Here is a 56,138-nt window from a genome sequence, read left to right as displayed (position 1 = left end):
CTGGGCCAGGGTGGCGGCATCGGTGTCGGCCGCGCGGGCCTGGGCCACCAGCCGGCCGGCGCGCAGCACCGCCACCCGGTGCGAGACGCGCAGCACCTCGCCCAGCTTGTGGCTGATGAAGATGATGGCCAGGCCCTGGGCGACCATCTGGCCCAGGGTGTCGAACAGGGCCTCGCTCTCCTGCGGGGTGAGCACCGCGGTGGGTTCGTCCAGGATCAGGATGCGTGCGTCGCGGTAGAGCGCCTTGAGGATCTCCACCCGCTGGCGCTCGCCCACGCTGAGCGTGCCCACCCGCGCTTCGGGCTGCACCGTCAGGCCAAAGCGCTGCGCCACCGCCAGCAGGCGCTCGCGCGCCGCGCGGCGGCGGGTGAAGGGCTGCCACAGCGGCTCGGTGCCCAGCATCACGTTGTCCAGCACCGTGAGGTTGTCGGCCAGCGTGGAGTGCTGGTGCACCATGCCGATGCCGGCGGCCAGCGCAGCCCGGGGCTGGCCGGGCGGCAGCGGCCGGCCGTGCACCAGGATGTGGCCCGCGTCGGCCGTGTAGTGGCCGAACAGGATGGACATCAGCGTGCTCTTGCCCGCGCCGTTCTCGCCCAGCAGGGCCAGCACCTCGCCGGCCTGCAGGTCCAGCGAGATGCCGTCGTTGGCGGTCAGCGCGCCGAAGCGCTTGGTGATGCCCGACAGGCGCAGCACCGGCGCGGTGGCCGCGCCGGTCGTCGTGTCGTCTGAAGTCACAAACTCACTGGGCGCTGGACTTGGGTTGCTTGTCGTCCACCTTGACGGTGAAGCTGCCGGCCAGGATGGCCTTTTCCTTGGCCTTGACCTTGGCGACCACGTCGGCCGGCACCTTCTTCTCGAAGGTGCCCAACGGCGCCAGCTCGGAGCCCTTGTACTTCATGGTCGAGTAGATGCCGTAGTCCTCGGCGGCGAACTTGCCGGCCTTGACCAGCTGGATGGCGCGGTCCACCGAGGGCTCCATGTTCCAAAGGGCCGAGGCCACCACGGTGTCGGGGTACTTGTCCTGGGTGTTGATCACATTGCCGATGGCCAGCTTGCCCTTTTCCTTGGCGGCGTCGCTCACACCGAAGCGCTCGGCGTAGAGCACATCGGCGCCCTTGTCGATCATCGCGAAGGTGGCCTCCTTGGCCTTGGGCGGGTCGAACCAGCTGTTGATGAAGCTGACGGTGAAGCTGACCTTGGGGTTGGTTTCCCTGGCGCCGGCCATGAAGGCGTTCATCAGGCGGTTCACCTCGGGGATGGGGAAGCCGCCGACCATGCCGATCTTGTTCGTCTTGGTCATGGCGCCGGCGATCATGCCGCTCAAGTAGGCCGGCTCCTGGATGAAGTTGTCGAAGACCGCGAAGTTGGGCGCCTGCGGCTTGCCGGAGCTGCCCAGCAGGAAGGCGGTCTTGGGGAAGTCCTTGGCCACCTTGCGGGCGGCGGCCTCCACCGCGAAGGCCTCGCCCAGGATCAGCTGGGCGCCGCCGGTGGCGTACTCGCGCATCACGCGCTCGTAGTCGGCGTTGGCCACGTTCTCGGTGGCCTTGTATTCGATCTCGCCACGCGCCTCGGCCGCCTTCAGCGCCTTGTGGATGCGGCTGACCCATTGCTGCTCGAAGGGCACGGTGTAGACCGCGGCGACCTTGATCTTGGTGTCGGCCGCCAGGGCCAGACCCGGGGTGGCGAGCGCCAGGGAGCCGGCCCAGGCCAGCAGCGAACGGCGGGAGGTCATCTTCATCAATCTCCAGTGAACGGGTTGAACGAACAGCGATGCACCGAGGCAGTGTGCACGGTGCCATGCGGACCACTTTGGTGCAAGTCATGTGCCACCCGATGCGCTCGACCGGCTTGGGGCCAGAATGCCGGCCATGTGGTACGGGTCCTGCATCGCCCGACCTGTCTGCCGGCCCGCGGGCCGGTGCCTTCTTCCGGAGTTTGCCGATGACCGCCGCACTGCCTGCCATCGCCTTTGACCGCATCGGACGAGACCGCCTGCCCGCGCTGCTGCGCACCATGCCCAAGGCCGAGCTGCACATCCACATCGAGGGCTCGCTGGAGCCCGAGCTGATCTTCAAGCTGGCCCAGCGCAACGGCGTGGCGCTGAGCTACCCCAGCGTGGAGGCTCTGCGTGCGGCCTATGCCTTCACCGACCTGCAGAGTTTCCTGGACATCTACTACGCCGGGGCCAGCGTGCTGCTCAAGGAGCAGGACTTCTTCGACATGGCCTGGGCCTACCTGGAGAAGGCCGCGGCCGAGAACGTGGTCCACACCGAGATCTTCTTCGACCCGCAGACCCACACCGCCCGCGGCGTGCCGATGCAGACGGTCATCCTGGGCCTGCACCACGCCTGCCAGCGGGCGCACCAGGAGCTGGGCCTCAGCGCCAAGCTGATCCTGTGCTTCCTGCGCCACCTGAGCGAGGAGGACGCGCTGGCCACGCTGGAGGCGGCGCTGCCCTGGCGCGAATACTTCATCGGCGTGGGCCTGGACAGCTCCGAGCGGGGCCACCCGCCGGAGAAGTTCGCCCGCGTGTTCGCCCGGGCCGGCGAGCTGGGCCTGCACCGCGTGGCCCATGCCGGCGAGGAGGGCCCGCCCGCCTATGTGACGAGCGCCCTGGACGTGCTGAAGGTCGAGCGCATCGACCACGGCGTGCGCAGCGTGGAAGACCCGGCCCTGATGGACCGGCTGGCCGCCGAGCGCATGCCGCTGACGGTCTGCCCGCTGTCCAACCTGAAACTCTGCGGGGTCAAGGACCTGGCCGATCACCAACTGCCGCAGCTGCTCTCGCACGGTCTGGTGGCCATGCTCAACTCCGATGACCCGGCCTACTTCGGCGGCTACCTGAACGCCAACTACCTGGCCTGCTTCGAGGCCATGCCGGCGCTGGGGGCCAAGCAGGCCTACATGCTGGCGCGCAACAGCTTCGAGGCCAGCTTCGTCAGCGCCGCGCAGCGGGCGCAGTGGCAGGCCCAGCTGGACACCGCCTTCCGCGCCGCCGCCGCGGCTTGAGACCGCTCAGAAGATCGCCTTGAACTGCGCGCCGAAGGTGCGCGGTTCATTGACGAAGCCGGTCAGGTTGTTGAAGTCGATCGCCCCGTTGACCACCACCTTGTTGGTGATGTTGCGGCTGAAGGCGGCCAGCTCGTACTTGCCATCGCCCCAGATGTAGCCCAGGCGCAGGCCGCCCTGGGTGAGGGCCTTGCCGGTGAACTCGGTGGCCTCGTACAGGAAGAAGTTGACCTTGCTGCGGTAGGTCCAGTCGGTGTAGAGGTAGACCTCGCTGCCGTCGGCCATCGGGATGCTGTAACGCAGGTTGGCGTTGGCCACGTACTTGGGTGCCTGTGGCAGCGGGTTGCCGTCGATGTGGTACGTGCCGCTGACGGTGCCGGCCGGGTCGGTGACCGTGCACATGGCGCAACCGGCCACCACCAGGCTCTTGTCCTTGATCTTGGTGGTGTTCACGCTGCCGTTCAGGTTCAGCAGCAGGTTGTCGCTCAGGTAGGCGTCCAGCGTCATCTCGAAGCCCTGGCCCATGGACTTCTTCGCGCTCAGCAGCAGGGTGGAGTTGGTGGCCCCGCCCACGGCGGTCAGCTGCTGGTTCTTGACGTCGTAGTGGAAGACGTCGGCCGTGATGCGGGCGCGGCGGTCGAACAGCTCGGACTTCACGCCGGCCTCGTACGAGGTGTTGGTCTCCGGCGCGGCGTCCGACAGGGGGTTGAAGGCCGAGGCCGGCAGGATGCTGGCGCCGCGGTAGCCGGTGGCCACGCGGGCGTACAGGTTGGTGTCCTTGCTGACCGACCAGGTGGCGGCCAGATCGCCCGTGACCTTGTGGCCCGAGACGGTGTCGCTCAGGCCGGCGCTGTCATCCACGGCCACGTCGCCCGGATCGGTGCTGAGCTTCTTCCAGTCGTGGGTGTAGCGCAGGCCGGCGCGCAGCTTCACATCCGGGGCCACGGCGTAGTTGACCGAGCCGAAAGCCGCCCAGGAGTTGTTGCTCTGGGTGGTGGTGGACAGGCCGGTCTGGGCGCCGCCGGCGAAGACGGAGTCGTAGCTGTAGGCATCCATGTCGTACTTCTCGTGGAAGAAGTACAGGCCGCCCTGCCAGCTCAGCGGGCCGGCGGCGGTGGATTCGGCGCGCAGTTCCTGCGTCCACTGCTGGTGGGCGCGCAGGCCGTCGGCGGTCTCGCTGGAGAAGGGGATGGTGCCCGGGCCCATGGACGGGGCGTAGGAGGCGCCGTAGCCACCGTCCACGTCGCCGCGGCTGTAGGAGTGCACCTTCTCGAAGCCGGTGATCGAGTGCAGCTTGTAGCCGTCGAAGGCCCAGGTCAGGTGGGCGCTGGCGCCGGTGCTGCTGAGCTTCTGCTCGTTCTTGCCGTCCAGGTAGACCTTCTTGATGTCGAAGTCATCCACCAGGTCGTTCGTGCCGGGCTGGATGATGTTGGCGCGGAACAGGCGGGCGCTGCCGTCCAGGTTGCGGGCATGCACATTGAACAGGGCCGAGAAGTCGGTGCCGGCGCCGTACAGCAGCTGGGCGCGCACCGCGTTGTCGTCGTAGCCTTCGAGCTTGTGGGTCTGCTGGGGCACGGGCGCCTCGTTGGTCACCCAGTTGTCGCGGTGCTGCGACTGCACCGAGATGCGCGACTGCCATTGCGCATCGATCGGGAGGTTGACGGCACCTTCCAGGTTGGTGGTGCCGTAGCTGCCGTAGCCCAGGCTGGCGTAGCCGCCGAAGGTCTTCTGCGGCTTGACCGAGTCGAACTTGACCACGCCGGCCGGGGTGTTGCGGCCGAACAGCGTGCCCTGCGGGCCGGCCAGCACTTCCACGCCTTCGCTGTCGAAGATGGGGAAGCCCTTGAGGATGGGGTTCTCCTGCACGATGTCGTCCAGGATCAGCGACACCGGCTGCGAGGCGTTCAGGCGGAAGTCGGTGTTGCCGTAGCCGCGGATGTAGAAGCGCGGGAAAGCCCGGCCGAAGGAGGACTCGATGTTCAGGCTGGGCACCCGGCCCGAGAGCATCCGCAGGTCCTCACCGCTGGAATTCAGCGTGTCCAGGGCCTCACCGCGCAGCGTGGTGATGGCCATCGGCACCTCCAGCGCGTTCTCCTCGCGCCGCTCGGCCGTCACGGTGATGGTGGTGAGCTTGCCGGCTTCGGCCGTGCCAGCTTCCTGGGCCTGCACGGGGGCGTTCGGCAGCAGGGCCGCCAGGGCGGCCAGGCTCAACAGGGAGGGGCGCAGGGCAGCGGCACGCCGGGCGGCGGCGGTGTGGCGTGATGACATGGGGGGCGGGTTTGCAAAGTTGTTATGCCCTGCGTAAAGCAACCCATGTGCCCGGATGGGAGCCCCATCAAGGGGCGGCAGGCACCCCGTTCTGCCACTGGTCCCAATGGGCCACGATGTCGCGCACCAGTGCGCCGCCGACGCGGGCCAGGTTCTGCGTGGCGGGCACGAAGCCCCCGGTGGCGCCGGTGGTCGACGCCTGCAGCGAGGCCTGCGCCGTCTGACCCGGGTAGGGCCGGTCGAAGTTGGAGCCGGTGCGCAGCACGGCCAGGCGCGTCAGGTCCACCTTGCCGGCCGCCGCGGCGCGCTCCAGCGCGTTGTAGCTGGCGTTGTCCTCCTGCTGGGTGGTGCAGTAGCGGCCCTGGCCATCGGTCATCAGCTTGACCCAGTCGCGCACATGCTGGCCCAGGCGGTGGCCGTGCCACCAGGTGTCGCCGCCCGCGGTGTCGCACTGGATCACCGCGGGCGCCCGGGCCGCGGGGCTGTTGCGAGGGTAGTGGGCCCGGTAGGCCTGGGCCTGCGGGCTGTCGGCCAGCGGCACCTCGCGGCTCAGGGCCAGGGCCTTGGTCACCAGCGCGTCGTTCAGGCGCGCCACTTCGGTGCGGTACTCCAGCTTGGGCTTGATGCCGGGGCCGGCGGTCAGCACGCCGAAGTAGCCGGTCTTCCAGTCCTTGGGCATCTCGCGGGCGTCGATCTCGTGGGCAATGCCGGTGTCGACCAGCCAGCGGGCCCAGGCCGCGCTGCCCAAGGTGCCCTGGGCGGGGTCGATGCCGGCGATGCCGGCGATCAGGAACCAGGTCTTGCGCAGGTCCAAACGCGGGTCCAGTGTGACCGCCAGCACCGAGGCGGCCGCGTTGGCGTGGCCCATGCCGGTGGTCAGGAGGCAGACGTCGTCGCGGTTGCAACGCAAGGCCGGGTAGTCAGGCGACAGGCCCGGCACCGGGATCGACTCGGTCAGCTGGAAGGGGTCGATCCAGGGTTCGGCCTCGGGGCCGAACATGGAGATGACCAGGACCTTGACCGGGCGCGGGGCGGTCGCTGCGGTCTGGGCCTGGGCCAGGCCGCTGGCCAGCAGCAGGGCGCACAGTGCGCTTGCCGGGCGGACCACGTGGCGAAACAGGCGGCGGCTCATCGGGCGGCTCCTCGGTGGGCACGCACCGCCGTGACCGGTGAGGTCCAGGCCCGTAGGAAGGACAGGGTCAGCTCGGCCTCGTTGGCCTCGGCCAGACCGCTGGCGAACAGTGCGCCCACGTCGGCGTTGAAGCCCTCGGCGCCGGCCAGGTCGCTCAGCGAGCGGAAGGCGATGTAGGGCACCTGATTGGCTGCGGCCACATGGGCCAGCGCGGCGGTCTCCATTTCGAAGGTCTGGGCCTGCAGGTTCTTGAACAGGTACTCGCGGTAGGCGGCATTGGCCAGGAACACCGGGCCCGAGACGCCACGGCCGCCCACCAGCAGGCGCGGCTGTTCCTTCACGCAGAGCTTCTCGTCCACCGAGCCATCGGCCTGCCGGGCCTTGGGGCCGCAGCGTTGCAGGCGCGGCTGCAGCGTGCGCACGGTGGCCAGCATGGCCGCATCCACCGGATAGTCGAAACGGTACTCGCCCTGCGGCGCATTGGCGGCGTTGAGCAGGTAGGTGCCGCGCGGAAACTGGTGCTGGAAGGGGGGCAGGGCTTGGCCGTCCGGCGCGGCCAGGTTCAGGCCCAGGCAGCTCAGGTCACCGGTGGGGCCGCAGGGCGCGGGCAAGGTGTCGCTGTCGTTCCAGAAGGTCTCCAGCGGCATGGCCCAGCGGTCGGGCACGGTCACGTCGCCCACATGGTTGGCGGGGTTCACGCCGCCCGCGATGCCGCTCATCACCAGACGGTCGATGCGGAAGTGGTCCAGCAGCTGCTGGGTGGTGAGGGTGGCGTTGACGATGCTGACCCCGCTGAGCACCACCACCACGCGGTGGCCTTCGAGCTCGCCAGTGGTGAAGCGTTTGCCGGTGATCGTCCAGGCCTTCGGGTGCTGCAGCCGAGCCAGCAGAAGGTCCGCCTCGGCCCCGAAGGCCGAGACGATCCCGATGCGGGGCGTGCAGTCGCTCAGGCAGCGGGTGGCGGTGGAGCGGGCGGCGGCCAGGGCGGCCGGAGCCGCGGCCAGGCCCAGCAGGGCCGCGGCACAGACGGCCAGGGCGGTCCGGCCAAGACGGGGAAGAAGTTTCATGGCGCGTCGGGCAAGCAAGTGGGATGCCCGGCCGCGCTCAGGCGCTGGCCGGGGGTGGGGTGGGCGACGGGCCAGGTGCCGGTGCCTGGACGGGGCGGCTGCCCACGCGGATGGCCCAGTGCAGCAGGCCGGCCAGTGCCAGCGTGAGCAGGCTGCCCCCGGCCCAGACGGCGCCCAGCAGCCAGGGGATCCAGGCAGCGACGCTGCGCAGCACGGCCTGCAACAGCTGGACCATGGCGGCCAGCAGGGCGTCCCAGCCGGGCAGCCAGTGGTCCAGCCAGCCTGCGGCGGGGCTGGCGTCCAGCCACTCGCGCAGGTGGCCGACCCAGGCTGGGTCGTGGGTCAGCAGCGCCCACACGGCCCAGACGGCACCGCTCCAGAGCGCCAGGCCCACGGCGGTGACGGTCCAGAGCAGCGTGATCATGGCCGGCGGTCGCTCAGCGGAAGATCAGGTACAGCGCGCCCAGGATGGCCACCCACTTGAGCACGTAGTAGGTGGGCCGGGACTTGGCCTTCAGGGCCTTGCCGGCCAGGCGCAGCTTGTAGCCGTGGGCAAAGATTTTGTTGACCAGGCCGATCGACTCGCCCTCGACGTTCTGGGTGCGTGCGGCATTCAGCACGATGCGGCCGAAAAAGCGGTTGAACCAGGCCAGCGGCGCGGTGTAGACCGGACGCTCCACGTCGCAGAACAGGATCACCCGCTGGTGCTCGGTCTTGTTCTCGGCGAAGTGGATGAAGGTCTCGTCGAACATCATCGGCTGGCCGTCATGCCAGGAGCGCCGTTCGCCATCGACCTCGATGAAGCAGTCGTCCGAGTTGGGCGTGACCAGACCCAGGTGGTAGCGGATGGAGCCGGCGAAGGGGTCGCGGTGACGCACCAGGCGTGCGCCCGGTGGCAGCGAGGTGAACATGGCGGCCTTGATGCCCGGGATCTGGTTGACCAGCTCGACGGTGCGCGGGCACAGCTTCATCGCCGAGGGCATGTCCTCGCCGTACCACTTCAGGTAGAAGCGCTTCCAGCCGGTGCGGAAGAAGGAGTTGAAGCCGATGTCGGTGTAGCCCTCGGCGGCCTTGATGAAGCCCTCGTCGTTCAGGCGCAGGGCCTCTTCGCGGATCTCCTGCCAGTGGTCCTGCAGCGGCTTCAGGTCCGGGAAGTCCTTCTCGTTCAGCCAGGCCTTGGCCGGCACCTTGGAGCCCAGGTACAGCAGGGCGTTGACGGGTGCCAGCAGCACGGTGAAGTCGGTCAGCGCCCGCACGAGGCCGAAGCGCACCTTGCCCCGGAAGTGGGCGTAGAGCGCCGAGGCGATGAAGATGGCCAGGACCCAGTAGCGCAGCGGGGGCATCCAAGCTTCCATGAGTGACACGTTTGCAAGCGTAAAGATGGAATGTTAGCCCTCCGTCCAGCCCCCGGGGCGTGTCAGGTCAAGCGCGCCTCAGCCGGCCTGCCAGACCAGCACGGCCACCTCCGGGCCCAGGGCCTCCACCACCAGCAGGCCGGCGCCCCGCACGGTGTAGGTGTCACCCGCCCCGAGGAAGTGGTCTTCGGCGTCGTGGGCTTCGGTCACCCAGGCGCGGCCGGCCCGCAGCCGCAGATGCAGGCCCGCCACCCCGGTGCGGCTGAGGACTTCGCCGGGCGCCAGCGCCAGGGTGGGCGGGCCCAGCTCGACTGGCAGCCGGGGCGTGCTGGTCGCCGCCACGGGGTGCGCGCCGGCGGGTTGGGGGCTGCGGTCGCGCCGCAGGGCGGAAAGCGGGGAGAGGGGCAGCGTGTTCATGGCCTCCACGGTAGGGCGCCAGCGGCCCGCGGCCCAGCCACAGACAGGGGCCAGTGCAGGGGCCACAACCGGGCCCGCGGCGCGGCTGTGCTGGTCCGGTTCGGGGACATCTGTATTGGTTGGCGTGGGGGTGACCCATACAGAATCGGCGCATGAACAGCGCTGCCGACACCCTGTACCTGCAGATTGCCGAATCCCTGGCCGGGCCGATCCGGGCCGGCACGCTGGCCCGCGGCGAGCGCATTCCCTCGGTGCGCGAGCTGGCGCGCGAGCGCGGGGTGTCGCAGGCCACCGTGGTGCAGGCCTACCGCACGCTGGAAGACGCCCGGCTGATCGAGGCCCGGGCCCGTTCCGGCTACTTCGTGGCCGCCCGGCCCCGCCGTCTGCCGGAGCCCGAGCCTTCGGTGCCGCCGGTGGCCTCGCTGGACGTGGACGTCAGCGCCATGGCCAGCGAGGTCATGCGCCTGGCCACCACGGAAGATCACATCTCCTTCGGCGCCGCCTGCCCCACCGCCGACCTGTTCGACGAGGAGCGGGTGCGACGGGCCGTCAGCCGCGCCACCCAGCGCCACCGCAGCACCCTGTGCCAGTACCCGCTGGGGCCGGGCGACGAATCGCTGCGCCGCGCGGTGGCCCGCCACACCCTGCGCATGGGCTGCGGCCACGAGGCCAAGGACATCGTCATCACCAACAGCTGTCTGGAGTCGATCAGCCTGTGCCTGCGCGCGGTGACCAAGCCGGGCGACGTGGTGGCGCTGGAGTCGCCCACCTACTTCGGCCTGTTGGAGATCGTCGAGAACCTGCACCTGCGCGCGCTGGAGATTCCCACGCATCCGCGCACCGGCATGTCGGTCGATGCGCTGCAACTGGCCTTCGACACCCAGCCGGTCAAGGCGGTGCTCATCGTGCCCACGCTGAGCAACCCGCTGGGCGCCTGCATGCCGCTGGCCGAGCGCAAGCGCCTGGCCCAGATGGTGGCCGAGCGCGGCATCCCGCTGATCGAGGATGTGCTCTACAACGACCTGGTCGAGCAGGAGGACAAACGCCGCGCCGTGGCCTCCTTCGACCCCAGCGGCCACGTGATGCTGTGCGGCTCCTTCAGCAAGACCGTCGCGCCGGGGCTGCGCCTGGGCTGGGTGGCGCCGGGGCGCTGGCTGGACAAGCTCTCGCGCATGAAGGCCACCACCTCCGGCGGCCAGGCGGTCATCCTGGAGCGGGCCCTGGCCGATCTGCTGACCCAGCCGGGCATCGAGGCCGGCTACCGGGCATTGCGCAGCACCATCGCCGCCCGGGTGGACGAGGCGCGCGATCTGATCGCCCGCCACTTTCCCAAGGGCAGCAAGGTGACCGACCCGCCCGGCGGCTACATCCTGTGGGTGGAACTGCCCGAGGGCGTCGACTCGATGGCCCTGTACCGGGCCTGCCTGGCCGAGCGCATCTGCATCGCCCCGGGCACCATGTTCAGCGCCACCGACCGCTACCGCCGCTTCATCCGCCTGGGTGTGGGGGGCCGCTGGGACGACGCGCAGCGCGCCGGCCTGAAGCGGGTGGGGGCGCTGGCCTGTGGGCTGGCGCAGGCCCCGGCCGCCCAGGGCTCCGCCGAGCCGTCCCGGTTGGCGACGGACTGAGCAACCGGCTCACACCCCGCCGCCCAGAGCCTGGTACAGCGTGACCTGGTTCTGCAGCCGTGCGAGCTGGTTCTCGGCCAGCGCCACCTCGGCCGTGCGGCGGCTCTCCTGTGCGTCCAGCCAGTCCTTGAGCGCCACCGCGCCGTGGCGGTAGCGCACCTCGGTCATGGCCTCGACCTGTCGGGCGGCCGCCAGGGAGCCGGCCAGCCATTCACCCTGGTGGGCCAGGGCCTCGCGGTTGCTCAGGGCGTTCTGCACATCGGCCAGGGCGTTGTAGAGGGTCTGGCGGTAGCCGATGACCGCGCTTTCATAGGCCGCCTGGTTCTTGGCCTTGCTCAGGTGCATCTCGCGCACCCGCAGGAAAGGCAGGGTCAGGCCCGCGCCCAGCGTGCCCACCGGGTTGGACAGCAGCTGGCTCAGCGCGTTGCTGCTGCTGCCCAGGGTGCCTGTCAGGCTCAGCGTGGGGTAGTAGGCTGCCGCGGCGGCGTCGTTGCTGGCCAGGGTCTCGCGCAGGCGCAGCTCGGCCGCGCGCAGGTCGGGCCGCCGCCCCAGCACCTCGGCTGGCACGCCGGCGGCCACCGGCGGCAGGGGTCGCTCGGGCAGGGCCTGCGGCTCCTGCGGCAACAGCGCGGCCAGCGCGTCGGCGCTGGGTGCATGGTCGAACAGCAGCACCAGGGCATGCCGGGCCTGCGAACGCTGCTCGGCCAAGGCGGACAGGCTGGCCTGCTGGCTCAGCACGGTCTGTTCGGCCTGCTGCCGCTCCAGGCCTGAAACGGCGCCGGCTTCGTACTGGGCTTGCACCAGGTCCCGGGTGCGTTGCGCGTGGTCCAGGCTGGCCTGGGCGCTGGCCACGCGCTGGTTCAGGTAGGCCAGTTGCCAGTAGTCCAGCGCCACCGTGCCGGCGATGCTCAACGCCGTGGCCTGGCGGTCCTGCGCGGTGGCCTGGGCTTCCCATTGGGCCGCGTCGCTCAGTGCGGCCAGGCGCTGCCACAGGTCCACTTCCCAGCTCGCGCCCAGGCTGGCGCCGTGGGTCTGGCTGCGGGTGCCGGTGTGGTTGATCGCCCGCTGAGACTGACTGCTGAGGCTGGCGCTGGGCACCGGCCAGCGGTCGTTGTCGGCCAGCTCGGCGGCCAGCTGTGCCTGCTTCACCGACAGGGCGGCCACCGCCATGTCGGCATTGCGTCGCAGGGCTTCGTCCACCAGGGCGCTCAGGGTGGGGTCCTCGAAGCGGGTCCACCAGTGGTCGGTGGCAGCGGTCGCCGGAGCTCCGGGCGGCGCCGGGGTGTCCCACTGGGTCGGCACGGCCGGTTGGGGCGCGCTGTAGGGCGTGCGGGTGAGGGCGCAGCCGCTGGCCGCCAGCGCGAGGGCGGCCAGGGTCAGCGCCTGGAGCGGTAAGAAGCGTGAACGTGCGGCCATGGGATCAATCACGGGACAGGGCCTCGACAGGGTTGAGCCGGGCGGCGCTGCGGGCCGGCAGGTAGCCGAACACGACGCCGATCAGCGTGGCGCAGAGGAAGGCGGCCCCCATGGCCGTGGACGAGAAGGACAGGGCAAAGTCCCGGCTGAAGTGCGAGAACACCGCGCCGAAGCCCAGGGCCCCCGCGATGCCCAGCACACCGCCCAGCAGGCAGACCAGCACGGCTTCGATCAGGAACTGCTGCTGGATGTCGCGCTGGTGGGCGCCCACAGCCATGCGCACGCCGATCTCGGCGGTGCGCTCGGTCACACTCACCAGCATGATGTTCATCACCCCGATGCCGCCCACCACCAGGGAGATGACCGCGATGGAGGCGATCAGCAGGGTCATGGTCTGCGTGGTGCTCTCGATGGTCTGGCGGATGCTGTCGGTGTTGAGCACGTAGAAATCCACCCGGCCATGGCGGCGCTCCAGCAGCTGGTTGATGCCCTGTTCAGCGGCGGCCATCGGCGCCGCATCGTCCACCCGCACGGTGATGCTGCGCAGATAGCCCTGGCCGATCAGCCGCCGCATGGCGGTGGTATAGGGTACGAAGATGTTCAGGCTCTCGCTGTTGGGGCCGAAAGCGCTGTCCTTCTTGGCGGTGACGCCGATCACATAGACCGGCATGCTGCCCAGGAACAGCACTTGACCGATCGGGTCGCCGGTGGGGAACAGCTTCTTCTTGGCGTTGTCATCGATCACCGCCACCTGGGCGTAGCGGCGGATGCCGCCGGCATCGAAGGCGGTGCCCAGGGCCATGTCCAGCCCCTTGACGCGGAAGTACTGGTCACCCACGCCGGTGACGTTGACCGAGGCGTCGATGTTGCCCACCCGCGCAGTCACGGAGGTCTGCACATTGGGTGTGACGCTGTCCACGTAGGACTGCTCGGCCAGCGCGTCGGCGTCGTCCGGCCGCAGGGTTTGGATGCGCGCGGAGCGCGGGTCGCCGAAGCCCTGTCCCGAGAACACCTCGATGGTGTTGGTGCCGATGCTGCTGATGTTGGCCAGCACCTTCTGCTGGGAGCCGCGGCCCAGGGCCACCACCGACACCACCGAGGCGATGCCGATGATGATGCCGAGCATGGTGAGCAGGGTGCGCAGGCGGTGTGCGTTCATGGCCAACAGGGCCATGTGGAAGGCCTCGCCCAGGCTGTCGGCCGTGGCTCGCCAACGGCTGGCCAGGGTGGGCGTCCTGGCCGGAGCCGGAGGTGTGCGGGGGGCGGTGGTGCCGTCGGGTGCGGCGTGCATCGGCGTGTTGGGCGCATCCGAGACGATGCGTCCGTCCTTCAGCTCCACGATGCGCTCGGCGTGGCGGGCCACGCCCATGTCGTGGGTGACGATGATGATGGTCTGGCCCTGGGCGTGCAGTTCGCCCAGGATGCGCATCACCTCTTCGCCCGAGCCGCTGTCCAGCGCACCGGTGGGTTCGTCGGCCAGGATGACGCTGCCACCGTTCATCAGCGCACGGGCGATGGACACCCGCTGCTGCTGGCCGCCGGAGAGCTTGCCCGGAACGTGCTGGGTGCGCTCGCCCAGCCCCAGGCGCTGCAGCAGGGCCTGCGCGCGGCTGTGGCGGGCGGAGGCGGGCAGGCCGGCGTAAATGGCCGGCACCTCCACATTGCCCTGCGCTGTCAGGTCCGACAGCAGGTGGTAGCGCTGGAAAATGAAGCCGAAGTGTTCGCGCCGCAACTCGGCCAGCTCGTCCGGGCTGAGCCGGGCCACCTCGCGTCCGGCGATGGCGTAGCGGCCGCGGCTGGCCTGGTCCAGGCAGCCGATCAGGTTCATCAGCGTGGACTTGCCGGAGCCCGACTGGCCCACGATGGCCAGCATCTCGCCCGCATGGATCTGCAGGTCGATGTCCTGCAGCACCGTCAGGGTGCCTTCGCCCGCAGGGAAGTCTCGGCCGACGCCGCGCAGGTCCAGCAGCGGTGCCGTGGGGGTGTGTTCGCTCATGGGATGCCGGCGTCAGAACATGGGCGGGCCCATGCGCCGCTGACCGCTGCCCGTGGTCGAGGCCGCGCTGGCCGCGTTGCCCAGCACCACCTGTTCGCCTTCACGCAGGCCGTCCAACACCTGGGCCGTCACGCTGTTGTTGATGCCGATCTTCACCATCCGCGGCTGCGGCCGCCCGTCCGGCCCCACCACCTGCACCTGGGTCTGGCCGTCCTTGCCCCGTGGGCCCAGCGCGCCCGCCGGAATGGTCAGGGCCTTCTGGGCGGCGTTGCGCACGATGTGCACGGTGGCCGTCATCGAGATGCGCAGCAGATGGTCGGGGTTGGGGACGTCGAACTTGCCGTTGTAGTAGATGGCGGTGGCGCTGGTCGTGCTGGTGCTGGAACTGCTGGAGCTGGAGGTGCTGCTGCTGGAGCTTGAGCTGATGCTGTCGGTGGCCGGCTCGATGCTGCGCAGTGTGGTGTCCCAGCGGCGGTCGGGCTCGCCCAGGATGTTGAAGTACACCTTCTGGCCGGGCTTGACGCTGGTGATGTCGGCTTCAGAGATGTAGGCCTTGACCGTCATGGTGTCCACCTGGGCCACGATCAGGATGGTGGGCGTGGACTGGTTGGCGTTCACCGTCGTGCCTTCCTCCGTCACCACCGCCACCACCTGGCCATCGATGGGCGAGGTGATGCGCGTGTAGCCCAGGTTGACCTGGGCGGTGTCCACGGCGATGCGGGCCGCCTCGACCTGGGCCTTCAGCGCCTCCACATTGGCGCGGGCGGTCTCGACGCCTTCCTGGGCACTGTCCAGATCCGCCTGGGCGCTGGCGTCCGAGCGGCGCATCTGCTGCTGACGGGTCAGGGTGCGTTGGTTCTGCGCCAGCGTGGCCTGGGCTGACTTCAGCTGGGCCTGCACATTGGCCTGGGTGGTCTGTGCGGTGCGCAGCGTGTTCTGCTGCGTCATCGAGTCGATCTCGGCCACCAACTGGCCCTTCTTGACCATGTCGCCCAGGGCCACCTTGAGCGACTTGACCTGGCCTGACACCTGGGCACCCACGCTGACCTGCTTGAAGGCCTGTAGCGTGCCGTTGGCCAGCACGGTGTCTTCGATGTCGGCCCGCTGCACCGGGGCAGTGATCAGTGCCGGCGGGGCGGGCGGACGCAGGAAGAAGTGCTGCACCGCCAGTGCCGCCAGCACCAGCACGATGGCACCCAGGACCAGGCGCCGGGCGCGCGGGGAAGAGAGCTTCATGTGACGAGAACGAGAAGTGTTCTCGCGACTGTCGCAGCGCCTCAGGTCTGGGGTTTTGCTGCTCTGTGAAGGGGCTTCACGAAGCTAGGGGGACAGCTCGGGACGAGCCCCGGGGCCGGGGCTCGCCAAGCATCACTTGCTGCAGTGGCCCTTCTGAGCCATCTCCAGGCCGGAGACTTCCTTCTTGCCTTGCTCGTCGCTCACCAGCTCGAGGTTCGCGCCCCCGACCACCACGCCGAGCTTGATGTACTGCCGCACGAAGTAGTTCTTTCCGGCAGCCGTGGTGAGCGGCAGGACGTTGGGCGAGAACTCCGATTCGGTGGCGATCTTGTGCTCGGCATCGCCGGCCACTTCTTCGTAGAAGAAGACGTTGGAGGCCGACTCTCCCAGGCACTTGTCGTCGATCCAGATGTCCTTCTTCAGCGCGGCGCCAAAGCTGCCGGAGCGGTAGACATAGACGCCGGACTTGCCCGCCGCCGGCGGGTTGAACTGTTTGGCGGCCTTCGAGACCTCCTGGCCTTCCATCGGCACGGAAGCGCAGCCGACCAGCATGAGAAGAGAGAGTGCGGAAATGTGGGTTGCGTAGCGCATGAATACTCCAAAGGCGGGCGCCATCGACACGTCCATGTTTCTAGGACGTTGCTGTTGGTGAAAAAATGTGACGCCCCGTCGCACGCTACCACCCCCGGTGAAGGGTTCTGTGGACGGGGTGTCCGCGGTGCTGCGTCGCCTCATCAATGAAGGGGATGCCCGCAGAAGGCACGCCCGCATGCACCCCGCAGACGGCGCTTTCTCAGCCGGCCGCCCAGCACGCTGCTTGGGTCCGCCCGTTCCTACCGTCTTCCAGCACCGGCACCTCCGCCGTGCAGCGTTCGAAGGCCAGCGGGCAGCGGGTGCGGAAGCCGCAGCCGCTGGGTCGGGCGATAGGCGAGGGCAGTTCGCCCTGCAGGATGACGCGGGTGCGGCGCTGGGCCGGGTCCACCGTGGGGGTGGCCGAGAGCAGGGCCTGGGTGTAGGGGTGGCGCGGGTGCTCGAACACGGCGTCGCGCGGGCCGCGTTCCACGCAGCGGCCCAGGTACATCACCATCACCTCGTCGGCCACGTGGCGCACCACGCCCAGGTCGTGCGAGATGAAGAGGTAGGCCACGCCCAGTTCGCGCTGCAGGTCGGCCAGCAGGTTGAGCACCTGGGCGCGGATGGACACGTCCAGCGCCGACACGGGTTCGTCCAGCACCAGCACGCGCGGCTGCAGCATCAGTGCGCGGGCGATGGCCACGCGCTGGCGCTGGCCGCCGGAGAACATGTGCGGGTAGCGGTCGAAAGCCTCTTCGCGCAGGCCCACCCGGGCCAGCATGGCGCGGGCCGCGGCCTCGCGCTCGGTCGAGGTGCCGACCTGATTGGCCTCCAGCGGCTCCATCAGCGTGCGGCCGATGGTCTGGCGCGGGTTGAGCGAGCCGTAGGGGTTCTGGAAGACGATCTGCACCTGGCGGCGCAAGGCCCGGCGCCGCTCGGCATTGGCCTGGGCCACGTCCAGCCCGTCGATCAGCAGCTGACCGGCGGTGGGCGTCTCGATCATGGTCAGCAGCTTGGCCAGCGTGGACTTGCCGCAGCCCGACTCGCCCACGACGGCCAGGGTGCGGCTGGCCTGCAAGGAGAAGCTGACGCCGTCGAGCGCATGCACGGTGGCGGGCGGCTTGAACAGGCCGCGGGCCACGGGGTAGAGGCGCTGGAGTTCGCGGGCCTCCAGGACCGGCGCGGCGGTTTCAGCAGCGGCGCTCATGCAGCGTTCTCCAGGTTCAGCGCAATGGGCTGGCCCGCGTCGTCCAGCGGGGTGTGGCACAGCGCGCGGCCCAGGGCGGCATCGGCCGGCAGGGGCTTGACAGCATGGCAATGCGCGTTGGCCCAGCGGCAGCGCGGGGCGAACAGGCAGCCGGCGGGCCGGTCGCTCTGGCCGGGCACCACGCCGTCGATGGCCTCCAGCCGTGCGCCGGTGGCGCGCTCGGGCAGGGCGGCCAGCAGGGCGTGGGTGTAGGGGTGGTGCGGGTGGGTGAAGAGCGTGGCGGCGGGCTGCGTCTCCACCACGCGGCCGGCGTACTGCACCACCACCCGGTCGGCGGCCTCGGCCACCACGCCCAGGTCGTGGGTGATCAGCACCAGGGCCATGCCGGTGTCGAGGCGCAGGGTCTGCAGCAGGTCCATGATCTGGGCCTGGATGGTGACGTCCAGCGCGGTGGTGGGCTCGTCGGCGATCAGCAGGCGCGGCTTGCAGGCCAGCGCCATCGCGATCATCACCCGCTGGCACATGCCACCCGAGAGCTGGTGCGGAAAGGCGCGGGCGCGGCGCACCGGGTCGGGGATGCCGACCTGTTCCAGCAGCGCGATGACGCGGGCCTGGCGTTCGCGCCGGCCCAGCGGGGTGTGCTGGGCCAGGGCCTCGCCGATCTGCCAGCCCACGGTAAAGCAGGGGTTCAGCGAGCTCATCGGCTCCTGGAATACCATGGCCACGTCCTTGCCGATCAGGGCGCGGCGCTGGCGGGGCGTCAGGGTGAGCAGATCCTGGCCGTCAAAGCGCATGTGCTCGGCCGTGACGGTGGCCGTCCAGGGCAGCAGGCCCATGATGGCCAGCATGGCCACCGACTTGCCCGAGCCGGATTCGCCGACGATGGCCAGCAGTTCGTTGGGGGCGACGCTCAGGTCCACGCCGTCCACGGCCTGGAAGGCGCCACGGCGGGTGGCGAAGCGGACCGACAGCCCGCAGATGTCCAGCAGGGGCGCGCTCATGTCTTTCTCATCTTGGGGTCCAGCGCATCGCGCAGGCCGTCGCCGGCCAGGTTGATGGAGACCACGGTGATCAGGATGGCCAGGCCGGGCAGGGTGACCAGCCAGGGCTCGGAGCGAATGAACTCGCGGGCATCGGCCAGCATGGTGCCCCACTCGGCGGTGGGCGGCTGCGCGCCCAGGCCCAGAAAGCCCAGGGCGGCGGCCTCCAAGATGGCGTCGGACACGCCCAGCGCGGCCTGCACGATCAGCGGGGCCAGGCAATTGGGCAGCACGGTGTGGAACATCAGCCGGGCCTTGCCCACCCCGCCCACGCGGGCCGCGGTCACGTAGTCCTTGCCCAGCTCGGCCTGGGCCGAGGCACGCAAGAGGCGCACATAGCGCGGCAGGTAGACGATGGTGACGGCGACGATGGTGTTGGTCAGGCTGGGGCCCAGCACGGCGACGACCAGGATGGCCAGCACCAGGCTGGGCACCGCCATGATCAGGTCCATCAGGCGGGTGATCACGGTGTCCATCACCGGGCCGAAGCTGACGCAGGCCAGGCCCAGCAGCACGCCGATGACAAAGGACACGCCCATCACCGACAGGCCGATGAACAGCGAAACCCGCGCGCCGTAGATCAGGCGGGTGAGCAGGTCGCGGCCCAGGCTGTCGGTGCCCAGCAGGAAGCGGGTGCTGCCGCTGGGCTCCCAGACCGGCGCGGCGCGGATGGCGTCGCGGAACTGGGCGTCGGGGTCGTAGGGGGCGATGAGCGGCGCGAAGATCGCCAGCAACACCACGGTCAGCACCACGGCCAGGCCGGCCACGGCACCGCGGTTTTCGCGGAAGGCGAACCAGAAGTCCGCCAGGGGATGGGTGTCACGCATGGCGGATGCGGGGGTTGATGAGGCCGTAGGTCAGGTCGACCACCAGGTTGACGAGGATGACCACGCCGGAGACCAGCATCACGCCGCCCTGCAGGGCCGGGTAGTCGCGCCGGGAGATCGACTCGATCAGCCACTTGCCGATGCCGGGCCAGGAGAAGATGGTTTCGGTCAGCACCGCGCCGGCCATCAGCGCGCCCACCTGCAGGCCGATGACGGTGACCACCGGGATCAGCGCGTTGCGCAGCGCATGCAGGCCCACCACCCGCCAGGCCGGCAGGCCCTTGGCGCGGGCGGTGCGCACATAGTCCTCGGACAGCACCTCCAGCATGGCCGAGCGGGTCATGCGGGCGATGACCGCCAGCGGGATGGTGCCCAGCACCACGCCGGGCAGGATCAGGTGGTGGATCGCATCCCACACCGCGCCGGGCTGGCCTGAGAGCCAGGCGTCGATCACCATGAAGCCGGTCACCGGCTCGAAATAGAAGTTGATCAGGTCGATGCGGCCGGACACCGGGGTCAGGCCCCAGCGCTCGCCCACGTACATGATGAGCAGCAGGCCCCACCAGAAGATGGGCATGGAATAGCCGGTCACCGACAGGCCCATCAGGGTCTGGTCGTACAGGCTGCCGCGCTTGGCCGCGGCGATGGCGCCGGCCGGCAGGCCGATCAGCGCGGCAAAGAGCATGGCGAACAGGCTCAGTTCCAGCGTGGCCGGAAACAGGGTGGCGAACTCGGTGAGCACCTTCTGGTTGGTGGCCAGCGAGGTGCCGAAGTCGCCGTGCAGCAGCTGCCACACATAGTCCAGGAACTGCTTCCAGACGGGCTGGTCCAGGCCCAGCTCATGGCGGAAGTAGGCCAGGCGCTCGGGGCTGATGCCCCGCTCGCCCACCCGCACCTCCACCGGGTCGCCCGGCACCAGCCGGATCGCCACGAAGGTGACGAACATCAGCGCGAAGAAGGTCGGGATGGTGAGCGCCAGCCGGCGCCAGAGGAAGCGGAACATCAGCTCACCAGTTGTCGCTGCGGGTCAGCAGGAACCAGTCGCCGTTGTTGATCTCGTAGACGCTGACCACGCCGTAGCGCTGCTCGCCCGAGTCGGCAAAGCGCATGCTGCTGGTCACCGGGGCCAGCGGGTCCACCGTCTTCAGGGCGGCCACCAACTTTTCGCCGTCCACGCTCTTGGCCTGGCGGATGGCCGCGGCCAGCACATACACCGCATCGTAGGCGTAATGGCCGCCGTAGACCGGGTCGTGGTTGAACTTGGCGCGGTAGCGGGTCAGGAAGGCCTTGCCACCCAGGAACTCGTCCACGCCGATGATGGGCGAGGTCGCGTAGATCTTGCCGGCCGCCGGGTTGGCCTTGGCCATGGCCGGGGTCTTGATGGTGTCGCCGCCGACGATGGACAGCTTCACGCCGGCCGCGGCCAGCTGGTCGGCCAGGGCCAGCACCTGGAAGTCGGCCAGGGTGGTGACCAGCACGTCGGCCTTCTTCGCCTTGAGGGCCTCGATGAGCTTGGCGAAGTCGGTGGTCTTGGCGTCGAGCGACATCTCCAGCACCACCTCGCGCTGGCGGGCGGTCAGCTGCGCCTTGGCGGACTGGGCCAGGCCCTTGCCATAGGGCGTGGCGTCGTCCACCACCGCAAAGTGGTGCGGGCCGCCCGGCAGCTGGGCGGCGAAGGCGCCCATGGCCTTGGACTGCAGTGCATCGCTGGCCACCAGGCGGAAGGTGGTGGGCAGGCCCATCTGGGTGTATTCGGGCTTGGTCGAGATGGCCAGCTGCGGGATCATCTTCGCGGCATAGACCGGCGCGGCGGCCATGCTGACGCCGGAATTGAGGTGGCCGATGACAGCCACCACGCCCTGGTCGATCATCTGCTGGGCGACCTTCTTGCCCGTCTCGGGGTCGGACTTGTCGTCCCCGGTGACGATCTCGAACTTCACCACCTTGCCGTCGACCTTGAAGCCCTCCTTGTTGAGGTCCTCGACGGCCATGCGGGCGCCGTCCACCATGTCCTGGCCCAGGGTACCCAGCGGGCCGGTGAGCGGCTGGGCCACGCCGATCTTGAGGGTGTCAGGCACGGGCTGGCAGGCACTGAGCAGGGTGCCCAGGCCGGTGGCCAGGCCGAGCAGGGCGCTGCCAGTCAGCAGGCGGCGAAGACGGAAATTCATGGTGGTGCGGGAAGGGTGGGTGATGCGGAAAACGGCAGCGGCACGCCGGGGGAGGCCGGCGTGCCGTGAATCAGCCGAGAGACGGGGTCAGGACTGGGCGCTCACTTCAGTTCCACACCATTGAACTGGTGGGTGTTGAAGGGGCTCTGCTTGTAGCCGACGACCTCCTTGCGCAGGACCTCGAAGACCACCGAGTGGGCGATCTTGTCGTCGGGCTGGGCGTCGTGTTCCATGACCTGCATCTCCTGGTAGAGCTTGGTGCGGGCCTTGGCGTCGGTCAGGGTGCGGGCCTGGGTGAGCTTGGCGTCATAGGCCTTGTCGCACCACTTGGAGATGTTGTTGCCCCCCGGGCGGGCCGCGTCGCAGCCGTGCAGGAAGAAGAAGTTGTCCGGGTCGCCGTTGTCGCCGTTCCAGCCGAACAGGGCCGTCATCGGCTCGCCCTGCTGCAGGCGCTTGCGGTACTCGCCCCATTCGTAGGTCACCAGCTTGGCGTTGACGCCGATCTTGGCCAGGTCGGCCTGCATCATCTCGGCCATGCGCTTGGCATTGGGGTTGTAGGGGCGCTGCACCGGCATGTACCAGAGGTCGAGGTCCAGCGGCGTCTTCACGCCGGCCTTGGCCAGCAGGGCCTTGGCCTTGGCGGGGTCGTAGGGGTAGTCCTTGACCGTGCTGTTGAAGGCGGCCATGGTCGGCGGGATGAAGTTGACCGCGGCGGTGCCGGCGCCCATGTAGACGTCCTTCAGGAGGGCGGCCTTGTCGATGGCCATCGTCAGGGCCTGGCGCACTTCCTTCTTGTCCAGTGGCGGCTTCTGGACGTTGAAGGCCCAGTAGCCGATGTTCAGGCCCGGCATGCTGATGACCTTCAGCAGTGGGTCCTTCTGCATCTCGGGCAGATCGGCCGGGCGCGGGTAGGCGCTCACATGGCACTCGCCGGCCTTGAGCTTGGAATAGCGGGCCGTCGGGTCGGTGGTGATGGCGAAGACCAGGGCATCGACCTTGGCCTTCTCGCCCCAGTAGGCCGGATTGGCCTTGTAGCGGATGACCGCGTCCTTCTGGTAGGCCACGAACTGGAAGGGGCCGGTGCCCACCGGGACCTGGTCGAACTGCTCCTTGCGGTTGCCCTTGGCCAGGAAGTCGGCGTACTCGGCCGAATGGATGGCGGCGAAGTCCATGGCCAGGTTGGCCAGCATGGTCACGTTGGGCTTCTTCAACGTGAGGCGCACGGTGTAGGGGTCGAGCTTCTCTATCGAGACCAGGTCGTCCTTCAGGCCCATGTCAGCGAAGTAGTCGTACTTGCCGCCGGACACCTTGGCATAGGGATGCTCGGGCTTCCACTGGCGCTCGAAGCTCCAGACCACGTCGTCGGCGTTGAAGTCGCGGGTGGGGGTGAAGCCATTGACGCCGCTGTGGAACTTCACGCCCTTGCGCAGCTTGAAGGTGAAGACCTTGCTGTCGGGTGAGACCGTCCAGCTTTCGGCCAGGCCGGGCTCCACCTGGGTGGTGCCGCGGGCGAACTGGGTCAGGTGGTCATAGACGGGCTTGGCCGCGTCGAAGCTGGTGCCCGTGGTGTTGAGGGCCGGGGTGAAGTTCTCGGGCGAGCCCTCGGCGCAGTAGACGAGGGTCTTGGCGCTGGCGGCGGCGCCGCAGGCCAGCAGGGCCGCCAAGGCCAGGGCCGACCGCAGGGTCGGACGGTTCACGCTCATGCAGGTTTCTCCAGGACAGTTGTGCCGTCGGATGCGGGCGGCTCCCATCGGAGCGGCCCGGCGTTGCGGGGGCATTCTGCTCCGGTTCGGAAGCAGCCCGCCCCGGGGTCAACGCAAACAAGGTCGCAAGCATATGCAAGTTCTGGGCCCCTGCCACGGTCGTCCTCGGGTTTGTCGGGAGGAACAAGAGGGTCACAGGCGATCGTGTACCGTCGCGTCCATGCATGCCGCCGAGCCGTCTCCCGCTGTTCCGGACACCGTCCCGCCCTCCGCCGCTGCCACGCCTCCCGGCCTGTGGCGCCTGGCTGCACGCCAGCTGTGGCTGGACTTTCGTGCTGGCGAGCTGCGCCTGGTGCTGGCCGCGGTGGTGCTGGCGGTGGCCGCGCTGACCGCAGTGGGCTTCTTCGCCGACCGGCTGCAGGGCGGGCTGCAGCGCGATGCGGCCCAGCTGCTGGGCGGCGACCTGGTGGTGCGGGGCGACCAGCCGTTGCCGGCCGAGCTGGCCGCGCAGGCCCGCAAGGCCGGCCTGGCCGTGGGCAGCAACGCGGTGTTTCCCAGCATGGCGCGGGCGGACGAAGCCCAGGGTGGGGCCACCCGCCTCGTTTCGGTCAAGGCGGTGAGTGCCAACTACCCGCTGCGCGGTCGCCTGGGCCTGATGGACGGGCCCGAGGCCCCGCCGCGCAGCGCGGGAGCGCCTCCCCAGGGCCAGGTCTGGGTGGATGCGGCCGTCACCGAGGCCCTGGGGCTGAAGGTGGGGCAGGACCTGCTGCTGGGCGACGCCCGTTTGCGCATCGGCGGGCTGATCGCCACCGAGCCGGACCGGGGCACCGGCTTCCAATCTTTCGCGCCGCGGGTGATGCTGCGCGAGGAAGATCTGCCTGCGACCGGCCTGATCCAGCCGGCCAGCCGGGTGGCCTACCGGGTGCTGGTGGCGGCCGAGCCTGCCCAGGCCCGGGCCCTGGCCCGCTACACCCAGTGGGTGCGCGGCATCCTGAAAGCCGAGGGCGCGCGCGGCGTGCGCCTGGACACGCTGGAGAGCGGTCGGCCCGAGATGCGCCAGACGCTGGACCGGGCCAGCAAGTTCCTGAACCTGGTGGCCCTGCTGGCCGCGCTGCTGTCGGCGGTGGCGGTGGCCATTGCCGCACGCGACTTTGCCCAGCGCCACCTGGACGACTGCGCCATGCTGCGCGTGCTGGGCTTGTCGCAGCGGCGCATCGCGGCGGTCTATCTGGGCGAGTTCGCGGCCCTGGGCCTGGGCGGCAGCCTGGCCGGGGTGCTGCTGGGCGCGGGCCTGCACCTGCTGTTCGTCACCCTGCTGGCCGACCTGATCCCGGCCAGCCTGCCGCCGCCCACCGTCTGGCCAGCCCTGCTGGGCCTGGGCGTGGGGCTGACGCTGCTGATGGGCTTTGGCGTGCCGCCGGTGCTGCAGCTGGCCCAGGTGCCGCCGCTGCGGGTGTTGAGGCGGGAGATGGGCAGCATCCGTCCTGCCTCGGCCGGGGTGTTGGGGGCGGCGGCGCTGGCCTTTGGCGCCCTGCTGGTCGTGGTGGCGCGCGACCTGACCCTGGGCGGCATCGCCGTGGGTGGCTTTGCGGCCGCGCTGGCGCTGTTCGCGGCCCTGTCCTGGGTGGCGGTCAAGCTGCTGGGCCGGCTGGTGCCCGGGGCCGGCGCGCCGGACTGGCTGGTCATCGCCACGCGGCAGGTGGCCGCGCGCCCGGGCTTCACCATGCTGCAGGTCTCGGCCCTGTCGGTCGGGCTGATGGCCCTGGCCCTGCTGGTGCTGCTGCGCACCGACCTGATCAACAGCTGGCGCCAGGCCACGCCGCCGGATGCGCCCAACCGCTTCGTCATCAACATCCAGCCCGACCAGGCGGCCGACTTCCGGGCCATGCTCGATGGCGCCGGGGTGCGGGGCTACGACTGGTACCCGATGATCCGCGGTCGGCTGCTCACCATCAACGGCACCGAGGTCGGCCCGCGCTACGCCGCCAACGACGAGGCGCGTCGCCTGGTGGAGCGCGAGTTCAACCTCAGCCATGCGGCCCAGGTGCCGCCGCACAACCTGCTGGCGGCCGGCCGCTGGCAAGCAGGTGAAAAGGACGGCCTGAGCGTGGAGGCCGGCCTGGCTGAGAAGCTGGGGCTGAAGCTGGGCGACCGGCTGCGCTTCGACATCACCGGCCAGACGGTGGAAGGGCGGGTGACCAGTCTGCGCAAGGTGGATTGGGGCTCGATGCGGGTCAACTTCTTCGTGATGTTTCCGCAGGCCGAGATGCCGGATCTGCCGGCCACCTACATCGCGGCCTTCAAGGCCCCGGCGCGCAAGGGCTTTGACAACGTCCTGACCCAGCGCTTTCCCAACATCACCGCCATCGACGTGACGGCCACCCTGGCCCAGGTGCAGGCGGTGATCGACGAGGTGATCCGCGCGGTGCAGTACCTGTTCGTGTTCAGCGTGGCGGCGGGCCTGGTGGTGCTGTTCGCCGCGCTGGGTGCCACCCGCGAGGCCCGGGCCCACGAGTACGCGGTGATGCGGGCCTGTGGCGCCAGCAGCCGGCTGCTGGCCCGGGTGCAGCGGGCCGAGCTGCTGGGCGTGGGCGCGCTGGCCGGGGGGCTGGCCACGCTCGGCGCGGTGGCCGTGGGCTGGGCGCTGGCGCGCTTCGTCTTCGAGTTCAGCTGGACGGCCGCGCCCTGGGTGCCGCTGCTGGGCATGGTGGCCGGGGCGCTGCTGGCGCTGGCCGCCGGCTGGTGGGGCCTGCGCGAGGTGTTGCGCCGGCCGGTGATGGAGACGCTGCGCCGAGCGGCCGAGTGAGTCGACCGGGGCGGTGCCCCGGCATCTGCGCTCAGGCCGATGGCCGCCGGAAGGGGGTCACCACGCCGGTCAGGCGGCGGCGCTGTCTTCGATCAGGCCCATGTCGGCCGAGCTCATCAGGGCCTGGATGTCCATCAGGATCAGCATGCGCTCGCCGACGTTGGCGATGCCGGTGATGAAGGACATGTCGACCTGGGCGTTCATGCCCGGCGCCGGCTTGATGGTGTCGCCACCGAGTTCCAGCACGTCGGACACGGAATCGACCACGGCGCCGACCACGCGGCCCCGGATGTTCAGCACGATCACCACGGTGAAGGCATTGAACTCGGCGGTCTCGCAGCCCAGCTTGACCCGCAGGTCGATGATCGGGACGATCACGCCGCGCAGGTTCACCACGCCCTTGAGGAACTCGGGCGAGTTGGCGATGCGGGTGGGGTGCTCGTAGGAGCGGATCTCCTGAACGCGCAGGATGTCGATGCCGTATTCCTCGCCACCCAGGCGGAAGGTCAGATATTCGCCATGCGCGGCGCCCGGGGCGGCCGCGGCTTTGCTGGCGCGGGCCTGGGCGTTCTCGAGGGTGCGGGCCGCTTCGTGGCGGGCGACCTGGGCGGCGTCGGTGATCATGTCCATGGTGACTGTCCTTGGGTGGGTGCCCGCCGAAACAAAGGCGGTTCCTTGGGTTTATCGGCAGGGTCAGGCGATCCTGAAGGGCAGGGCCCTCAGGCGATACCCTGTTCGTGGTGGGGATCCAGCCGGAAGGTGGCCACCACGCCCGAGAGCTGGTGGGCCTGCTGCTTGAGGCTGTCGGCTGCCGCGGCGGACTGCTCCACCAGGGCGGCGTTCTGCTGGGTCATCTGATCGAGCTCGTTGACGGCCGAACCCAGTTCGCCGATGCCGCGGCTCTGCAGCCGGGTGGAATCGCTGATCTCGTCGATGATGCGGCTGACGTGCTGCACCGAGCTCACGATCTCGGTCATCGTGTGGCCGGCATCCCGGGCCTGGCGGGTGCCGTTCTCGATGCGGTCCACCGAGGCGCCGATCAGGGTCTTGATCTCGCGGGCGGCCTCGGCGCTGCGCTGGGCCAGGCTGCGCACCTCGCCAGCCACCACGGCAAAGCCACGCCCCTGTTCCCCGGCGCGGGCAGCCTCGACCGCCGCGTTCAAGGCCAGGATGTTGGTCTGGAAGGCAATGCCGTCGATCACACCGGTGATGTCGGCAATCTTGGTGGAGGACTGGTTGATGTCCTCCATCGTGGCCACCACCTGGTGCACCAGGCTGCCGCCCCGTTCCGCCACCTGGGTGGCGTTCTGGGCCAGCTGGCTGGCCTGCTGGGCCGACTCGGCACTCTGGTGCACCGTGCCGGTCAGGTGTTCCATCGAGGCCGCCGTCTCCTGCAGGTTGCTGGCGGTGTGTTCGGTGCGCTGGCTCAGGTCCAGGTTGCCGTTGGCCACCTCGCTGCTGGCCGTCAGGATGCTGTCGGCGCTGTGGCGCACCTGGCCCACCAGCCGGCGCAGGGAGGTCTGCATGTCGGCCAGTGCGGCGATGAAAGCGGAGACCTCGTCGCGGCCCTCACGGGGCAGCTCGCCACCGAGATCACCGGCGGCAATGCGCCGGGCCGCCTCGCTGGCCTGGGCCAGCGGGCCGATGATGGAGCGCAGGGTCAGCACCATCATCACACCCACCACACCCAGCACCACCACCAGCAAGGCGAGGCTGGCGCCCATCTGCACCTGGGTGCGGGTGCGGGCCTCGTCGCGGGCGGCCTCGGCCGCAGCGCGGGACTGTTGCACCCAACCATCAAAGGCCTTCTGGGCGGTGTCCAGATCGCCCTGGGCCTGCCCGGCATAGGCATAGGCAGCACTGGCATCGATCTTGGCATCCACCACCTGCTGCAGCACGTCCTGCAGGGCGGTCACATGGGTTTCGAAGCCCTTGATGCCCTCGGCCAGAGAGGCTTCGCTGGCCATGGGCTGGAGGTCCTTGCGCAGCGAGGCCACGGTCTTCTTCCACTGCTGGAAGAACTCATCGGCCGAGACCGCGTTGCTGCCATTGAGCATGGTGGCCTGTTCCAGGCGTTGCATGCGCTCCATCGAGAACAGCACGCCGTTGGCGGTGTCCAGGCTCTGCAACTGCAGGGCCATCAACTGGTCACCTTGTTCGCGCACGCTGCGGACGGTCCAGACCGACCACAGCACGACGACGAGCATCAGAAGCCCCAGGGCGGCCAGACCGGCGGTCAGCCGCAGACGGATGCTGAATTGGCGAAGAAGTTGGTTCACGTCAGTTCCCACGACAGGCAATGAATAGGGGTTTCACCGGATCATCGGCGACATCCCACGGGACTTGAGCCTGATCAAGGCTTCGGCCCCAAGAGAAACGCCCTGAGCCCCCGGGGGTGGGGTCATCAGGGCGCTGTGCACCTCAGAAGGTTTCCCACTCGTCGTCGGCGGGGGCCGTGGCTTCGGCCTTGGCGGGGGTGGGCCGCTGGGGCGGTGGATCAATCGGTCGTGCGGTCGGGGGCGCGGAGGTCAGCGCGGGCGCGGGTTGCTTGGCGGGCGCCTGAGAGCGGGGTGTCGCAGGTCCGGCCTGGGGCTCTGCCCGCGTCACGGCCGCGGGTGCCGCGGCCATGCTGCTGTCGAGGCGGAAGCGCGCCACCACGTCGTTGAGCCGGCCGGCCTGGTCCTTCAGGCTTTCCGCCGAGGCGGTGGACTGCTCCACCAGCGCGGCGTTCTGCTGGGTCATCTGGTCGAGCTGCACGACGGCGCTGTTGACCTGGTTGATGCCCTTGCTCTGCTCGGTGGCGGCGGTGCTGATCTCCTGGATGATGTCGTTGACGCGCTGCACCGAGGAAACGATCTCGCCCATGGTGGCGCCGGCGTCCTGCACCTGGCGGCTGCCGTTTTCGACCTTCTCGACCGAGGCGTTGATCAGCTGCTTGATCTCGCGCGCGGCTTCGGCCGAGCGGCCGGCCAGGCTGCGCACCTCGCTGGCGACCACGGCAAAGCCGCGGCCCTGTTCGCCGGCGCGGGCAGCTTCCACCGCCGCGTTCAGCGCCAGGATGTTGGTCTGGAAGGCGATGCCGTCGATCACGCCGATGATGTCGGCGATCTTGTGGCTGGCGTGGTTGATTTCGTCCATCGTTGTGACCACCTGGGCCACCGCATCACCGCCGCGCTGGGCCACCTGGGCGGCCGAGCTGGCCAGATCGCTGGCATGACCGGCGGACGCCGCGCTGTCGCGCACCGTGGCGGTCAACTCTTCCATGGCGCTGGCCGTTTCCTCCAGGTTGCTGGCGGTCTGCTCGGTGCGGCCGCTCAGGTCCGCGTTGCCGGCCGCCACCTCGCGCGAAGCCATGTGGATGCGCTGCGAGCTGTCACGCACCTCGCCCACCAGCGTGCGCAGGGCCCGCTGCATGTGGTCCAGGGCCCGTAGCAGGTCGGCGGTCTCGTCCTTGCCGTGGACATGGATGGAGCGGGTCAGGTCGCCCTCGGCGATGGCCAGCGCGATGTCGCGGGCATGGTGCACCGGCCGGGTGATCGAGGCCGAATTCAGCAGGGTCAGCGGCATCACGATGATCAGCACCAGCAGCATCACGCCGCCGAAGGACCACAGCAGGCGGTTCATCTGGGTCTGGTAGTGGACCTGGACCTCGGCAATGTCCTGGTCGACCAGGGCCTGGATGCGGTTGACGCCGTCGTCAGCGGCGCGGATCTGTTCGCGTGCGCCGGACAGCGTCTTGTTCAAGGCCGGGGCGCTTTCGGCGCCGCCCTGGGCGAACACGGCGGTGGCCGCCGCGCTGTAGGCCTCGACCTTCTGCGCGGTCTCGCGCGCCACGGCATTGTTGGCGTCTTCCTCACCCTCTTGCAGGGCGCTCAGCCCCTTCTTGAGTTGGTCGATGGCGCCGGTCCACTGCTGCTGGTCCTGCGCCATCGCGTCGGCGGCCTCGTGGTCGATCACCATGTTCTTCTCGAACTGGCGCACCTGGCCGAGCGCGGTCCGGATGCCGCTGACGTCGTGCAGCTCCTTGACCGAATGGCGCATCAGCGCCTCATTCACCCGGGTCAGCTCGTTGCAGCCCAGGAAGGTGGTGAGGCCGAGCAGGGCGAACAGGCCCAGCACGGCGGCGATCGCGCCCTGCATTCGCAGGCGAATCGTGAATCCTCGCATCCATTGCATCATGGTGAAAGCGTCCTTGGGTGATTCAATGAACGGCGTGGCCGGTGTTGCTGTGCCGATCCAGGCGGAAGCGGCTGACGATCTCGCCCAGGTGGTGGGCCTGGTCCTTGAGGCTCTCGGCGGCGGCGTTGGACTGCTCGACCAGCGCCGCGTTCTGCTGCGTCATCTCGTCGAGCTGGTTGACGGCCTGGCCGACCTCGGCGATGCCCGAGCTCTGTTCGCCGGTGGCGGCGGTGATCTCGGCAATGATGTCGGTGACCCGCTGAACGCTCTGCACGATCTCGGCCATCGAGCGACCGGCGCTGTCCACCAGCACACTGCCGGATTCGACCCGCTCGACGCTGGTGCCGATCAGTTGCTTGATCTCGCGCGCGGCCTCGGCGCTGCGACCGGCCAGGCTGCGCACCTCGCCCGCCACGACGGCAAAGCCGCGACCCTGTTCCCCGGCGCGGGCGGCTTCCACCGCGGCGTTCAGGGCCAGGATGTTGGTCTGGAAGGCGATGCCATCGATCACGCCGATGATGTCGCCGATGCGCTGACTGGCCTCGGAGATCTTCTGCATGCTCTGGACCACCTCCTGCACCACCTGACCGCCGCGCTGAGCGGTGTCGGAGGCCGTGTGGGCGAGCTGGTTGGCGGTGCGCGCGGCGTCGGCCGTCTGACGCACGGTGCCGCTGAGCTGCTCCATCGAGGAGGCGGTGCGCTGCAGGTTGGAGGCGGCCTGTTCGGTGCGTTGGCTCAGGTCCATGCTGCCCGTGGCCACCTCGCTGCTGGCGGTGGAGATGCCGTCGGTGGACTGGCGGATGCCGGCCACCATCTCGTGCAGGCTGCCCCGCATGCGCTGCATGGCGTGCTGCAGGCGGCCGATCTCGTCCTGGCGGTCGACGCTCAGGTCGACCGTGAGGTCGCCCTCGGCGATGGCCTCGGCGGTGCCGATGGCACTGAGCATCGGCTGGGTGATCGAACGGGTCAGGGCCCAGGCGATCCAGGCGCCCATGCCCAGGGCCAGCACCGCCATGCCGATCATCAGCTGGCGAGCGTTCGCCGCGGAGGTCTCGCCATCGTGGCGGGCCAGGGTGGCTTCCTGGTTGAGCACCTCCTCCAGATGGGTCATGCTGGCCAGGTAGGCGTCGGCGGCCGGCAGCAGGCTGTGGTCCACCTCGGCCGCGCCCTTGGCATCACCGGCCTTGAGCAGCGCGAGCACCTGCTTGCGCGCGCCGAGGTACTTCTCGCGGGCGCTGCCAATGGTTTCCAGGGCCTGGCGGCCACCATCGGTGAGCGTGCTGTCGCTGAGCTTCTTCTGCAGCACGCTGATCTCGGCGCTGGTGGCCTTCATCTGGGGCGCCAGGTAGGCGTCCAGCTGAGGGTTGTTGTCCGCCTTGGCCAGCGAGAGTGCGCGGGCCAGGTTGACCTGCGTCTGGCCCCGCCACTGCTGGGCCAGGTTCAGCTGGTCATTGGTTGACTCGACCGCAGCCTGCAACTGCTGCTGCTGGCGCATCTGCACCAGGCCCAGCACGGTGATCCCGACCAGCAGGGCCAGTGTGGCGGTGAAGCCCAGGCCCAGCCGGACGCCCAGCGTCATGCGGCGAGTTGACATGGCGGTCTCCTTTGAATTTTGTGCAATCCGAGCTCAGTGACGCGAGCGGCGCACCAGGGAGCCGATGTCCAGGATCAGGGCCACGCGACCATCGCCCATGATGGTGGCGCCAGACACATCCGGCACCTTGCGGTAGTTGGCTTCCAGGTTCTTCACGACGACCTGTTGCTGGCCCAGCAGCTCGTCCACCAGCAGGGCCACGCGGCCGCCTTCGGCTTCCACGACCACCATGATGTTGGAAGACTTTTCGAAGTCGAAGCGGGGCACCTCGAAGACACGCTCCAGGTCGATGACCGGCATGAACTCGTCGCGCACCTCGACCACGCGGCCGGAGTTGCCGATGGTCTTGATCATGTTCGGGGCGATCTGGAAGGACTCGACCACCGAGGACAGCGGCAGGATGTAGCACTCGTCGCCCACCCCGATGCTCATGCCGTCCATGATGGCCAGGGTCAGCGGCAGGCGCACCTTGACGCTCATCCCGTAGCCCTCGGCGGAGTCGATCTCCACCGTGCCACCCAGGGCGGTGATGTTCTTCTTGACCACGTCCATGCCCACGCCGCGGCCGGACACGTCGGTCACCTGCTCGGCGGTGGAGAAGCCCGGCGCGAAGATCAGGCCGTAGACCTCCTGGTCGGTCATGGTGTCGGGCGCGTCGATGCCGCGCTCGCGGGCCTTGCTCAGCAGCTTCTGGCGGTTCATGCCGCGGCCATCGTCGCGCACCTCGATCACGATGGAGCCGCCCTGGTGGGAGGCCACCAGCGTGACCGTGCCGTGCTCGGGCTTGCCCTTGGCCACCCGGTCGGCCGGCAGTTCGATGCCGTGGTCGCAACTGTTGCGCACCAGGTGGGTGAGCGGATCGGTGATCTTCTCGACCAGGCCCTTGTCCAGTTCGGTGGCTTCGCCCTGGGTGACCAGCTCGACCTTCTTGCCCAGCTTGCCGGCCAGATCGCGCAGCATGCGGGGGAAGCGGTTGAAGACCATGGACATCGGAATCATCCGGATCGACATCACCGCTTCCTGCAGGTCGCGGGTGTTGCGTTCCAGGTCGGCCAGGCCGGACAGCAACTGCTGGTTCAGCGCAGCGTCCACGTTGTGGCTGTTCTGGGCCAGCATGGCCTGGGTGATGACGAGCTCGCCCACCAGGTTGATCAGCTGGTCGACCTTTTCGACCGAGACGCGCAGCGTGGTGGAGTCCATGCCGCCCTTGGCCTCCGCCTTGGGGGCGGCCTTGGGCGCGGCGGCAGCCGGCACGGGCGCGACCGGTGCGGCGGCGACCGGGGCGGCAGGCGCGGCGGCGCCGTCGGCGGCAGGGGCACCCGGTGCCCCCGGCGCGTCGTCGAAGAAGCCGTAGCCCTGCTCCTCGGGCTGGGCCGACCGTTCGGGTGCCCCCGGGGCCCCCTCATGGAAGCCGTAGCCCGGACCCATCGGCAGCAGCTGCATGACTTCGCGGGCCACGTGGAAGGTGAACAGGTCCAGCAGATCGTTGTCGCTGGTCGTGGTCACGATGCGGAAGCGGCGGATGCCATCGGCGGCATGGCCGGCGTCCAGCGGTTCGATCGTGCCCAGGTTGGTGATTTCCTTGAACAACTCGGCCAGGCTGTCGGCCTGTTCCGGGTGCTCCAGCGGACCGACGCGCAGCTCGATGGCGCGCGCACCGCCAGGCACGGCGGCAGCCGCCGCCACTGGCGCGGGGGCGGGGGCCACCGGCGTCGGGGCTGCCGCAGGGGCCGGAGCGGAGCCGCCTTCGGCCATGGCACGGATGTGGGCCACCAGTGCGGAGGTGTCGGGCGCATCGGCGCCGGAACCCTGGTGGCGGGCCAGCAAGGCCTTGAGGGCGTCACCGGCTTCCAGCAGCACGTCCACCATCTGCGAGGTGGGTTGCAGCTCGTGGCGGCGCAGCTTGTCCAGCAGCGTCTCCATCTGGTGGGTCAGTTCGGCCACGTCGGAGAAGCCGAAGGTGGCTGCCCCGCCCTTGACCGAGTGGGCGCAACGGAAGATGGCGTTGAGCTCTTCGTCGTCGGCAGCGCTCAGGTCCAGCTCCAGGAGTTTTTGCTCCATGGCTTCCAGGTTCTCTCCAGCCTCTTCGAAGAAGACCTGGTAGAACTGGGTCAGGTCAATGCCATCGCTGGTGCCGTGGTCATGGGTGGTGTCGGCCATGGGTGCAAGTTCCTCGTTCGTGTCGTACTTCTTGGCGCAGGGGGGCGGACCGGCTGGTCAGCGGATCACTTTGCCAATCACTTCGATCAGCTTGGCCGGATCGAAGGGCTTGACCAGCCAGCCGGTGGCACCGGCGGCGCGGCCCGCCTGCTTCATCTGGTCGCTGGACTCGGTCGTCAGGATCAGGATCGGCGTGGCCTTGAATTTCGGGTTCTCACGCAGCTTCTTGGTCAGGCTGATGCCGTCCATGCGGGGCATGTTCTGGTCGGTCAGCACCAGATTGAAGTCGCGCTGGTTGGCTTTCTCCCAGGCGTCCTGGCCGTCCACGGCTTCAACCACGTTGAAGCCGGCGTTTTTCAGGGTGAAGGCCACCATTTGGCGCATGGAGGGGGAATCGTCAACGGCGAGGATCGAGTGCATGGCAGTTCTCCGGGGGGCTGTTCTGAATGGGGAGGTCTGGGTGCGAGGTGGATGTCAGAAGAGTTCGATGGAACCTGCATCCATCTCGTCCTGCGTCACGGGGTTGGGGCGGCCGGGGCCGTCCTCGACGATGGTCGAACCGTCCTCGTCGTCATCGCCCATGGCATCACGGGCAATTCGGTCGGCACAGCTGCGCAGGCGCTTCTGGGTGTGCGCGATCAGCTGGGTGGCCATGTCGTGGAACTGCAGGGACGTGATCGCACCGGCCAGATCCTGCATCGCGGTATGCAGCAGGCCGTGATCGATGTCCGGCAGTGTGGACAACAGCCGCAAGGTCTCGTTGAGCTGCGAGCTGGCGGCATAGAAATGCGAGGACAGCGTCTCACTGGCGTCGTCCAGCAGGCGCTGGAGCCGTTCCAGATCGTTGCTGGCCACCATCAGGTGGTCCTGCAGATCGGCCGCCGCCAGCAGGGGCAGAGGCATGCCGCCAGAGGCAGCAGCTTGGGAATCCGTCATTGGCATCGTGGCTCCAAGACACTCGTGTTGTGTGTCCCAACGGCAGGGGGCGACTGGCAAGCCAGCCACCTCCGCGAACCTGCCGGGGAGTTGCAGATGATTTTTCGGCACGAACCCACCATTTATTGAACGAATCACGCCCTGTTTCCGGGCGTATTTCTGGTCCTAGGGCTGCTTCGGGGTCTTGCGCCCTGGGAGATACTTCGCTTCATGGCTGCCGAAGAACCCCCTCGCCGCGTTTTGCGGGTGCTCCATCTGGAGGATTCCGAGCTCGACCATGAGCTGGCGCTGGCCTATCTGGGGCGCGGAGGGTTGCGCGTGCAGGCCGTGCGGGTCGACACCGAGCGCGAGTTCCGCGAGGCCCTGACCCAGTCCTGGGACCTGATCCTGTCGGACTTCAACGTGCCGGGCTTCTCCGGCCTGAAGGCCCTGGAGATCGTGCGCGAGCTGGGCGTGCCGGTGCCCTTCATCCTGGTCTCCGGCGAGATCGGTGAGGACGTGGCCGTGCAGGCCATGCGTGACGGCGCCAGCGACTATCTTCTGAAGGGCAACATGGCCCGGCTGGCCCCCGCGGCCGAGCATGCCATCGATGCCTACGAGGCCCTCAAGGCCCGGCAGCGCGCCGACCGGGAACTGGCCGAATCCCGCCAGCGGGTGTCCGAGCTGGCCCAGCATCTGCAGACCAGTGTCGAGATGGAGCGCGCGGCGATCGCCCGCGAGATCCACGACGATGTGGGCGGCTCCCTGAGCGCGGTGAAGTTCGACCTGGCCTGGATGGCCCGCCAACCCGGCGTCAGCCCGGAGTTGCGCCAGCGCATCGACAGCGCGATGGAAACCGTGACCCACGCCCTGGAGGCCAGCCAGCGCATCATGCACAACCTGCGTCCGGCCATCCTGGAGCAGGGGCTGGTGGCGGCGCTGCAGTGGGTGGCCAACCGCTTCGAGCGGCGCACCGGGGTGGCCTGCGTGTTCCGCACCAACCTGGACAACCAGGTGACGCTGCCGGCCGGCGTGCCCCTGGTGGCCTACCGGGCTGCGCAGGAGGCCTTGACCAACATCAACAAGCACGCCCAGGCCACCCGGGTCAGCATCGACCTGTCGCTGGCGGCGGGGGTGCTGTCGCTGGAGGTGAGCGACAACGGCAAGGGCCTGACCGACGAGGACCTGGCCAAGGCCCGCAGCTTCGGCATCCGGGGCCTGCATGAGCGGGCCTCCACGGTGGGGGGCTGGGTGGACCTGTCCAGTAGCCGGGCCGGGACGACGCTGATACTCTCGATTCCTCTGGACGAGGGTGCTGCGGTGCAGGAGGAGGACGGATCCGACTCGGATCCGCTGGGTGATGCTGCACATGACCCGTCCACCTGGGGAGAACCATGACCCGTGTGATCATCTGCGACGACCACGCCCTGATCCGGCGCGGCATCCGTGACACGCTGGCCGACGCCACCGACATCGAGGTCGTCGGCGAGGCCGGCGACTATGGCGAGTTGCGCACGCTGATGCGCCAGCACAGCTGCGACGTGCTGGTGCTGGACATCAACATGCCCGGCCGCAGCGGCCTGGACGTGCTGCATGTGCTCAAGGACGAGGGCAACCCGGTCAAGGTGCTGGTGGTCAGCATGTACCCCGAGGACCAGTACGCCCTGCGGGCCCTGAAGGCCGGCGCCCATGGCTATGTGAACAAGGGCGGCGACCCGGCGGTGCTGGTGCAGGCGGTGCGCACCGTCTCGCAGGGGCGCAAGTACATCACCCCCGAAATCGCCCAGCTGCTGGCCGAGAACATCGGCAAGGACCAGGAGACCGAGGCGCCGCACGAGAAGCTCTCCGACCGCGAACTGCAGACCCTGGTGATGATCGCCAGCGGCAAGCGCCTGTCGGACATCGCCACCGAGCTCACGCTCTCGCCCAAGACGGTCAGTGTCTACCGCGCCCGGGTGCTCGAGAAGCTGGCCCTGGCCAACAACTCCGAACTCACCGTCTACGCCATCCGCAACGGTCTCGTCGGTGAGTGATGTGGGCACCCGGCACGGGGAGACCCGTGCCACCCTCCGAGAGGGTGCGTGGCCGCTTGGGAGCGGCCCGGCGCCGGCCACGCCCTCTCTGCGCCGAAGGATGGCTGGGGCTCAGGCCCATGGCGCGCGGTAAAGCCACACCGGCTTGCCGGCCACCGTCTCCAGTCGCGCCACGGGGCTGAGTTCGGTGGCCTCGAACTCCAGGCTGACCAGCCAGGCCCCGGGCTTCAGCTCACGCCGGGCCTTGGCCACCGCGCGGGGCATGCTCTCCGGCCGCTGGAACAGGTAGACCATCTGGTAGCCGGACCAGTCCTCGGTCCAGATGTCGCCGCGGCGCACCTGGGCAAAGCGGCAGCGCAGCCGGCACAGTCCGGCCAGTGGCGCACTCCATTCCAGGCCGGTCAGTTGAACCTCGGGATAGGCCCGGTGCAGGGCGCGCAGGCCGTGGCCCAGGCCGCAGCCCGCCTCCAGCACCCGCGCGCCCGCGGGCAGCGGGGCGGCGGTGGCCAGGCCGTCCAGCGCCCGGGCCGGGGTGGGAAACAGCGGTGCATCGCGCCAGCTGCGCAGCGGGTAGAGCAGCAGCAGCAAGGCCAGCGGGGCCAGCCAGGCCCAGGCCGGCAGGCCGCCTTGCACCAGGGCGAGAAAGGACAGGGGAAAGCCGGCCAGCACGATCAGGCGGCGCCAGCGGTGGCTCAGGCGCCAGGCCGGCCAGGCGGTGGCCAGCGTCACCAGCACGAAGGCGATGGCGGGCGGCAGGCCGACAGCGCGCAGTGCCAGCAGCAGCGCCCAGGCGGTCAACCAGGTCAGAAGGGCGGGAAGGGGCCAGACCATGCGGGCCATTGTGACCCGGGGCCCGGCGGCGCAGCAGCGGAGCAGCGGGGTGTTCGCCCCGCATTCCCAGGCCCGAACGGTGTCGGGCTCAGTCGTCGGTCTTGAGCCAGCCGAGGTTGGCCGGCTTGCGCTCGCCGCCCTTGCGGGTGCGCAGCACCGACTGGAAGCCCTGATGGCCGCCGTTCCACAGCGCATTGAGCAGGCCGGTGACATCCTCGCGGGTCAGGGCGTCCAGATCGCGGCGGAACTGCTTGAGGGCCGAGGCCAGGATCTCGCGGGGCACTGCCTGGTGCGTGGCCAGCACCAGCAGCATGGCGCGGTGCAGATCGGCACCGGCCAGTTCGCACAGCTGCCGGATGCGCTCCAGGGCTTCGGCGGGCCGGGGCGGCCGGTCCGGGGCGAGCCAGCAGAGTTCGGGGGGCAGCGCCTCGGGGGGGGCTTGAATCGAAAGAGACTCCGTCATCGGGCACCTCGGCGGTGATCGGAATGTCGAAGCACACGGACCCTGGGGCCCGTGTTGCCGGTCAGAAGCCCAGGCTGGCGAGGAGGTCGTCCACCTCGCCCTGGTTGGTCACCACATCGGTGCGGCCTTCGGGGTTGACCACCGGGCCATGCAGCACGTTGCCTTCGACCTTGTCGCGCTGTTCGGGCGGCACCACCTGCACCAGCAGCTTGATCAGGCTGTCTTCCAGGTCGTTGGCCAGCGTCACCACCTTGGCCACCACCTGGCCGGTCAGGTCGTGGAAGTCCTGGGCCATCATGATGTCGGTGAGGTGGTCATCGATGCGGGAGGTCGAGTCTTCGACCTCCTTGACGAAGTTCAGCACCGCGCCGGAGGCGACCGCGCGCACCGGATCGGTCACCAGGGTCTGGGCCAGGGCGCGGGTGGATTCGATGATGTGGGCGTGCTCAGCCTTGGCCTGGTCCACCGAATTCAGCACCTTGTTGGCGGCGTCGGCCGTCTTGGTGGCGATGTAGTGCAGGCGGCTGCGCGCATCGGGCAGGCCATCGGCGGCGTGCTGCAGCTTGGGCATCACACCCAGTTGTTGCATGGTGTCGTGCAGCAGGCGGGTGATGCTGCCCAGTTGCTGAAACACTTCAGGCGACACCGTCAACGGCTCGGTGGGTGTCAGGCTCGCCAGATCTTCCATTTTCATGACAGTCTCCCTCGTAGGCTGTGGAGCAGGGGATCAGGCGGTGGCCGCCAGCTTCTGCATGATCTTCTGGACTTTTTCTTCCAGCGTGGCCTTGGTGAAGGGCTTGACGATGTAGCCGGCCGCGCCGCTCTGGGCTGCCAGCACGATGTCTTCCTTGCGGGCCTCGGCCGTGACCATCAGCACCGGCAGGTGCTTGAGGCTGTCGTCGGCCTTGATGGCCTTGAGCAGGTCGAAGCCGTTCATGTTCGGCATGTTGATGTCGCTGACCACGAAGTCGAACTTGGTGCCCTTGAGCATGCTCAGGGCGACCTGGCCATCCTCGGCCTCTTCGACGTTGTTGCAGCCCATTTCCTTGAGCAGGCCTCGCACGATGCGTCGCATCGTGGAGAAGTCGTCAACGACAAGGAATTTGAGATCGGTGGGGTTGCTCATGTCAGTCCTCTTGCGGTCTTGAGAGCTTATCGGTCGATTGGCGACGGAGTTGAGGCCTTTGTGTCCTCGGTGGCGGAATCGGAAGCAGCGTTGTCCGGCTCGGGGGCGGTCTTGAAGACGCGGTCCTCGGCCTCGCGGTTCATCACGATGATCGAGATGCGGCGGTTGGACGGGTCATGTGGGTCCTTGGGGTTGAACAGCTGGCTGGAGGCCAGCCCCTGCACCCGCAGGATGCGGTTTTCGCCCAGGCCACCGGCGATCAGCTCGCGCCGGGAGGCATTGGCCCGGTCCGCGGAGAGCTCCCAGTTGCTGTACCCCAGCCCATTGCCGGAGAAGGGGGTGGCGTCGGTGTGTCCCTCCAGCGTCAGCAGGTTGGGCACGCCGGCCAGCACCTCGCCAATGGACCGGAGCAGATCGCGCATGTACGGTTTGACCACCGCGCTGCCGGAGTCGAACATGGGCCGGTTCTGGGCGTCGACGATCTGGATGCGCAATCCGTCACGGGTCATGTCCAGCTTGAGCTGGGAGCTCAGGGCCTTGAACTTCTCGCTGGCGGCAATGCGCTCCTGCAGGTTGTTCTGCAGTTCCATCAGCTTGGCCGCTTCGGCCCGGGCCTGCTCGGCCTTGAGGGCCTGCAGATTGAAGGTGCGCTTGGGAGCTTCCACCGCGCCGCGCTTGACCTGGCCGGCCGTGCGGGTGAGGTCTTCGCCCCCGCCCTTGATGATGGAGGAGGAGTCGCCCGAGCCGGAGCCGCCGCCCATGGCCACCTTCAACGGGGAGTTGAAGTAGTCCTGCAGGCCCTTGCGGTCCCCCTCGGTGGTGGAGCCCAGCAGCCACATCAGCAGGAAGAAGGCCATCATCGCCGTCACGAAGTCGGCGTACGCGATCTTCCAGGCGCCACCGTGGGCACCGTGGCCGCCCTTCTTGATCCGCTTGACGATGATGGGCTGGAGCTTTTTCGCGTCGCCGGCCATGGCCTGTCCTTGGCTTACTTCTTCTTCACGTGGCTTTCCAGCTCACCGAAGGTGGGGCGCTCGGTCGAGTACAGCACCTTGCGACCGAATTCGATGGCGGTCTGCGGGGCGTAGCCCTGCATGGAGGCCAGCAGTGTGGTCTTGATGCACTGCAGCTCCTTGCCGTCCTCGTCGATCTTCTGTTCCAGCAGGCCGGCCAGCGGCTCGGCAAAGCCGTAAGCCAGGAAGATGCCCAGGAAGGTGCCGACCAGGGCCGAACCGATCATGCCGCCCAGCACCGCCGGGGGCTGGCCCACCGAGCCCATGGTGTTCACCACGCCCAGCACCGCGGCCACGATACCGAAGGCGGGCAGGGCGCCGGCCAGTCGGGCCAGGGCGGCCACCGGGGCATAGGCCTCGTGATGGTGGGTCTCGAGTTCGGTGTCCATCAGGGACTCGATCTCGTGGGCGTTCAGGTTGCCCGAGACCATCATCCGCAGGTAGTCGGTGATGAACTCGGTCACGTGGTGGTCGCCGCCCACGATGGGGAATTTCTGGAACAGCGGCGAGCTGTGCGGATCCTCGACGTCCTTTTCAATGGACATCAGGCCCTCCTTGCGGGCCTTCTGCAGGATCTCGTAGAGCAGGGCCAGAAGCTCCATGGCGCGGGCCTTGGAGTACTTGCTGCCCTTGAAGCAGGCGCCCAGACCCTTCAGGGTGGACTTGATCACCTTCATCTGGTTGGTGGCCAGGAAGGCGCCCAGGGCCGCCCCGAAGATGGTGATCATCTCGAAGGGCAGGGCGTGCAGGATCACCTCGATGTTCCCGCCGTGCGCGATGAACACGCCGAAGACGCATGCAAGTGCTAAAAGCCAGCCGACGATGACGAACATGGTGTGGCGGTCCGGGTTGGTGTGAGCGGCGCTTGTGCGCGCCTTTCACCTCATATCGGAGAGAGCATCGCCGCCTTGAGGTTTTTGGAAAGCCGGAAAAGCGGGGTGCTGCGCGACCAAGAAAAAAGCGGGCCCCTAGGGGCCCGCCGCAAGGCACACGACTGCTGTGCCAGGAGGAGGAAGCTGCATGAAAACTGCTTCTGACTTGTTATCGCCCGAAGCCGGGCGAACTTGAGCCAGACGCGGAGGGATCCGTGGGGAATCAGTGGGCGTCGACCGTGCAGGCGTCGCGCTCGGCAGCGCTGGGCATCTGCAGGGCGCCGGCCTGGCGGCCCTTGCCGGCGCGGGCCGGCGGGTTGCACAGGCCGCACACGTAATGGCGTGCGATCTCGTGCGGGTGGGTGACATAGTGACCACCACAGTGGGTGCACTTGGTCATGGTCAGCATGCCGTTGTCCACGAACTTGACCAGGCGCCAGGCGCGGGTCACCGACAGCAGGGGCTCCAGGCCCTGGGCAGCGGTCTGCTCCAGGTACAGCTGGTAGGCCTTGATCACCGCGTCGATGTCCTCCATTTCGGAGGTCTTGTTCAGGTATTCGTGGATGTTCAGGAACAGGCTGGCGTGGATGTTGGGCTGCCAGGTCATGAACCAGTCGGTGGAGAACGGCAGCTGGCCCTTGGACGGGCTCTTGCCCGACACTTCCTTGTACAGGCGCAGCAGGCGCTCGTACGACAGATCGGTCTCCGACTCCAGCACCTGCAGGCGGGCGCCCAGGTGGATCAGGGTGACGGCACGTTCGATCTGCCTGGCTTCGGTGAGGATGCTCTTGGTGCGGGCCATGGTGTGTTCTCCGTCCTGGTCTTTATCGGTATGGGGTGCGGCCTGGGATCAGGCGGCTTCCTGGTGGCGGCCGGCCATCAGGATGGAGGCGTGCAGGCGGCTGACGCTGTCGTTGGCCGAAGACTTGCCGTGGTTGGTCAGCAGGCCCCAGACCAGGTCGTCGTCCATGCGGAAGCGGCACAGCAGCGTGTTGCTGGTGGCGATCTTCATCATCTGGGCCGGGGTCAGGGCGTTGATCAGGTTGGCGGTCTCTTCGGAGATGCCCAGGCGGAACAGGGCTTGTTCGCGGTCGGCGCGGATCAGGCTTTGCGCCAGCATCATGTAGGACAGGTTGGCTTCGCGAATTTCGGCGAGGATCTGGGTCGTTTCCATGTTGCGGCTCCTGGTGGGTTGTGTTGCGCGTTTGTTTCGCGTTGGAATGAACTGTAAGGACACGAACTGGACGGCAACATCGGGTCACTTCCAGAACTGGAGTCCCGGTTTTTCCGTCCCCCTTGTCAGACAAATTCCTACACGGCCTATCATTTCCTGCACGCAAAGGCGGGTGGTCCCGGGGTTGTCTGACGGGGTCTGCCCCCTGTTCACCATGCTTTTTGCGGGATTTGTCACGGCCACCCTTCCTAGACTGTCCGGGCGGGCTGTCACCGACTGACCCGCGACCCTGACATCTGCAAAGGAGAGTGGTCGATGGAGGAAGTCCTGATCGTGGGCGCCGGTTTTGCCGGGGCCACCACCGCACGCTGCCTGGCCGATGCCGGCCATCCCGTGCGGGTGATCGACCGCCGTCCCCACCTGGCAGGCAACGCCTTTGATCTGCCCGACGCCGCCGGGGTGCTGATCCACCAGTACGGGCCGCACATCTTCCACACCAACAGCGAGAAGGTCTTCACCTGGCTTTCGCGCTTCACCGCCTGGCGCGACTACGAGCACCGGGTGCTGGCCCAGGTGGACGGACAACTGCTGCCCATCCCCATCAACCGCACCACGATCAACCGGCTCTACGGCCTGGACCTGGACGAGGCCGGTGTGACCGCCTTCCTCGAGAAGGTGCGGGAGCCCCGCGAGCCGCTCAAGACCTCCGAGGACGTGGTGTTGAACTCGGTCGGTCGGGACCTGTGCGACAAGTTCTTCCGCGGCTACACCCGCAAGCAGTGGGGGCTGGATCTGTCGGAACTCTCGGCCGGTGTGGCTGCGCGCATCCCCACCCGCAGCAACGACGACGACCGCTACTTCACCGACCGCTTCCAGGCCATGCCGCAGGACGGCTACACCCGGATGTTCGAGCGCATGCTCGACCACCCGCGGATCCGGGTCGAGCTCGGGATCGATTTCGAGGCCCTGCGCGACACGGCGCCACGCCGCTTCACCGTCTACACCGGGCCGATCGATGCCTACTTCGGCCACCGCTTCGGCCCGCTGCCCTACCGTTCGCTGCGTTTCGAGCACGAGCATCTGCCGGCCACCGCCCAGGTGCAAACCGTGGGCACGGTGAACTTCCCGAACCAGCATGCCTACACCCGCATCACCGAGTTCAAGCACCTGACCGGGCAGGCGCACCCCGGCACCTCGGTCGTGCGCGAGTACCCCTGCGCCGACGGCGACCCCTACTACCCGATCCCCCGGCCGGACAACGAGGCGCTCTTCAAGCGCTACGAGGCCCTGGCCGAGGTCGAACCCGACGTGCACTTCATCGGCCGCCTGGCCCAGTACCGCTACTACAACATGGACCAGGTCGTGGCTGCCGCGCTGTCGCTGGCGGAGCGGCTGGCGGGCCTCTATCCCGCGCCCAGTGCCCCTTCCACCTCCGACGATCAAGATTGGAGCGCGCCATGAAGGTCGCCGTGATCACCCCGTACTACAAGGAATCCAGGGCCTGGCTGGAGCGCTGCCTCGACAGCGTGGCAGCCCAGTCCCATCCTTGCACCCACATCGTGGTGGCCGACGGCCACCCGCAGGACTGGATCGACGAGCGCCCGGTGCGCCACCTGCGCCTGGACCGGCCCCATGCCGACTACGGCGACACCCCCCGTGCCCTGGGCGGGTTGATGGCCGCCAATGAGGGCTTCGACGCCATCTGCTTCCTGGACGCCGACAACTGGTATGGCCGCCACCATGTGCTGTCCTGCCTGCGCCTGGCCCAGCAGCACGAGGTGGACTACGTGACCACCAAGCGCCACATGGTGCGCGACGACGGCAGCATCCTGCCGCTGCGCATCCGCGAGGACTGCAATGGCTCGCACGTGGACACCAACTGCTACTTCCTGCTGCGCGGCGCCTTCCACACCCTGGCGCGCTGGACCCTGATGCCCCAGCCGATGCACATCTATGGCGACCGGGTGTACCTGGCCTCGCTGCGCGAGGAAGGCCTGCGCACCGTCTGCACCGAAGAGCGCAGCGTGCACTACCTGTGCACCTGGGCCCACCTGTTCCGGGCCGTGGGCGAAACCCCGCCGGCCTACGCCAAGGAACCCAAGCCGCTGGCCGAGCTGCCCCGCTGGTACGCGGGCCTCTCGCCCCGCGAGAAGCAACTCACCCAGCGCCTGTCGGGCATGAGCCCGCCCGTGCCCCGCGCCGCCACTGCCCCGGAGACTGTCCATGCTTAAGCGAAACCTGGTGATCCTGCGCGGTGGCGACAAGTCGCTGCACGCCGACTGGCTGGGCCCCGTGGGTCGCGAGCGCAGCTGGGACATGGTGGTCAGCTACTTCGGCGACGACCCGGCCATGCACCAGCGCCCGGACGTGCTGCGCATCGACGGCAAGGGCCCCAAGTGGCTGGGCCTGCACGCCCTGCTGACCTCGGGTCAGATCGACTGGCAGCGTTATGAGCGCATCTGGCTGCCCGATGACGACCTGGCCTGCACGCCCGAGGCCATCGACCGCCTGTTCATGCTGGCCGAATACCACGAGCTGGCGCTGTGCCAGCCCTCGCTCAGCCACGACAGCTACATCAGCCACGCCGGCACCGTGCACAACCCGCGCTTCGTGCTGCGCCGCACCAACTTCGTCGAGGTCATGGCACCCGTGCTCACCCGCGAGTTGCTGGAGCGCGTGCTGCCCACGCTGACCGAGAACGACAGTGGCTGGGGTCTGGACTACCTGTGGCCCATGTTCGTGGACCGGCCGCGGCGCGACATCGGCGTGCTCGACGCCATCCAGATCCGCCACACCCGCCCGGTGGGCGGCCCCAACTACGAAAAGCTCAAGGCCATGGGCAAATCGCCCCACCAGGAGCTGGCGGCCCTGCGCCGCAAGTACGAGCTCGACGACATCGCCCACCTGTGCTGGTCCGCCGTCACGGTGGACGGCACCGAGATGAGCATGGACGACCCCGACCAGGCCCTGCCGCTGCTCAGCGCCGTGCTGGACGGCCAGCGCCGCTGGCTCAAGCCCGAGTTGCAGGAAGAGGGCGGCGTCATCGCCGGTCATGTGCGCCACTGCCCGACGCTGCGCGCGGCGGTGGGGGCCCTGCAGGCGCGTTCGGCCGCCTGATCAACGGACCGCCGGGACCAGGAGGCTCCGGCAGCAGTCTCAGCGCCAGGGGCCGTGGGCCCGGATCAGGGCCTGGAAGGCCGCCCGGTCGTAATGGTGATCCAGCGGATCACGCGAGCGCAGCGCATCGTGCACCAGGCGGTCGCCCCCGATCGAGTGCGGGTCCAGGTTCACATGGCCCATGGCGCTGCGGCGCGCATGCTCGGCCACTGCACCGTTGAACATCAGGGTCAGCTGGGTGCGCTTGAACAGGCTGGCCCGCACCTCGCGGCGCAGGTTGGCCACCTCGCCCCAGTGCTGGCCATCCTGGATGGTGGGCAGCGGGGCGCTGATGACGCACACCCGGCGTGACCGGGCCAACTCATCGAGAAATCCGGTGTAGGTGCACAGGGTCTGGTCCAGGCTGTCGAGCACCGGAATCCCCCGTGTCTGCGCGCGGTGCCAGATCACGAAGCCCGTGTCCACCTCGCCCAGCAGCACCACCACGTCCTGGCAGGGCTGGGCCGCCAGGGCCTGGACGAAGCGCTCGCGGGCGTGGGTGGCCGAATTCGGGTTCTCCAGCCCGGAGGCGGTTGCCCCGCCGACCGAGCAGACGTCAAAGCCCTGCGCGCCGGCCACGCCCTGCACGGGCAGGCGCAGCCCCTCGAAGACCGCGGCATGCGAGTCGCCCAGCACCAGGGCCAGGCGCTGCGGCGCATCGGCGCCGGAGACGCCGCGGATCCCCGCTTCAGCCAGCATGGGCCGGTGCCGGGGCACTGGAGCGCACCGGCCAGTCCGCGAGGTAAGCATCGATCAGGCGGTGATCGCCCGCCCGGTCGTTCAGGAAGGTGCGCTCACTGAGCATGTCCAGCAGTCGGGCCAGGGCCTCGGAGGCCGGATCCACCTTCAGGTCGGGTGTGGTGCGGTTGAGCTTCTGCTCGGCGAAGTCGCGGCGCAGCGGGGCGCCCACCTGGGCTTCCAGCTGCGACAGGCGCTGCGCATCGAACAGGTCGTTGTAGCGCAGGAACCGCACATCGGCACCGGCACGGTAGGCCAGCACCAGGCGCCGGTAGGACTGGCGCCAGACCGCAAAGGCATCGCGCATGCTGATGCGGAAGTCCAGCAGGTAGGTGGCCACCTGGCACTCCCGCAGGATGCTGGCCGCGCTGACGGCCGGCGGGCGGTGGATCGAGAGCACCATCGCGTCAGGCACCTGCTCCAGCCAGGCCGGCAGGGTGATCGCCATGCGCGGATCCTTCAGGCACAGCGGCCGGTCCCGCACGGCATCGGCGATCTGGCGCCGGTGCATGTCGTTCCAGACCGCAGGCATGTCGTCCGCAAAGCACGCCAGCCACAGCTGGTGGGGCTCGAAGCCCTTGAGCATGTCCCGGGTGGCTTCGGTGCCGTAGTGGGCCATCGCCGAGTTGACCAGGATCGATTCGTTGAGGTCGTTGATGTGCGCGGCCTCGAAAAAGCCCTTGGGGTTGGAGAGCTGCGGGGCGTAGAGGTCGTGCGCGTGGTGGTGGGTTTCCGGCGAGAACATCCCCGCCAGGCAACTGGTGCCGCTGCGGCCGGCGCCGGCGATCAGCACCGAGCGCACCGGGGCCTGGCGCGGGGCGGCAGCCACCGGCTGGGCCGAAGGGCTCATCGCCGGCATGCTGACAGGGGTGGCCGGGGCCGTCGCCGCGGCCCCCGTGGGCATGACGGGGGGAGGCGCGGAAGGGGCCGCTGCCTCGCGGGCCAGGTCCTGCACCAGCAGGGCCTGCAGCGGGTGGTCGATGCGGGTCGGGGCCAGCTCCTTCCAGGGCGCGGCGGGGGCGGCATCCAGGGCCACCAGCACGCTGCGGATGGCGTCGGTGCGCTCCGGCCGGGTGGTGTCCAGCGGGGCCAGCACCAGGGCGCGCTGGCGGGTGTCGGCGTAGCTGCCCAGGGCCCGCAGGGCCAGGGTCTGCCCCAGATCGGGGGCCCAGCCCTGGACCTGCCAGAGCCGCAGCTCGGCCTCCAGGGCGCCCGCAGCCCAGGGCTGGGCGGGCCAGAACGCGATGTGGCCCACCAGCTCCGGGCGGGCGGCTTCGGCCAGGATGGGCACCAGGTCGGCGGGCATGGCCGGCACCAGCACCAGGTCCACCGGCACGTCGGGCTGGCCTTCGCGCGGCACATGCTGCATCAGCTGCGGGCAGACCTCGGCCAGGTCGGCCGACCAGTTGGGGGTGCCCATGACGATGGCGCGGCGGGCGCCCAGGCGGTCCACCAGGGCGCGCACCGGGGCCAGGTCCACCGCTTCGCCGGTGGGCAGGCACATGGACAGGCCGGGCAGGGCGGGCCAGCGCAGGCCGGTCATCAGCGGCACCACCGGCTCCAGGCGGGCCAGGGCCGCCAGGCGGCGCGGGCCGCCGTGCAGGGTCACCGGGTCCAGCACCGTGGCCTGGACCGCTTGCAGGCCGGCCGTTTGGGCGACGGCTTGCGCGGCGGCATCGGCCAGGCGCGCGGCGTCGGCCAGGGTCTCCGGCGCCAGGCCGTGGCCGGCCAGCACCTGGTCCAGCCAGGGGCGCCAGACATAGCTCGCGCGCAGCTCGGGCTGGTCGGCGTGCTGGGCCTTGTGGGTTTCCCAGCCGTACACCACCTTGGCGGTGAACTGCTCGACGCCGCGCACCGGCCAGTGGGCCAGGCTGGCGCTGGCGGTGCTGTAGCCGGGCAGGGTGTCCAGCGCATCGCCGTGCTGGCGCAGCACGGGCTCGCCATCGGGGCGCAGCACCAGGCGGGTGTCGTCGGCCGGGTCGCGGCGCAGCACGGCGTGGCAGGGCGTGGCCTGGGGGCCGCGCTCGCGCAGGGCGGTCAGGGGCTCCACGCCCGGCCAGGGGGTGGCCAGGGCCAGGGCGTCGGGGCGGTAGGTCCAGCGCGACAGCGCGGCCGTGGCGCCCGGCGGCAGGGCGGCCAGCTCGGCCTCCAGCGCGGCGCGGCCAGGGTGGCGCAGGAAGGTGTCAGCCCCCAGGAGATAGACCAGCTCGGGCTGGTAGATCGGGGCCACGCGGCGGTACACGGCGGTCAGCACCGTGGCCGGCTCCAGGGCCAGCTCGGGCACATCCACCAGCAGCAGCGGCAGGCCTTCGGCCTGCAGGGCCAGCAGGATCTCTCGGGTGCCGTCGCGCGAGCCCTGGTCGGCCAGCACCAGCAGGTCCACAAGCGGGGCGTGGTGGCGCACGAAGGCTTCGATCAGGTCGGCTTCGTTGCGGACGAGGGCCAGGGCCAGGGCGTTCATGGGGTTTTCCTTGCGGACAGGCATTCAGGCGGCGCCACCGGCGGCGGGCTCGACGATGGGCGAGCGGCGCAGCGCGGGCAGCGGGGGATGGTCGGGAGCCGGGACGCTGGCGGGCGGCAGGCCCAGGCGCAGCGGCTCGGGGGGCGGCGCCAGACTGCGCAGGTGGTGCTGCAGAAAGACCTCGCCGATGGGCTGGGGCTCCTGCACGGCGGCGGCAAAGCCCGCGGCCACCAGGCCCAGGCAGTGTTCGCGCGTGGTCTGGAACAGGCTCACCAGGTCACCGTGGATGGACAGGCCACCCCAGGTGGTGCCGGGCTCGGCATGCGGGCCTTCGGCCAGTTCGTCCGGCCAGATGGCCGGCTCGGCGCAGGGCTCGGCTGTGCGCTCCACCTGCACCGCGTCCACCACCGCGGCGGTCTGCCAGGGAATGGCCTGGGCGGCCGGCAGCACGCGGGCGATCTGTTCGGGGTGGGGCAGGGCCTGGATCAGGGGCAGGGCGCGTTGCAGGGCCTCGCGGCTGAAGGCCAGGGCCGCCGCGTCCAGGCGGTTGGTGTGGCGCAGCACGAAGCTGGGGTTGTGCAGGGTGGTCGGGTCCGTGAAATGGCTGCGCCAGGACAGGCTGGGCTGGGCCAGCGACAGGCCGCCTTCGCGCATCAGCCGGAACAGGGTGCTGACGTCGGCGGCGCTGATCTGCACGTCGTCGTCCAGCAGCAGCACGTATTCGGCGTCCTGCCACAGCGCGGGGTGCTGGGCCAGCAGGCCGACCAGCGCGGTCCAGCGGGCCGGGCCGGCGGCGGCCGGCAGGGGCAGACGGCCCCAGGCCCAGGGCACGCCTTGTTCGGGCAGGGTGTCGCGGCCGGTCGGCTCAATGCCGGTGGGGCCGGTCAGCACCACGTCGGAGCGTTCGGGGGTCATTGGGTTCATGCAGCCTCCTGGGCAGCGGCAAAGCGCACCGGGGCGGCGGCCAGCCGGTCCACGATCTGGCGGTCGCGCTCGTCCAGCCCCAGCCACCAGTCGCGCACACGGTTGCCGTCGATCTGCGACTTGGCGTAGTCGGGCGGCGTCTCGCCGATGGCCAGGAACAGCGAGGCCCAGGTGCACAGGTAGTTCACGGTCACCTCGCGGGTGCGGGCGGCCTTCAGGCCCTGGTGGCGCAGGCTGCCGACGAAGATGCGGTCGCCGATCACCGACAGGGGCTTGGGCATCACGCCCCACTGGCCCAGGGTGTGGAAGCTGCCGGGCAGCATGAAGAAGCAGTTGGTGTCGACGTGGCTGCCGTCGTGGTCGTCCTGGGTCAAGATGGGCATGACCGAGCCGTCGTTGCGGGTCAGGCGGCGCCGGGCGACGACATAGTCCACCCGGTCACCGGCCTCGGCCGCGGCCTGCAGGCAGGCGCGCACATGGCCGGCGTCCAGCCAGTTGTCCGCGTCCACGAAGCCGATGGCGTCGAAGCCTTCGCTGGCCGCCAGGATGCCGCCGACCGAGCGCGGGGTGTTGCCGTAGTCGCGGTGCGAGCAGTCCAGGCGCAGGTGCCGCACCGGGGCCTGGTCGATCCAGTCCTGCGGATGGCCGTCGGCCACCAGCAGGTGGGTGACGGGCACGTCCTGCGCGGCCACCGAGCGGATGCAGCGCTCGATCATCTCCCGCGGCTCCCTGTAATAGGGCGTGATGATGGCGACCTTCATGCCGCGTCTCCTTCGAGGCTGGGGGCGGCCGCCAGGGCCTGCGGCGGCAGGCCGGCCTGCTGGCGCTCGAACATGCGCAGCAGCAGGGCCTCGTAGTCGCGGGCGTAGCGGTCGGTGTCGAACAGTGGCAGCGTCAGGCGGTGTTCTTCCAGCTGCTGCTTGAGGAAGCCCAGCAGCGCGGGGTCGTTGGCCAGGGCGGTGCCCAGGGCCACGTAGTCGGCTTCGCTGGCACAGGCCAGGTCGGGCAGGCCGCAGGCGCAGGTCAGGCTGGCGGCCACGCGCGAGGCGAAGGTGGGGCCGGGCACGGTCAGCACCGGCACGGCGGCCCACAGGGCCTCGCTGGCGGTGGTGTGGGCGTTGCAGGGCCAGGTGTCCAGGAAGAGGTCGGCCGCGCGCAGGCGGGCGATGTGGTCCTCCAGCGTGCGTTTGGGGGCCCAGACGATGCGCTCGGCGGCCACCCCACGGGCGGCCAGCTCCTGCGTCAGGTGGGCCTCGGCATGGGCGTTCCAGCGCAGCATCCACAGCACGGCCCGGGGGGCGCCGTGCAGGATGGCGGCCCACAGGTCCAGCATGTGCGGCGAGATCTTGTAGGTCTGGTTGAAGCAGCACAGCACCACCGCGTCCTCGGGCAGGCCCAGCTCGGCCCGCGTGGGGCAGGGCGGCAGCGGGCGCTGGCGGTCGTTGGGCTGGTAGCTGTGGGGCAGCTGGGCGATGTGTTCGCTGTACTGGCCGGCCTGGGCCAGCGGGGTCACCACCGGATCGCCGATCACATAGTCGATGAAGTCGGCGCCGGTGGTGGCCGGGTAGCCGAGGAAGGTGACCTGCACCGGGGCCGGGCGCCAGGCCAGCAGCTCGAAGCGGCTGCCGCGGGTGTGGCCCTTGAGGTCCACCGCGATGTCGATGCCATCGTCGCGCATCCGGCGGGCCACGTCCTCGTTGGACAGGTGGCGCACGTCCAGGTGGTGGTCGCAGGCGGCGCGGATGCGGTGCATCAGCGGCGTGCCGTCGTCCACGCTGTGGCAGTAGAGGAAGACCTCGAAGCGCTGGCTGTCGCGGCGTTCCAGCAGTTCGGCCATCAGCACGGCGGTGGCGTGGTGGTGGAAGTCGCTGGACAGGTAGCCCACGCGGATGCGGCCGGGCCGGCGGGGGCCGGCCGGGGGCAGGGGCAGCACGCCGCGGCTGAGGCTGCGCGCCCGGATGGCGCCCATGCGGCGCTGTTGTTCGGGCGTGGCGTCCACCGCCAGCAGGGCGAAGGGCGAGAGCATCTGGCCGGTGGTGTCGTCCACCTGGTCCAGTGCGGCCAGCAGGGCGGCGGTGTCCGCCTCCAGCGTGCTCCAGTCGCAGCTCTGGCGGCTTTCATGCACCAGCAGGGACAGCGACAGCAGCCGCACCGCGCCGTCGTCCAGCGCGATGGCGGTGCGGAAGCACTCGGTGGCTTCGCGGTTGAGCGAGAGGTCGCGGAAGGTCAGGCCCAGGCGGTAGTGCACCAGGGCGTTGTCCACCTGCAGGGCCAGGGCCTTGAAGAAGATGTCCACCGCCTCGTGCAGGCGGCGGGCCTGAAACAGGGCGTTGCCCTGGGCGTTGAGGAAGTCGGCGTCGCGCGGGGCGTCGGCCGGGTAGAGGTCGAAGACCTCGGCACACTCTTCGCGCCGGTTCTGGCGGGACAGGCATTCGGCCAGCATCCGAACGTTCAGCGGGTTGTCGGGCTGCAGGTCGCGCGCGCGGCGGGCGGCCTCGGTGGCCGGCTCCAGCCGGTTGTCGGACAGCTGGGCGCGGGCCAGGTTCAGCCACATCAGCGCATCGGCCGGGTCCTGCCGCAGACCGTCGGTGAAGGCCTGGGCGGCTTCTTGCCATTGGCCGGCGCGCAAGGCTTGGACGCCGTGGTGCCAATGGCGCTGTGCGCCGGGATGGAGCGTGTTCATGGCTGAAACTTTAGGCATTTGTGCCAGTTTTCAGCCTTGGAAAAGGCCGGCGAGCGGCGCCTATCTCTGCGCCGCCAGCTGGCGGCAGTGGGCCGCGTCGGCCGGCCGTCCCACCAGGTCGTAGAGCAGGGCCAGGTTGCCGGCGGCCAGGTGGCTGCCGCGGCCCCGCACCGCGCCCTCGTGCTCGGGGTGCTCGCCCAAGGCCAGGCAGCGCTGCCAGGCGTCCTCGATCATCGGGATCAGCTCAGGGGCCAGCGCGGGCTGTTCGGCCGCCCAGTCCAGCAGCAGGTCGCCCAGGGCGAAGAAGAAGTCGGGTGACTGTTGCCAGCGCTCCAGCCCCAGGCGGGCCTGCTCGAAGGCCTCGGCGTGGCGGCCGCAGCGCTTGAGCGCATGCAGGCGGCGCACGCTCAGGTCGTGCAGCCAGGCGGGCGCCGCGCTGGCCAGGTGCTGTTCGGCCCGGTCGAAGGCGTCCGCCGCCTCGGCCCAGCGTTCGTAGACGTCGTGGTTCTTGCCCAGCTGATACCAGAGGTAGGCGTCGCCGGGCTGTTCGCGCAGGGCCGCCTGCAGCAGGGCGGCGTTGCGGCCAGCCTTGGCGGCCCGGGCGGCCGGGCGGTAGCCGTCGTGGCCCAGGCGCACGGCCAGCGGCTGCACCGGCAGGGCATGGGCGGGTTGTTCGTGCACGCGGCCCTGGTAGCGCACGGGGCCGGGCAGCACGCGGCTCAGCCAGCTGGGGGCGCTGTTCTGACCCTCGCCCTGGTCGCTGTCCACTTCGATGCGGCCGACATGGTCTGGCGCCTGCTGCCGCAGGGCGGCCAGCGCGGGGCCGCCGTCGATCAGCCACTCGTCGGCGTCCAGCACGATGTGCCAGTCGGCACCGGCCAGGTCCAGGGCGGCGTTGCGGGCGGCGCTGAAGTCGTCCACCCAGGTGAAGTGCCCCACGCGGGCGCCGGCGGCACGGGCGCGGGCCACGCTGTCGTCGCTGGAGCCGGTGTCCAGCACCACCATCTCGTCCACCCAGGGGGCCATGCTGGCCAGGGCGCGCGAGAGGCCGGCGCCACCGTCGCGCACGATCATCACCAGCGCGGTGCGCCAGGCGCGGGCGGCGGGTGGGGCCTCGGCAGACATGGCGAAAACTGTAGGTCTGCAGTCCGTGTTTGAAAGGTCGATAAGCAGGGTCAGGAGTCGCCATTTGTGCCGCAAGGCGCCGGGGCGACGCCCGGGCATGGGTGTGGTTGAAGTTGATCGATCGAAAAGAGGCAAAAAAAAGCCTCAAGTCCAGCGATTGACCTTCCGAAATCCATGGCACGGCCCCAAAGCTTCTCAGTGACAGCCGGGGGCGCAATCGGAGAGTCCGTCAAGGCTCACTTATCTGCCCCAACGCAGGAGTTATCAAAATGGGTCAAACCATCAACACCAACGTCATTTCGCTGAACGCCCAGCGGAATCTCTCGGCCTCGCAATCGTCGCTGGCCACCTCGATGCAACGCCTGTCCTCGGGTTTGCGCATCAACTCGGCCAAGGACGACGCGGCCGGCCTGGCCATCGCCGAGCGCATGAACGCCCAGGTCAAGGGCATGAATGTGGCGATCCGCAATGCCAACGACGGCATCTCCATGGCCCAGACCGCCGAAGGCGCGCTGGCCCAGGTGGGTGACTCGCTGCAGCGCATGCGTGAACTGGCGGTGCAGGCCCGCAACGCCACCAACTCCAGCTCGGACAAGGACTCGCTGAACAAGGAGTTCGGGCAGCTGCAGAAGGAAATCCAGCGCGTGCTGGGTGGCACCAGCTTCAACGGCAAGCACATGCTGGGCGCCGATGCCACCGCGATGACCTTCCAGATCGGTGCCAACACCACGGCGGACGATGTGCTGACGGTGTCGAGCAGCAACATGACCACCGACAGCAACATCACGAGCGTGACGAGCGGTGTCACGATCGACGCGACGGCCACCGACGGTGCGATCAAGGACGTGATCGACAACATCGACAAGGCCATCGACACGGTGAACGACCAGCGCGCCACCTTCGGTGCCACGCAGAGCCGCTTCGACGCGATCATCTCCAGCCTGCAGAGCGGGGTGGAGAACCAGAGCGCGGCCCGCGGCCGGATCATGGACGCGGACTTCGCCCAGGAAACCGCCAACATGAGCCGCGCCCAGATCCTGCAGCAGGCCGGCACCGCGATGGTGGCCCAGGCCAATCAGATGCCGAACAACGTCCTGTCGCTTCTTCGATGACCCTGCAGCGAACTCCGAAGGGGGCTCGCTGCTGAGCGGGAAGGCGGCCTCCGCCGGTTGAGGATCCTGGGCGGGGTGTCCGGGGTCCTCAACATGGCATGAAAAAAACTCTCAAGTTCCCGAAAGCGAGCTCCGATAACCCCCTCAACAGGATCTGAAAAACAGGTTCTGGGGTCCGGTGAGATGGCCAAAGTTCAGGTGATGCCCGCAGGGTATGACCCGTTCCGAGGAGCACCCGGCGCTGGGCGTAGCAGTGAATCGCGCCGGTGCTTGAACCGGAGACTTTCGGTAACCCTACAGGAGTTTCATCATGCCCTCTACCATCAACACCAACATCATTTCGATGAACGCGCAGCGCAACCTGAGTGCCTCTCAGTCGTCGCTGTCGACCTCGATGCAGCGCCTGTCTTCGGGTCTGCGCATCAACTCGGCCAAGGACGACGCAGCCGGTCTGTCGATCGCCGAGCGCATGAATGCCCAGGTCAAGGGCATGAATGTGGCGATCCGCAATGCCAACGACGGCATCTCCATGGCCCAGACCGCCGAAGGCGCGCTGGCCCAGGTGGGTGACTCGCTGCAGCGCATGCGTGAACTGGCGGTGCAGGCTCGCAACGCCACCAACTCCAGCTCGGACAAGGACTCGCTGAACAAGGAGTTCGCTCAGCTGCAGAAGGAAATCCAGCGCGTGCTGGGCGGCACCAGCTTCAACGGCAAGCACATGCTGGGCGCCGATGCCACCGCGATGAGCTTCCAGATCGGTGCGAACACCACGGCCGATGACACGCTGACCGTGTCCACCAGCAACATGACCACCGACAGCAACATCACGGCGGTCACCAGCTCGGCCACGATCGACTCGACGGCCACCGACGGTGCGATCAAGGACGTGATCGACAACATCGACAAGGCCATCGACACGGTGAACGACCAGCGTGCCACCTTCGGTGCCACCCAGAGCCGCTTCGACGCGATCATCGCCAACCTGCAGACCGGGGTGGAGAACCAGAGCGCAGCCCGCGGCCGGATCATGGATGCGGACTTCGCCCAGGAAACCGCCAACATGAGCCGCGCCCAGATCCTGCAGCAGGCCGGCACCGCGATGGTCTCGCAAGCCAACCAGCTGCCGCAGCAGGTCTTGCGCCTGATCCAGTAAACCCAGGCTGAAGCCACCGCCCCACCAGGTCTTCTGGTGGGGCGGTGGCGCTTCAGGGGCACGAACAGGCCGTTGAACCGGCCTCATTTCGTGGCTTTGCGGCAGAGAGCTCCCTTTCAGAATCACTCCCAACGACTCCTCGGTTCGAGGAACGTGGTCCGGAGGCACCGCCGAGACACTCCCAGGCAACTGGGGATCGATGGTGACCTGGCGCCGGGCTTGAAGGGCGCATCGGTGCAAACCGATGGGCTTGGACGGACCGGCAAGTTCGCCGGATGGGTGATTCTTCAGGAGTTCTCGCATGCCACAGACCATCAACACCAACCTCGCTTCGCTCAATGCGCAGCGGAATCTGAACGCCTCGCAGAGCTCACTGCAGATTTCCATGCAGCGCCTGTCCTCGGGCCTGCGGGTGAACTCGGCCAAGGACGATGCGGCCGGCCTGGCGATCGCCGAGCGCATGAATTCGCAAGTGCGCGGCATGAACGTTGCCGTGCGCAACGCCAACGACGGCATTTCGCTGGCGCAGACCGCCGAAGGCGCGCTGTCCAAGGTGGGCGATTCGCTGCAGCGGATGC

At 69.1% G+C, this 56,138-nt stretch carries 50 protein-coding genes (2 of these 50 running past the window's edge); 11 read left to right on the top strand and 39 right to left on the bottom strand.

The window, feature by feature from the left end; translation table 11 throughout:
- Positions 1-735, bottom strand: partial view of an ABC transporter ATP-binding protein gene (locus M0L44_RS17410; protein WP_252771083.1) — the 5' end (the start) only. 843 nt of this gene lie to the left of the window's left edge; the window shows 735 of its 1,578 coding nt (coding positions 1-735); it begins with the start codon at positions 733-735; its stop codon lies off the left edge, out of view.
- A gap of 4 nt (positions 736-739) precedes the next feature.
- The gene (locus M0L44_RS17405; RefSeq protein ID WP_252771185.1) at positions 740-1,732 is read right to left on the bottom strand and encodes a BMP family protein; all 993 of its coding nucleotides are present in this window, start codon (positions 1,730-1,732) and stop codon (positions 740-742) included.
- A gap of 209 nt (positions 1,733-1,941) precedes the next feature.
- On the opposite strand from M0L44_RS17405, the gene M0L44_RS17400 reads away from it, so the two are divergent.
- Complete coding sequence (locus M0L44_RS17400) at positions 1,942-3,009, top strand: adenosine deaminase (RefSeq protein ID WP_252771081.1); 1,068 nt, start codon at positions 1,942-1,944, stop codon at positions 3,007-3,009.
- A gap of 6 nt (positions 3,010-3,015) precedes the next feature.
- Here the strand turns inward: M0L44_RS17400 and M0L44_RS17395 are convergent, their stop codons facing one another.
- From M0L44_RS17395 to M0L44_RS17370, 6 genes are all read right to left on the bottom strand, one after another.
- Positions 3,016-5,277: a TonB-dependent receptor gene (locus tag M0L44_RS17395; protein ID WP_252771080.1), complete on the bottom strand. Its 2,262-nt coding sequence runs from the start codon at positions 5,275-5,277 to the stop codon at positions 3,016-3,018.
- Between the two features lie 67 nt (positions 5,278-5,344).
- Positions 5,345-6,409, bottom strand: coding sequence for a purine-nucleoside phosphorylase (locus M0L44_RS17390; protein ID WP_252771079.1), 1,065 nt, complete (start codon positions 6,407-6,409; stop codon positions 5,345-5,347).
- Positions 6,406-7,476 (bottom strand): 5'-methylthioadenosine/S-adenosylhomocysteine nucleosidase, encoded by a 1,071-nt coding sequence (locus M0L44_RS17385; RefSeq protein ID WP_252771078.1) that lies wholly within the window; start codon positions 7,474-7,476, stop codon positions 6,406-6,408. Before M0L44_RS17385 ends, M0L44_RS17390 begins: the two co-directional genes overlap by 4 nt.
- A 37-nt stretch (positions 7,477-7,513) precedes the next feature.
- Entirely contained in the window at positions 7,514-7,900 is a 387-nt protein-coding gene (locus M0L44_RS17380) for a hypothetical protein (protein WP_252771077.1), read from the bottom strand.
- A 13-nt stretch (positions 7,901-7,913) separates the two neighbouring features.
- Positions 7,914-8,810, bottom strand: a complete 897-nt coding sequence (locus M0L44_RS17375; protein ID WP_252771184.1) for an aspartyl/asparaginyl beta-hydroxylase domain-containing protein — start codon at positions 8,808-8,810, stop codon at positions 7,914-7,916.
- Between the two features lie 99 nt (positions 8,811-8,909).
- Positions 8,910-9,248 carry a DUF2917 domain-containing protein gene (locus tag M0L44_RS17370; protein WP_252771076.1) on the bottom strand — a complete coding sequence of 113 codons (339 nt, stop codon included), beginning with the start codon at positions 9,246-9,248 and terminating at the stop codon, positions 8,910-8,912.
- A 152-nt stretch (positions 9,249-9,400) separates the two neighbouring features.
- Between M0L44_RS17370 and M0L44_RS17365 the strand changes: the two genes are divergently transcribed.
- Positions 9,401-10,876, top strand: coding sequence for an aminotransferase-like domain-containing protein (locus tag M0L44_RS17365; protein ID WP_252771074.1), 1,476 nt, complete (start codon positions 9,401-9,403; stop codon positions 10,874-10,876).
- Between the two features lie 9 nt (positions 10,877-10,885).
- On the opposite strand, the gene M0L44_RS17360 is transcribed toward M0L44_RS17365, so the two are convergent.
- The 10 genes from M0L44_RS17360 to M0L44_RS17315 all read right to left on the bottom strand — a co-directional run bounded on the left by M0L44_RS17360 (position 10,886) and on the right by M0L44_RS17315 (position 23,042).
- The gene (locus M0L44_RS17360) at positions 10,886-12,292 is read right to left on the bottom strand and encodes an efflux transporter outer membrane subunit (protein ID WP_252771073.1); all 1,407 of its coding nucleotides are present in this window, start codon (positions 12,290-12,292) and stop codon (positions 10,886-10,888) included.
- A 4-nt stretch (positions 12,293-12,296) separates the two neighbouring features.
- The gene (locus M0L44_RS17355) at positions 12,297-14,288 is read right to left on the bottom strand and encodes a MacB family efflux pump subunit (RefSeq protein WP_252771072.1); all 1,992 of its coding nucleotides are present in this window, start codon (positions 14,286-14,288) and stop codon (positions 12,297-12,299) included.
- A 12-nt stretch (positions 14,289-14,300) separates the two neighbouring features.
- Positions 14,301-15,524 carry an efflux RND transporter periplasmic adaptor subunit gene (locus M0L44_RS17350; RefSeq protein WP_252771071.1) on the bottom strand — a complete coding sequence of 408 codons (1,224 nt, stop codon included), beginning with the start codon at positions 15,522-15,524 and terminating at the stop codon, positions 14,301-14,303.
- A 132-nt stretch (positions 15,525-15,656) separates the two neighbouring features.
- Positions 15,657-16,151, bottom strand: a complete 495-nt coding sequence (locus M0L44_RS17345; protein WP_252771070.1) for a DUF2846 domain-containing protein — start codon at positions 16,149-16,151, stop codon at positions 15,657-15,659.
- Between the two features lie 166 nt (positions 16,152-16,317).
- Complete coding sequence (locus M0L44_RS17340) at positions 16,318-17,304, bottom strand: ABC transporter ATP-binding protein (RefSeq protein WP_252771069.1); 987 nt, start codon at positions 17,302-17,304, stop codon at positions 16,318-16,320.
- A complete protein-coding gene (locus M0L44_RS17335; protein ID WP_252771068.1) occupies positions 17,301-18,305 on the bottom strand; it encodes an ABC transporter ATP-binding protein in 1,005 nt (334 codons plus the stop codon). The genes M0L44_RS17340 and M0L44_RS17335 overlap by 4 nt, the downstream gene beginning before the upstream one ends.
- Positions 18,302-19,171, bottom strand: coding sequence for an ABC transporter permease subunit (locus M0L44_RS17330; protein ID WP_252771067.1), 870 nt, complete (start codon positions 19,169-19,171; stop codon positions 18,302-18,304). The genes M0L44_RS17335 and M0L44_RS17330 overlap by 4 nt, the downstream gene beginning before the upstream one ends.
- On the bottom strand, positions 19,164-20,174 hold the full coding sequence (locus M0L44_RS17325) for an ABC transporter permease subunit (protein WP_252771066.1): 1,011 nt from the start codon (positions 20,172-20,174) through the stop codon (positions 19,164-19,166). Before M0L44_RS17325 ends, M0L44_RS17330 begins: the two co-directional genes overlap by 8 nt.
- 4 nt (positions 20,175-20,178) lie before the next feature.
- Positions 20,179-21,339 (bottom strand): branched-chain amino acid ABC transporter substrate-binding protein, encoded by a 1,161-nt coding sequence (locus M0L44_RS17320; protein WP_252771064.1) that lies wholly within the window; start codon positions 21,337-21,339, stop codon positions 20,179-20,181.
- A 101-nt stretch (positions 21,340-21,440) separates the two neighbouring features.
- Positions 21,441-23,042, bottom strand: a complete 1,602-nt coding sequence (locus M0L44_RS17315) for an ABC transporter substrate-binding protein (protein WP_252771063.1) — start codon at positions 23,040-23,042, stop codon at positions 21,441-21,443.
- A gap of 220 nt (positions 23,043-23,262) precedes the next feature.
- Here M0L44_RS17315 and M0L44_RS17310 point away from each other — a divergent pair, with 220 nt between their 5' ends.
- Complete coding sequence (locus M0L44_RS17310; protein WP_252771062.1) at positions 23,263-25,848, top strand: ABC transporter permease; 2,586 nt, start codon at positions 23,263-23,265, stop codon at positions 25,846-25,848.
- A 69-nt stretch (positions 25,849-25,917) separates the two neighbouring features.
- On the opposite strand, the gene M0L44_RS17305 is transcribed toward M0L44_RS17310, so the two are convergent.
- From M0L44_RS17305 to M0L44_RS17270, 7 genes are all read right to left on the bottom strand, one after another.
- A complete protein-coding gene (locus M0L44_RS17305) occupies positions 25,918-26,478 on the bottom strand; it encodes a chemotaxis protein CheW (protein ID WP_252771060.1) in 561 nt (186 codons plus the stop codon).
- A gap of 89 nt (positions 26,479-26,567) precedes the next feature.
- Positions 26,568-28,127: a methyl-accepting chemotaxis protein gene (locus tag M0L44_RS22140; RefSeq protein ID WP_354004142.1), complete on the bottom strand. Its 1,560-nt coding sequence runs from the start codon at positions 28,125-28,127 to the stop codon at positions 26,568-26,570.
- 142 nt (positions 28,128-28,269) lie between these two features.
- A complete protein-coding gene (locus M0L44_RS22135) occupies positions 28,270-30,015 on the bottom strand; it encodes a methyl-accepting chemotaxis protein (RefSeq protein ID WP_290429066.1) in 1,746 nt (581 codons plus the stop codon).
- A gap of 34 nt (positions 30,016-30,049) precedes the next feature.
- On the bottom strand, positions 30,050-31,621 hold the full coding sequence (locus M0L44_RS17285; RefSeq protein WP_252771059.1) for a methyl-accepting chemotaxis protein: 1,572 nt from the start codon (positions 31,619-31,621) through the stop codon (positions 30,050-30,052).
- 33 nt (positions 31,622-31,654) lie between these two features.
- On the bottom strand, positions 31,655-33,781 hold the full coding sequence (locus M0L44_RS17280) for a chemotaxis protein CheA (protein ID WP_252771058.1): 2,127 nt from the start codon (positions 33,779-33,781) through the stop codon (positions 31,655-31,657).
- A gap of 57 nt (positions 33,782-33,838) precedes the next feature.
- Positions 33,839-34,201: a response regulator gene (locus tag M0L44_RS17275; RefSeq protein ID WP_225864091.1), complete on the bottom strand. Its 363-nt coding sequence runs from the start codon at positions 34,199-34,201 to the stop codon at positions 33,839-33,841.
- Positions 34,202-34,255: 54 nt separating this feature from the next.
- Positions 34,256-34,684, bottom strand: a complete 429-nt coding sequence (locus tag M0L44_RS17270) for a hypothetical protein (RefSeq protein ID WP_252771057.1) — start codon at positions 34,682-34,684, stop codon at positions 34,256-34,258.
- 243 nt (positions 34,685-34,927) lie between these two features.
- Here M0L44_RS17270 and M0L44_RS17265 point away from each other — a divergent pair, with 243 nt between their 5' ends.
- Together M0L44_RS17265 and M0L44_RS17260 are read left to right on the top strand one after the other, a co-directional pair.
- Positions 34,928-36,094, top strand: coding sequence for a hybrid sensor histidine kinase/response regulator (locus M0L44_RS17265; protein ID WP_252771056.1), 1,167 nt, complete (start codon positions 34,928-34,930; stop codon positions 36,092-36,094).
- Entirely contained in the window at positions 36,091-36,729 is a 639-nt protein-coding gene (locus M0L44_RS17260) for a response regulator (RefSeq protein ID WP_252771055.1), read from the top strand. The genes M0L44_RS17265 and M0L44_RS17260 overlap by 4 nt, the downstream gene beginning before the upstream one ends.
- Before the next feature lie 111 nt (positions 36,730-36,840).
- Here the strand turns inward: M0L44_RS17260 and M0L44_RS17255 are convergent, their stop codons facing one another.
- From M0L44_RS17255 to flhD, 8 genes are all read right to left on the bottom strand, one after another.
- Positions 36,841-37,560 carry a class I SAM-dependent methyltransferase gene (locus M0L44_RS17255; RefSeq protein WP_354004141.1) on the bottom strand — a complete coding sequence of 240 codons (720 nt, stop codon included), beginning with the start codon at positions 37,558-37,560 and terminating at the stop codon, positions 36,841-36,843.
- A gap of 88 nt (positions 37,561-37,648) precedes the next feature.
- Positions 37,649-38,023 carry a hypothetical protein gene (locus M0L44_RS17250; RefSeq protein WP_252771053.1) on the bottom strand — a complete coding sequence of 125 codons (375 nt, stop codon included), beginning with the start codon at positions 38,021-38,023 and terminating at the stop codon, positions 37,649-37,651.
- A gap of 61 nt (positions 38,024-38,084) precedes the next feature.
- Complete coding sequence (locus tag M0L44_RS17245; RefSeq protein WP_252771052.1) at positions 38,085-38,717, bottom strand: protein phosphatase CheZ; 633 nt, start codon at positions 38,715-38,717, stop codon at positions 38,085-38,087.
- Positions 38,718-38,750: 33 nt separating this feature from the next.
- Positions 38,751-39,149: a chemotaxis response regulator CheY gene (cheY, locus tag M0L44_RS17240; protein WP_151125249.1), complete on the bottom strand. Its 399-nt coding sequence runs from the start codon at positions 39,147-39,149 to the stop codon at positions 38,751-38,753.
- A gap of 26 nt (positions 39,150-39,175) precedes the next feature.
- Positions 39,176-40,123: a flagellar motor protein MotB gene (gene motB, locus M0L44_RS17235; RefSeq protein WP_252771051.1), complete on the bottom strand. Its 948-nt coding sequence runs from the start codon at positions 40,121-40,123 to the stop codon at positions 39,176-39,178.
- 14 nt (positions 40,124-40,137) lie between these two features.
- Positions 40,138-40,995 (bottom strand): flagellar motor stator protein MotA, encoded by an 858-nt coding sequence (gene motA, locus M0L44_RS17230; RefSeq protein WP_252771050.1) that lies wholly within the window; start codon positions 40,993-40,995, stop codon positions 40,138-40,140.
- Positions 40,996-41,257: 262 nt separating this feature from the next.
- Entirely contained in the window at positions 41,258-41,836 is a 579-nt protein-coding gene (gene flhC / locus M0L44_RS17225; RefSeq protein WP_252771049.1) for a flagellar transcriptional regulator FlhC, read from the bottom strand.
- Between the two features lie 48 nt (positions 41,837-41,884).
- Positions 41,885-42,208: a flagellar transcriptional regulator FlhD gene (gene flhD / locus M0L44_RS17220; protein WP_252771048.1), complete on the bottom strand. Its 324-nt coding sequence runs from the start codon at positions 42,206-42,208 to the stop codon at positions 41,885-41,887.
- A gap of 315 nt (positions 42,209-42,523) precedes the next feature.
- On the opposite strand from flhD, the gene glf reads away from it, so the two are divergent.
- Genes glf through M0L44_RS17205 form a run of 3 tightly spaced genes read left to right on the top strand, consistent with a single transcriptional unit; the run spans position 42,524 to position 45,325 of the window.
- On the top strand, positions 42,524-43,669 hold the full coding sequence (gene glf / locus M0L44_RS17215) for a UDP-galactopyranose mutase (RefSeq protein ID WP_252771047.1): 1,146 nt from the start codon (positions 42,524-42,526) through the stop codon (positions 43,667-43,669).
- Positions 43,666-44,439, top strand: coding sequence for a glycosyltransferase family 2 protein (locus M0L44_RS17210; RefSeq protein ID WP_252771046.1), 774 nt, complete (start codon positions 43,666-43,668; stop codon positions 44,437-44,439). The genes glf and M0L44_RS17210 overlap by 4 nt, the downstream gene beginning before the upstream one ends.
- Positions 44,432-45,325: a DUF707 domain-containing protein gene (locus M0L44_RS17205; protein ID WP_252771045.1), complete on the top strand. Its 894-nt coding sequence runs from the start codon at positions 44,432-44,434 to the stop codon at positions 45,323-45,325. The genes M0L44_RS17210 and M0L44_RS17205 overlap by 8 nt, the downstream gene beginning before the upstream one ends.
- 39 nt (positions 45,326-45,364) lie before the next feature.
- Here the strand turns inward: M0L44_RS17205 and M0L44_RS17200 are convergent, their stop codons facing one another.
- Genes M0L44_RS17200 through M0L44_RS17175 form a run of 6 tightly spaced genes read right to left on the bottom strand, consistent with a single transcriptional unit; the run spans position 45,365 to position 53,295 of the window.
- Positions 45,365-46,063, bottom strand: coding sequence for a hypothetical protein (locus M0L44_RS17200; RefSeq protein ID WP_252771044.1), 699 nt, complete (start codon positions 46,061-46,063; stop codon positions 45,365-45,367).
- On the bottom strand, positions 46,053-48,563 hold the full coding sequence (locus M0L44_RS17195; protein ID WP_252771043.1) for a sulfotransferase: 2,511 nt from the start codon (positions 48,561-48,563) through the stop codon (positions 46,053-46,055). Before M0L44_RS17195 ends, M0L44_RS17200 begins: the two co-directional genes overlap by 11 nt.
- Positions 48,564-48,587: 24 nt before the next feature.
- Entirely contained in the window at positions 48,588-49,487 is a 900-nt protein-coding gene (locus M0L44_RS17190; protein ID WP_252771042.1) for a hypothetical protein, read from the bottom strand.
- The gene (locus tag M0L44_RS17185) at positions 49,484-50,248 is read right to left on the bottom strand and encodes a glycosyltransferase family 2 protein (protein ID WP_252771041.1); all 765 of its coding nucleotides are present in this window, start codon (positions 50,246-50,248) and stop codon (positions 49,484-49,486) included. Before M0L44_RS17185 ends, M0L44_RS17190 begins: the two co-directional genes overlap by 4 nt.
- Positions 50,245-52,170, bottom strand: coding sequence for an O-linked N-acetylglucosamine transferase, SPINDLY family protein (locus tag M0L44_RS17180; protein WP_252771040.1), 1,926 nt, complete (start codon positions 52,168-52,170; stop codon positions 50,245-50,247). Before M0L44_RS17180 ends, M0L44_RS17185 begins: the two co-directional genes overlap by 4 nt.
- A 60-nt stretch (positions 52,171-52,230) precedes the next feature.
- Positions 52,231-53,295 carry a glycosyltransferase gene (locus tag M0L44_RS17175; protein ID WP_252771039.1) on the bottom strand — a complete coding sequence of 355 codons (1,065 nt, stop codon included), beginning with the start codon at positions 53,293-53,295 and terminating at the stop codon, positions 52,231-52,233.
- A gap of 269 nt (positions 53,296-53,564) precedes the next feature.
- On the opposite strand from M0L44_RS17175, the gene M0L44_RS17170 reads away from it, so the two are divergent.
- The 3 genes from M0L44_RS17170 to M0L44_RS17160 form a co-directional block, all read left to right on the top strand.
- Entirely contained in the window at positions 53,565-54,407 is an 843-nt protein-coding gene (locus tag M0L44_RS17170) for a flagellin N-terminal helical domain-containing protein (protein WP_252771038.1), read from the top strand.
- Between the two features lie 310 nt (positions 54,408-54,717).
- A complete protein-coding gene (locus M0L44_RS17165) occupies positions 54,718-55,560 on the top strand; it encodes a flagellin domain-containing protein (protein ID WP_252771037.1) in 843 nt (280 codons plus the stop codon).
- Positions 55,561-55,861: 301 nt separating this feature from the next.
- On the top strand, positions 55,862-56,138 hold the 5' end (the start) of the coding sequence (locus M0L44_RS17160) for a flagellin domain-containing protein (protein ID WP_252771036.1). It continues 572 nt past the right edge of the window; only the first 277 of its 849 coding nucleotides appear in the window; its start codon is at positions 55,862-55,864; its stop codon lies beyond the right edge, outside the window.

This window comes from Ideonella oryzae, assembly GCF_024055665.1.
Taxonomy (GTDB): domain Bacteria; phylum Pseudomonadota; class Gammaproteobacteria; order Burkholderiales; family Burkholderiaceae_C; genus Ideonella; species Ideonella oryzae.
This window is presented reverse-complemented; position numbering and strand designations above follow the sequence as displayed.

Coding starts and splice junctions, on each gene's coding strand:
- M0L44_RS17405 (WP_252771185.1), bottom strand. CDS start 1,732: ATGACCTCCCGCCGTTCGCTGCTGGCCTGGGCCGGCTCCCTGGCGCTC.
- M0L44_RS17400 (WP_252771081.1), top strand. CDS start 1,942: ATGACCGCCGCACTGCCTGCCATCGCCTTTGACCGCATCGGACGAGAC.
- M0L44_RS17395 (WP_252771080.1), bottom strand. CDS start 5,277: ATGTCATCACGCCACACCGCCGCCGCCCGGCGTGCCGCTGCCCTGCGC.
- M0L44_RS17390 (WP_252771079.1), bottom strand. CDS start 6,409: ATGAGCCGCCGCCTGTTTCGCCACGTGGTCCGCCCGGCAAGCGCACTG.
- M0L44_RS17385 (WP_252771078.1), bottom strand. CDS start 7,476: ATGAAACTTCTTCCCCGTCTTGGCCGGACCGCCCTGGCCGTCTGTGCC.
- M0L44_RS17380 (WP_252771077.1), bottom strand. CDS start 7,900: ATGATCACGCTGCTCTGGACCGTCACCGCCGTGGGCCTGGCGCTCTGG.
- M0L44_RS17370 (WP_252771076.1), bottom strand. CDS start 9,248: ATGAACACGCTGCCCCTCTCCCCGCTTTCCGCCCTGCGGCGCGACCGC.
- M0L44_RS17365 (WP_252771074.1), top strand. CDS start 9,401: ATGAACAGCGCTGCCGACACCCTGTACCTGCAGATTGCCGAATCCCTG.
- M0L44_RS17360 (WP_252771073.1), bottom strand. CDS start 12,292: ATGGCCGCACGTTCACGCTTCTTACCGCTCCAGGCGCTGACCCTGGCC.
- M0L44_RS17355 (WP_252771072.1), bottom strand. CDS start 14,288: ATGAGCGAACACACCCCCACGGCACCGCTGCTGGACCTGCGCGGCGTC.
- M0L44_RS17350 (WP_252771071.1), bottom strand. CDS start 15,524: ATGAAGCTCTCTTCCCCGCGCGCCCGGCGCCTGGTCCTGGGTGCCATC.
- M0L44_RS17345 (WP_252771070.1), bottom strand. CDS start 16,151: ATGGACGTGTCGATGGCGCCCGCCTTTGGAGTATTCATGCGCTACGCA.
- M0L44_RS17340 (WP_252771069.1), bottom strand. CDS start 17,304: ATGAGCGCCGCTGCTGAAACCGCCGCGCCGGTCCTGGAGGCCCGCGAA.
- M0L44_RS17335 (WP_252771068.1), bottom strand. CDS start 18,305: ATGAGCGCGCCCCTGCTGGACATCTGCGGGCTGTCGGTCCGCTTCGCC.
- M0L44_RS17330 (WP_252771067.1), bottom strand. CDS start 19,171: ATGCGTGACACCCATCCCCTGGCGGACTTCTGGTTCGCCTTCCGCGAA.
- M0L44_RS17325 (WP_252771066.1), bottom strand. CDS start 20,174: ATGTTCCGCTTCCTCTGGCGCCGGCTGGCGCTCACCATCCCGACCTTC.
- M0L44_RS17320 (WP_252771064.1), bottom strand. CDS start 21,339: ATGAATTTCCGTCTTCGCCGCCTGCTGACTGGCAGCGCCCTGCTCGGC.
- M0L44_RS17315 (WP_252771063.1), bottom strand. CDS start 23,042: ATGAGCGTGAACCGTCCGACCCTGCGGTCGGCCCTGGCCTTGGCGGCC.
- M0L44_RS17310 (WP_252771062.1), top strand. CDS start 23,263: ATGCATGCCGCCGAGCCGTCTCCCGCTGTTCCGGACACCGTCCCGCCC.
- M0L44_RS17305 (WP_252771060.1), bottom strand. CDS start 26,478: ATGGACATGATCACCGACGCCGCCCAGGTCGCCCGCCACGAAGCGGCC.
- M0L44_RS22135 (WP_290429066.1), bottom strand. CDS start 30,015: ATGCGAGGATTCACGATTCGCCTGCGAATGCAGGGCGCGATCGCCGCC.
- M0L44_RS17285 (WP_252771059.1), bottom strand. CDS start 31,621: ATGTCAACTCGCCGCATGACGCTGGGCGTCCGGCTGGGCCTGGGCTTC.
- M0L44_RS17280 (WP_252771058.1), bottom strand. CDS start 33,781: ATGGCCGACACCACCCATGACCACGGCACCAGCGATGGCATTGACCTG.
- M0L44_RS17275 (WP_225864091.1), bottom strand. CDS start 34,201: ATGCACTCGATCCTCGCCGTTGACGATTCCCCCTCCATGCGCCAAATG.
- M0L44_RS17270 (WP_252771057.1), bottom strand. CDS start 34,684: ATGCCTCTGCCCCTGCTGGCGGCGGCCGATCTGCAGGACCACCTGATG.
- M0L44_RS17265 (WP_252771056.1), top strand. CDS start 34,928: ATGGCTGCCGAAGAACCCCCTCGCCGCGTTTTGCGGGTGCTCCATCTG.
- M0L44_RS17260 (WP_252771055.1), top strand. CDS start 36,091: ATGACCCGTGTGATCATCTGCGACGACCACGCCCTGATCCGGCGCGGC.
- M0L44_RS17255 (WP_354004141.1), bottom strand. CDS start 37,560: ATGGTCTGGCCCCTTCCCGCCCTTCTGACCTGGTTGACCGCCTGGGCG.
- M0L44_RS17250 (WP_252771053.1), bottom strand. CDS start 38,023: ATGACGGAGTCTCTTTCGATTCAAGCCCCCCCCGAGGCGCTGCCCCCC.
- M0L44_RS17245 (WP_252771052.1), bottom strand. CDS start 38,717: ATGAAAATGGAAGATCTGGCGAGCCTGACACCCACCGAGCCGTTGACG.
- cheY (WP_151125249.1), bottom strand. CDS start 39,149: ATGAGCAACCCCACCGATCTCAAATTCCTTGTCGTTGACGACTTCTCC.
- motB (WP_252771051.1), bottom strand. CDS start 40,123: ATGGCCGGCGACGCGAAAAAGCTCCAGCCCATCATCGTCAAGCGGATC.
- motA (WP_252771050.1), bottom strand. CDS start 40,995: ATGTTCGTCATCGTCGGCTGGCTTTTAGCACTTGCATGCGTCTTCGGC.
- flhC (WP_252771049.1), bottom strand. CDS start 41,836: ATGGCCCGCACCAAGAGCATCCTCACCGAAGCCAGGCAGATCGAACGT.
- flhD (WP_252771048.1), bottom strand. CDS start 42,208: ATGGAAACGACCCAGATCCTCGCCGAAATTCGCGAAGCCAACCTGTCC.
- glf (WP_252771047.1), top strand. CDS start 42,524: ATGGAGGAAGTCCTGATCGTGGGCGCCGGTTTTGCCGGGGCCACCACC.
- M0L44_RS17210 (WP_252771046.1), top strand. CDS start 43,666: ATGAAGGTCGCCGTGATCACCCCGTACTACAAGGAATCCAGGGCCTGG.
- M0L44_RS17205 (WP_252771045.1), top strand. CDS start 44,432: ATGCTTAAGCGAAACCTGGTGATCCTGCGCGGTGGCGACAAGTCGCTG.
- M0L44_RS17200 (WP_252771044.1), bottom strand. CDS start 46,063: ATGCTGGCTGAAGCGGGGATCCGCGGCGTCTCCGGCGCCGATGCGCCG.
- M0L44_RS17195 (WP_252771043.1), bottom strand. CDS start 48,563: ATGAACGCCCTGGCCCTGGCCCTCGTCCGCAACGAAGCCGACCTGATC.
- M0L44_RS17190 (WP_252771042.1), bottom strand. CDS start 49,487: ATGAACCCAATGACCCCCGAACGCTCCGACGTGGTGCTGACCGGCCCC.
- M0L44_RS17185 (WP_252771041.1), bottom strand. CDS start 50,248: ATGAAGGTCGCCATCATCACGCCCTATTACAGGGAGCCGCGGGAGATG.
- M0L44_RS17180 (WP_252771040.1), bottom strand. CDS start 52,170: ATGAACACGCTCCATCCCGGCGCACAGCGCCATTGGCACCACGGCGTC.
- M0L44_RS17175 (WP_252771039.1), bottom strand. CDS start 53,295: ATGTCTGCCGAGGCCCCACCCGCCGCCCGCGCCTGGCGCACCGCGCTG.
- M0L44_RS17170 (WP_252771038.1), top strand. CDS start 53,565: ATGGGTCAAACCATCAACACCAACGTCATTTCGCTGAACGCCCAGCGG.
- M0L44_RS17165 (WP_252771037.1), top strand. CDS start 54,718: ATGCCCTCTACCATCAACACCAACATCATTTCGATGAACGCGCAGCGC.